General features: G+C 70.5%; 43 protein-coding genes and 4 pseudogenes (1 of these 47 running past the window's edge). 21 read left to right on the forward strand and 26 right to left on the reverse strand.

Annotated features, from left to right (window positions below; genetic code table 11):
• Nucleotides 1-1,870 (reverse strand): FdhF/YdeP family oxidoreductase (locus ACIDOF_RS33895; protein WP_409010052.1); only part of this gene is annotated, 1,870 nt, incomplete at its 3' end.
• A 280-nt stretch (nucleotides 1,871-2,150) separates the two neighbouring features.
• On the opposite strand from ACIDOF_RS33895, the gene ACIDOF_RS33900 reads away from it, so the two are divergent.
• The 7 genes and pseudogenes from ACIDOF_RS33900 to ACIDOF_RS33930 all read left to right on the forward strand — a co-directional run bounded on the left by ACIDOF_RS33900 (nucleotide 2,151) and on the right by ACIDOF_RS33930 (nucleotide 8,312).
• Nucleotides 2,151-3,707, forward strand: coding sequence for a cytochrome ubiquinol oxidase subunit I (locus ACIDOF_RS33900; protein ID WP_409010053.1), 1,557 nt, complete (start codon nucleotides 2,151-2,153; stop codon nucleotides 3,705-3,707).
• Nucleotides 3,708-3,736: 29 nt separating this feature from the next.
• A complete protein-coding gene (gene cydB / locus ACIDOF_RS33905) occupies nucleotides 3,737-4,732 on the forward strand; it encodes a cytochrome d ubiquinol oxidase subunit II (RefSeq protein WP_409010054.1) in 996 nt (331 codons plus the stop codon).
• Between the two features lie 165 nt (nucleotides 4,733-4,897).
• Nucleotides 4,898-5,875: a GTP 3',8-cyclase MoaA gene (gene moaA / locus ACIDOF_RS33910; protein ID WP_409010119.1), complete on the forward strand. Its 978-nt coding sequence runs from the start codon at nucleotides 4,898-4,900 to the stop codon at nucleotides 5,873-5,875.
• Between the two features lie 59 nt (nucleotides 5,876-5,934).
• Nucleotides 5,935-6,189, forward strand: a complete 255-nt coding sequence (locus tag ACIDOF_RS33915) for a DUF6457 domain-containing protein (protein ID WP_409010055.1) — start codon at nucleotides 5,935-5,937, stop codon at nucleotides 6,187-6,189.
• A gap of 14 nt (nucleotides 6,190-6,203) precedes the next feature.
• Nucleotides 6,204-7,409: a molybdopterin molybdotransferase MoeA gene (locus tag ACIDOF_RS33920; protein ID WP_409010056.1), complete on the forward strand. Its 1,206-nt coding sequence runs from the start codon at nucleotides 6,204-6,206 to the stop codon at nucleotides 7,407-7,409.
• 61 nt (nucleotides 7,410-7,470) lie between these two features.
• Nucleotides 7,471-7,743, forward strand: a pseudogene (locus tag ACIDOF_RS33925) (MoaD/ThiS family protein); the annotation flags it as partial.
• A gap of 101 nt (nucleotides 7,744-7,844) precedes the next feature.
• Nucleotides 7,845-8,312, forward strand: coding sequence for a molybdenum cofactor biosynthesis protein MoaE (locus ACIDOF_RS33930; protein ID WP_409010057.1), 468 nt, complete (start codon nucleotides 7,845-7,847; stop codon nucleotides 8,310-8,312).
• 8 nt (nucleotides 8,313-8,320) lie between these two features.
• Here ACIDOF_RS33930 and ACIDOF_RS33935 read toward each other — a convergent pair whose 3' ends face one another.
• The 3 genes from ACIDOF_RS33935 to ACIDOF_RS33945 all read right to left on the reverse strand — a co-directional run bounded on the left by ACIDOF_RS33935 (nucleotide 8,321) and on the right by ACIDOF_RS33945 (nucleotide 11,970).
• A complete protein-coding gene (locus ACIDOF_RS33935; RefSeq protein WP_409010058.1) occupies nucleotides 8,321-10,633 on the reverse strand; it encodes an FdhF/YdeP family oxidoreductase in 2,313 nt (770 codons plus the stop codon).
• A 252-nt stretch (nucleotides 10,634-10,885) separates the two neighbouring features.
• Nucleotides 10,886-11,242, reverse strand: coding sequence for a hypothetical protein (locus ACIDOF_RS33940; RefSeq protein ID WP_409010059.1), 357 nt, complete (start codon nucleotides 11,240-11,242; stop codon nucleotides 10,886-10,888).
• A gap of 140 nt (nucleotides 11,243-11,382) precedes the next feature.
• Nucleotides 11,383-11,970, reverse strand: a complete 588-nt coding sequence (locus tag ACIDOF_RS33945; protein ID WP_409010060.1) for a TetR/AcrR family transcriptional regulator — start codon at nucleotides 11,968-11,970, stop codon at nucleotides 11,383-11,385.
• Between the two features lie 185 nt (nucleotides 11,971-12,155).
• Here ACIDOF_RS33945 and ACIDOF_RS33950 point away from each other — a divergent pair, with 185 nt between their 5' ends.
• The 4 genes from ACIDOF_RS33950 (at nucleotide 12,156) to ACIDOF_RS33965 (ending at nucleotide 17,452) form a co-directional block, all read left to right on the forward strand.
• Entirely contained in the window at nucleotides 12,156-13,295 is a 1,140-nt protein-coding gene (locus tag ACIDOF_RS33950; RefSeq protein ID WP_409010061.1) for a DUF2867 domain-containing protein, read from the forward strand.
• A gap of 85 nt (nucleotides 13,296-13,380) precedes the next feature.
• Complete coding sequence (locus tag ACIDOF_RS33955; protein ID WP_409010062.1) at nucleotides 13,381-13,965, forward strand: cysteine hydrolase family protein; 585 nt, start codon at nucleotides 13,381-13,383, stop codon at nucleotides 13,963-13,965.
• A 310-nt stretch (nucleotides 13,966-14,275) separates the two neighbouring features.
• Nucleotides 14,276-16,366 (forward strand): SpoIIE family protein phosphatase, encoded by a 2,091-nt coding sequence (locus ACIDOF_RS33960; RefSeq protein ID WP_409010063.1) that lies wholly within the window; start codon nucleotides 14,276-14,278, stop codon nucleotides 16,364-16,366.
• 603 nt (nucleotides 16,367-16,969) lie between these two features.
• Entirely contained in the window at nucleotides 16,970-17,452 is a 483-nt protein-coding gene (locus ACIDOF_RS33965; RefSeq protein WP_409010064.1) for a GNAT family N-acetyltransferase, read from the forward strand.
• Between the two features lie 58 nt (nucleotides 17,453-17,510).
• Here the strand turns inward: ACIDOF_RS33965 and ACIDOF_RS33970 are convergent, their stop codons facing one another.
• Complete coding sequence (locus tag ACIDOF_RS33970) at nucleotides 17,511-18,116, reverse strand: TetR/AcrR family transcriptional regulator (RefSeq protein WP_409010065.1); 606 nt, start codon at nucleotides 18,114-18,116, stop codon at nucleotides 17,511-17,513.
• Nucleotides 18,117-18,187: 71 nt separating this feature from the next.
• Here ACIDOF_RS33970 and ACIDOF_RS33975 point away from each other — a divergent pair.
• Nucleotides 18,188-19,066: pseudogene (locus ACIDOF_RS33975) on the forward strand (DMT family transporter); the annotation flags it as partial.
• A 66-nt stretch (nucleotides 19,067-19,132) separates the two neighbouring features.
• Here the strand turns inward: ACIDOF_RS33975 and ACIDOF_RS33980 are convergent.
• The 3 genes from ACIDOF_RS33980 to ACIDOF_RS33990 all read right to left on the reverse strand — a co-directional run bounded on the left by ACIDOF_RS33980 (nucleotide 19,133) and on the right by ACIDOF_RS33990 (nucleotide 24,141).
• Complete coding sequence (locus ACIDOF_RS33980) at nucleotides 19,133-20,887, reverse strand: hypothetical protein (protein ID WP_409010066.1); 1,755 nt, start codon at nucleotides 20,885-20,887, stop codon at nucleotides 19,133-19,135.
• Between the two features lie 202 nt (nucleotides 20,888-21,089).
• Nucleotides 21,090-22,652, reverse strand: a complete 1,563-nt coding sequence (locus ACIDOF_RS33985; RefSeq protein WP_409010067.1) for a peptide ligase PGM1-related protein — start codon at nucleotides 22,650-22,652, stop codon at nucleotides 21,090-21,092.
• Between the two features lie 13 nt (nucleotides 22,653-22,665).
• Nucleotides 22,666-24,141 carry a class I SAM-dependent methyltransferase gene (locus tag ACIDOF_RS33990; protein ID WP_409010068.1) on the reverse strand — a complete coding sequence of 492 codons (1,476 nt, stop codon included), beginning with the start codon at nucleotides 24,139-24,141 and terminating at the stop codon, nucleotides 22,666-22,668.
• Nucleotides 24,142-24,554: 413 nt separating this feature from the next.
• On the opposite strand from ACIDOF_RS33990, the gene ACIDOF_RS33995 reads away from it, so the two are divergent.
• From ACIDOF_RS33995 to ACIDOF_RS34005, 3 genes and pseudogenes are all read left to right on the forward strand, one after another.
• The gene (locus ACIDOF_RS33995) at nucleotides 24,555-25,271 is read left to right on the forward strand and encodes a flavodoxin family protein (protein ID WP_409010069.1); all 717 of its coding nucleotides are present in this window, start codon (nucleotides 24,555-24,557) and stop codon (nucleotides 25,269-25,271) included.
• Nucleotides 25,272-25,543: 272 nt separating this feature from the next.
• Nucleotides 25,544-26,609 (forward strand): annotated as a pseudogene (locus tag ACIDOF_RS34000) (glycoside hydrolase family 43 protein); the annotation flags it as partial.
• 11 nt (nucleotides 26,610-26,620) lie between these two features.
• Nucleotides 26,621-27,640 (forward strand): arabinan endo-1,5-alpha-L-arabinosidase, encoded by a 1,020-nt coding sequence (locus tag ACIDOF_RS34005; RefSeq protein WP_409010070.1) that lies wholly within the window; start codon nucleotides 26,621-26,623, stop codon nucleotides 27,638-27,640.
• Between the two features lie 2 nt (nucleotides 27,641-27,642).
• Here ACIDOF_RS34005 and ACIDOF_RS34010 read toward each other — a convergent pair.
• The 5 genes and pseudogenes from ACIDOF_RS34010 to ACIDOF_RS34030 all read right to left on the reverse strand — a co-directional run.
• Nucleotides 27,643-29,229, reverse strand: a pseudogene (locus tag ACIDOF_RS34010) (glycoside hydrolase); the annotation flags it as partial.
• A gap of 116 nt (nucleotides 29,230-29,345) precedes the next feature.
• Complete coding sequence (locus tag ACIDOF_RS34015; RefSeq protein ID WP_409010071.1) at nucleotides 29,346-31,457, reverse strand: beta-galactosidase; 2,112 nt, start codon at nucleotides 31,455-31,457, stop codon at nucleotides 29,346-29,348.
• A 44-nt stretch (nucleotides 31,458-31,501) separates the two neighbouring features.
• Nucleotides 31,502-32,839 carry an ABC transporter substrate-binding protein gene (locus tag ACIDOF_RS34020; RefSeq protein ID WP_409010072.1) on the reverse strand — a complete coding sequence of 446 codons (1,338 nt, stop codon included), beginning with the start codon at nucleotides 32,837-32,839 and terminating at the stop codon, nucleotides 31,502-31,504.
• 97 nt (nucleotides 32,840-32,936) lie between these two features.
• Nucleotides 32,937-33,875, reverse strand: a complete 939-nt coding sequence (locus ACIDOF_RS34025; RefSeq protein ID WP_409010073.1) for a carbohydrate ABC transporter permease — start codon at nucleotides 33,873-33,875, stop codon at nucleotides 32,937-32,939.
• A gap of 1 nt (nucleotide 33,876) precedes the next feature.
• A complete protein-coding gene (locus ACIDOF_RS34030) occupies nucleotides 33,877-34,806 on the reverse strand; it encodes a carbohydrate ABC transporter permease (RefSeq protein WP_409010074.1) in 930 nt (309 codons plus the stop codon).
• Nucleotides 34,807-35,221: 415 nt separating this feature from the next.
• Here ACIDOF_RS34030 and ACIDOF_RS34035 point away from each other — a divergent pair, with 415 nt between their 5' ends.
• Entirely contained in the window at nucleotides 35,222-36,208 is a 987-nt protein-coding gene (locus ACIDOF_RS34035; RefSeq protein ID WP_409010075.1) for a LacI family DNA-binding transcriptional regulator, read from the forward strand.
• 47 nt (nucleotides 36,209-36,255) lie between these two features.
• Here the strand turns inward: ACIDOF_RS34035 and ACIDOF_RS34040 are convergent, their stop codons facing one another.
• From ACIDOF_RS34040 to ACIDOF_RS34055, 4 genes are all read right to left on the reverse strand, one after another.
• The gene (locus ACIDOF_RS34040) at nucleotides 36,256-37,734 is read right to left on the reverse strand and encodes an amidase (RefSeq protein ID WP_409010076.1); all 1,479 of its coding nucleotides are present in this window, start codon (nucleotides 37,732-37,734) and stop codon (nucleotides 36,256-36,258) included.
• On the reverse strand, nucleotides 37,731-39,002 hold the full coding sequence (locus ACIDOF_RS34045; protein ID WP_409010077.1) for a M20 family metallo-hydrolase: 1,272 nt from the start codon (nucleotides 39,000-39,002) through the stop codon (nucleotides 37,731-37,733). Before ACIDOF_RS34045 ends, ACIDOF_RS34040 begins: the two co-directional genes overlap by 4 nt.
• A gap of 32 nt (nucleotides 39,003-39,034) precedes the next feature.
• A complete protein-coding gene (locus tag ACIDOF_RS34050; protein WP_409010078.1) occupies nucleotides 39,035-40,384 on the reverse strand; it encodes an MFS transporter in 1,350 nt (449 codons plus the stop codon).
• A gap of 104 nt (nucleotides 40,385-40,488) precedes the next feature.
• The gene (locus ACIDOF_RS34055) at nucleotides 40,489-41,403 is read right to left on the reverse strand and encodes a LysR family transcriptional regulator (RefSeq protein WP_409010079.1); all 915 of its coding nucleotides are present in this window, start codon (nucleotides 41,401-41,403) and stop codon (nucleotides 40,489-40,491) included.
• 163 nt (nucleotides 41,404-41,566) lie between these two features.
• Here ACIDOF_RS34055 and ACIDOF_RS34060 point away from each other — a divergent pair, with 163 nt between their 5' ends.
• Nucleotides 41,567-42,163 carry a DUF2165 domain-containing protein gene (locus tag ACIDOF_RS34060; RefSeq protein ID WP_409010080.1) on the forward strand — a complete coding sequence of 199 codons (597 nt, stop codon included), beginning with the start codon at nucleotides 41,567-41,569 and terminating at the stop codon, nucleotides 42,161-42,163.
• Between the two features lie 155 nt (nucleotides 42,164-42,318).
• Here ACIDOF_RS34060 and ACIDOF_RS34065 read toward each other — a convergent pair whose 3' ends face one another.
• The 7 genes from ACIDOF_RS34065 to ACIDOF_RS34095 all read right to left on the reverse strand — a co-directional run bounded on the left by ACIDOF_RS34065 (nucleotide 42,319) and on the right by ACIDOF_RS34095 (nucleotide 51,944).
• Nucleotides 42,319-43,851, reverse strand: a complete 1,533-nt coding sequence (locus ACIDOF_RS34065) for an alpha-N-arabinofuranosidase (protein WP_409010081.1) — start codon at nucleotides 43,849-43,851, stop codon at nucleotides 42,319-42,321.
• A 159-nt stretch (nucleotides 43,852-44,010) separates the two neighbouring features.
• The gene (locus tag ACIDOF_RS34070; protein WP_409010082.1) at nucleotides 44,011-45,111 is read right to left on the reverse strand and encodes an endo-1,4-beta-xylanase; all 1,101 of its coding nucleotides are present in this window, start codon (nucleotides 45,109-45,111) and stop codon (nucleotides 44,011-44,013) included.
• A 76-nt stretch (nucleotides 45,112-45,187) separates the two neighbouring features.
• Nucleotides 45,188-47,500, reverse strand: coding sequence for a glycoside hydrolase family 3 N-terminal domain-containing protein (locus tag ACIDOF_RS34075; RefSeq protein WP_409010083.1), 2,313 nt, complete (start codon nucleotides 47,498-47,500; stop codon nucleotides 45,188-45,190).
• Between the two features lie 53 nt (nucleotides 47,501-47,553).
• A complete protein-coding gene (locus ACIDOF_RS34080; RefSeq protein ID WP_409010120.1) occupies nucleotides 47,554-48,357 on the reverse strand; it encodes a carbohydrate ABC transporter permease in 804 nt (267 codons plus the stop codon).
• Nucleotides 48,358-48,395: 38 nt separating this feature from the next.
• Nucleotides 48,396-49,409: a carbohydrate ABC transporter permease gene (locus tag ACIDOF_RS34085; RefSeq protein ID WP_409010121.1), complete on the reverse strand. Its 1,014-nt coding sequence runs from the start codon at nucleotides 49,407-49,409 to the stop codon at nucleotides 48,396-48,398.
• A gap of 5 nt (nucleotides 49,410-49,414) precedes the next feature.
• On the reverse strand, nucleotides 49,415-50,758 hold the full coding sequence (locus tag ACIDOF_RS34090; RefSeq protein WP_409010084.1) for an extracellular solute-binding protein: 1,344 nt from the start codon (nucleotides 50,756-50,758) through the stop codon (nucleotides 49,415-49,417).
• Nucleotides 50,759-50,885: 127 nt separating this feature from the next.
• Nucleotides 50,886-51,944 carry a LacI family DNA-binding transcriptional regulator gene (locus ACIDOF_RS34095; protein ID WP_409010085.1) on the reverse strand — a complete coding sequence of 353 codons (1,059 nt, stop codon included), beginning with the start codon at nucleotides 51,942-51,944 and terminating at the stop codon, nucleotides 50,886-50,888.
• A 562-nt stretch (nucleotides 51,945-52,506) separates the two neighbouring features.
• Between ACIDOF_RS34095 and ACIDOF_RS34100 the strand changes: the two genes are divergently transcribed.
• The 4 genes from ACIDOF_RS34100 (at nucleotide 52,507) to ACIDOF_RS34115 (ending at nucleotide 56,936) form a co-directional block, all read left to right on the forward strand.
• On the forward strand, nucleotides 52,507-53,634 hold the full coding sequence (locus tag ACIDOF_RS34100) for a non-reducing end alpha-L-arabinofuranosidase family hydrolase (protein ID WP_409010086.1): 1,128 nt from the start codon (nucleotides 52,507-52,509) through the stop codon (nucleotides 53,632-53,634).
• 71 nt (nucleotides 53,635-53,705) lie between these two features.
• Nucleotides 53,706-54,620, forward strand: a complete 915-nt coding sequence (locus tag ACIDOF_RS34105) for an alpha/beta hydrolase (protein ID WP_409010087.1) — start codon at nucleotides 53,706-53,708, stop codon at nucleotides 54,618-54,620.
• A gap of 205 nt (nucleotides 54,621-54,825) precedes the next feature.
• On the forward strand, nucleotides 54,826-55,779 hold the full coding sequence (locus ACIDOF_RS34110) for an endo-1,4-beta-xylanase (protein ID WP_409010088.1): 954 nt from the start codon (nucleotides 54,826-54,828) through the stop codon (nucleotides 55,777-55,779).
• 191 nt (nucleotides 55,780-55,970) lie between these two features.
• A complete protein-coding gene (locus ACIDOF_RS34115) occupies nucleotides 55,971-56,936 on the forward strand; it encodes a glycoside hydrolase family 6 protein (RefSeq protein WP_409010089.1) in 966 nt (321 codons plus the stop codon).
• Here ACIDOF_RS34115 and ACIDOF_RS34120 read toward each other — a convergent pair.
• Nucleotides 56,924-57,310 (reverse strand): VOC family protein, encoded by a 387-nt coding sequence (locus ACIDOF_RS34120; protein ID WP_409010090.1) that lies wholly within the window; start codon nucleotides 57,308-57,310, stop codon nucleotides 56,924-56,926. The genes ACIDOF_RS34115 and ACIDOF_RS34120 overlap by 13 nt on opposite strands.
• Before the next feature lie 96 nt (nucleotides 57,311-57,406).
• Nucleotides 57,407-57,671, reverse strand: the 3' portion of a protein-coding gene (locus ACIDOF_RS34125) for a uracil-xanthine permease family protein (RefSeq protein WP_409010091.1). It continues 1,193 nt past the right edge of the window; 265 of the gene's 1,458 nt are visible here — the last part of the coding sequence; its start codon lies off the right edge, out of view; its stop codon occupies nucleotides 57,407-57,409.

Here is a 57,671-nt window from a genome sequence, read left to right on the forward strand (position 1 = left end):
GGGTGGGGAACACGTACGAGTTGACGGGGTTGGGGAGGGTGAAGCCGCCGGGTACGGAGACGCGGGCGTTGAAGTTCTCGAATCCGGGGATCACGCGGGATATCCGGTCCCGGATGGTGCCGTAGTCGTTCTCGAACTCCTCCCAGGGCAGGGCGGGTTCGTCGCCGAGTGTGGCGCGTGCCATCCGGGCGATGATCGCGACCTCGCTGAGCAGGTGCGGCGAGGCGGGCGGCAACTTGCCGCGGGAGGCGTGCACTTCACTCATCGAGTCCTCGACGGTGATGAACTGCTCCACGCCGTTCTGCACGTCCCGGTCGCTGCGGCCGAGCGTGGGCAGGATCAGTGCCGTGTCGCCGCACACCGTGTGGGAGCGGTTGAGCTTGGTGGAGATGTGCGCGGTGAGCCGGCACTTGCGCATCGCCTCCTCGGTGACGGCGCTGTCGGGGGTGGCGCGGATGAAGTTGCCCGCGACTCCGAGGAACACCTTGGCCCGGCCTTCGTACATCGCGTGGATGCCGTTGACGGCGTCGAGCCCGTGGTGTGCGGGCGGGGTGAACCCGAACTCCTTCTCCAGCGCGTCGAGGAATTCCTGCGACATCTGCTCCCAGACGCCCATGGTCCGGTCGCCCTGCACGTTGCTGTGCCCGCGTACGGGGCAGACGCCCGCGCCGGGGCGGCCGATGTTGCCGCGCACCATGAGGAAGTTGATGACCTCGCGGATGCTCGGGACGCCGTGCTTGTGCTGGGTCAGGCCCATCGCCCAACACACAATGATCTTCCCGGCGTTGAGGACGCGGTCGAAGAGCTCGTCGATCTCCTCGCGGGGCAGGCCGGTCGCTTCGAGGATGTGCTCCCAGGAGACGCTGCGCGCGTGCTCGGCGAACTCTGCGAAGCCGGTGGTGTGGGCGTCGATGAAGCTGTGGTCGAGGACGGTGCCCGGCGCGGCGTCGCCCGCTTCGAGGAGCATCCGGTTCAGGGCCTGGAACAGGGCGAGGTCGCCGCCCGCGCGGATGTGCAGGAACTGGTCGGCTATCGCCGTGCCGCGACCGATGACGCCGCGTGCCTTCTGCGGGTTCTTGAACCGCATCAGGCCCGCCTCGGGCAGCGTGTTCACCGCCACGACCTGGCCGCCGTTCCGCTTCGTCTGCTCCAGGGCGGAGAGCATGCGCGGGTGGTTGGTGCCGGGGTTCTGGCCGACGACGAACACTAGGTCGGAGTTGTGGATGTCGTCGAGGGAGACGCTGCCCTTGCCGATGCCGAGGCTCTCCGCCATGGCGAAGCCGCTGGACTCGTGGCACATGTTGGAGCAGTCGGGCAGGTTGTTCGTGCCGTACGCGCGGGCGAAGAGCTGGAGCAGGAAGGCCGCCTCGTTGTTGAGCCGCCCCGATACGTAGAACAGAGCCTCGTCGGGGGAGGCCAGGGCCTTCAGCTCGCGGGCGAGGATCTCGAACGCCTCGTCCCAGCCGATCGGCTCGTAGTGCGTGGCACCGGGGCGCTTGACCATGGGCTCGGTCAGGCGGCCCTGCTGGTTCAGCCAGTAGTCCGACTTGCCGTCGAGCTCGGCGATGGAGTGCTCGCGGAAGAACTCGCGGGTGACGCGGCGCGAGGTCGCCTCGTCGTTGATGTGCTTGGCGCCGTTCTCGCAGTACTCGTTCAAGTGCCGCTTGCCCGCGGGTGGTTCGGGCCAGGCACAGCCCGGGCAGTCGATGCCCTTGGCCTGGTTGATGTTGAGCAGGGTGAGCGCGGTCCTGCGCGGGGAGGTCTGCGACAGCGAATACTCCAGAGCGTGCGTCACCGCCGGAACGCCCGTCGCCCAGGTCTTGGGCTCGGTCACCTTCAGGTCGTCACGCGGGTCTTCGATGCCACTCATGATCGGAACTGCCTCTTTTCCTGATACCGCATTCAGTCGAATTCGACTCCGTTGCCGGAAAGTAGTTTCTGTTGACGTCGAGAAGACTGTCAAAGAGGGGTTTCCGATGGGCTGATAGGTGCTGCCTATTGCCTGTTTTCGCAGGTGGCGGCGTGGATCGGGGGCGGAAATAGGCGTCACCGATCAACCGATAAGGGCTTCCTCTTTGACTTGTTTTCCCGTCGCGGCGGAATGTGGGGCGCGAGGGAATTCATTCGATGTCAGTGAGGAGACATCTGCCGTGGACCTGGCCTTGGCCCCGGAGACGATCGCGCGATGGCAGTTCGGTATGACCACGGTCTACCACTACCTGTTCGTGCCGCTGACGATCAGTCTGGCCGCCGTCACCGCAGGTCTGGAGACCGCCTGGGTGCGCACCGGGAAGGACAAGTACTTCCCCGCCACGAAGTTCTGGGGGAAGCTCTTCCTGATCAACATCGCGATGGGCGTGGTCACCGGTCTCGTCCAGGAGTTTCAGTTCGGCATGAACTGGTCGGACTACTCCCGCTTCGTGGGCGACGTGTTCGGGGCGCCGCTGGCCCTCGAAGCGCTGCTCGCCTTCTTCTTCGAGTCCACCTTTATCGGGCTGTGGATCTTCGGCTGGGACAAGCTGCCGAAGCGTATCCACTGCACCTGCATCTGGATCGTCTCCGTCGGCACCGTGCTGTCCAGCTACTTCATCCTGGCCGCCAACTCCTTCATGCAGCACCCCGTCGGCTACAGCGTCGACGAGGCGAGCGGCAAGGCGCACCTGACCGACATCGGCGCCGCGCTGTTCCAGGAGACCACCGTGGTCGTCGTCGTCCACACCCTCACCGCCGCCTTCCTGACCGGCGCGGCCCTGCTCATCGGCATCTCCGCCGTCCACCTGCGGCGCGCCTCCCGCCGGCAGCGCGCGGGCAGGACGACCGACCTCGAGCAAGTGGCGGTCATGCGCACGTCGTTGCGGCTCGGCCTGACCCTCGCAGTGGTCTTCGGCCTCGGAACCGCCCTGAGCGGCGACACCCTCGGCAAGGTGATGTTCGAGCAGCAGCCGATGAAGATGGCGGCGGCCGAAGCGCTCTGGGAGACCGAAGCACCCGCCCCCTTCTCGGCGTTCGCCGTCGGCGACGTGGACGAGGGACACAACACCGTCGACCTCAAGATCCCCGGCCTGCTCTCCTTCCTCGCGCACGGCGACTTCAGCTCACCGGTCCCCGGCATCAACGACATCGCGGCCGAAGCGGCGAAGGAGTACGGCGGCGAACCCGCCGACTACCTCCCCAACGTGCCCGTCACCTACTGGGCGTTCCGCGGAATGATCGGCTTCGGCATGGGCACCTTCGCTCTCGGCGCCGCCGGCCTGTGGCTGACCCGACGCAAGTTCCGGGTCGCCACCGAACACCGCACCGCCCACGACGAAGTGCCCCGCCTCATGCTCACGAGGAACCGCGAACTCGGCGCCGCGGCAACAGGGTTGGCCTGGCGCGTCGCCATCCTCACCATGGCCTTCCCGCTCATCGCCAACGCCTGGGGCTGGATCTTCACCGAGATGGGCCGCCAGCCCTGGGCCGTGTACGGGCTGCTCCGCACCGCCGACGGCGTCTCGCCCGGAGTCTCCGGCACCGAGCAACTCGTCACGCTCATCGGCTTCACCCTGCTCTACGCCGCACTCGCCGTCATCGAGGTCCGCCTGCTCGTCACGTACGCCGGCGCCGGACCGCACACCTCGGAGCAGCCGCCCGCACGCGACCCGAAGCTGCGCGGACCGTCCGCACGCGAGGACGACGCCGACCGGCCGCTCACGTTCGCCTACTGACCGCGCCCCACGTACAGAAAGTCCGGACCGTGCAACTCCACGACATATGGTTCGCCGCCATCGCCGTCCTGTGGACCGGCTACTTCTTCCTGGAGGGCTTCGACTTCGGCGTCGGCATCCTGACGCGGCTCCTGGCCCGGGGCGAGAAGGAACGCAGGGTGCTCATCAACACCATCGGCCCCGTCTGGGACGGCAACGAGGTCTGGCTGGTCACCGCCGCCGGCGCCACCTTCGCGGCCTTCCCCGACTGGTACGCCACCCTCTTCAGCGGCTTCTACCTGCCGATGTTCGCGATCCTGGTGTGCCTGATCCTGCGCGGCGTGGCCTTCGAGTACCGCCACAAGCGCGACGGCACACGCTGGAAGCGCAACTGGGAAGCGGCCGTCTTCTGGACGTCTCTGGTGCTGTCCTTCCTGTGGGGCCTGCTCTTCGCCGCGATGGTGTACGGACTGCCCATCGGCGCCGACAGGAACATGGACGCCGACCTGTCCGTGCTGTTCCACCCGTACGCGCTCCTCGGCGGCCTCACCACCACCGGGCTGTTCACGTTCCACGGCGCCGTGTTCACCTCGCTGAAGACGGCCGGAGACATCAGGCGCCGAGCCCGCGGCCTCGCCCAGGGTTCGGGGCTGCTGGTCGCGGCCCTGCTCATCGCCTTCCTGGCCGTGACGCAGCTCCGTACCGGCAACTACGCGAGCCTCGTCGTGGCCGTCGTAGCGGTGCTGACCTTGGCGGCCGCGCTGCTCGCGACGGGCCGGGGCAGGGAGGGCTGGGCGTTCGTCTGGTCGGGGGCCACGGTGACGGCGACCTTCGCGATGCTCTTCGTCGCCCTCTTCCCGCAGGTCATGCCGTCGATCCTCGACTCCGCCTGGAGCCTCACGGCCGCCGACGCGGCGGCGGGGCCGTACACGCTGCGCATCATCACGTGGGTCGCGGCCTTCGCCACACCCCTCGTCCTGCTCTACCAGGGGTGGACGTACTGGGTGTTCCGCCGGCGCATCGGCGTCCAGCACATCCCCGGCTGACGCCGACCGGGCCCGCGTACCCGCACCGCACACCTGCCCTCGGGCAGAGGAAGAAGGCATACCGTGCCGCAACCGAACTCCGACCCGACCGACCCGACCGGCGCGCCGACCGCGCCGAAGCACGGCCGAGCCGGGGCCGCCCACCCCGCCGGGCAGGCGCCGCCGGTGGACCGTTTCGGCCGGGTGCACACGGACCTGCGGGTCTCGCTGACCGACCGCTGCAACCTGCGCTGCACGTACTGCATGCCCGCGGAAGGCCTCGACTGGCTGCCACGGGCCGAAGTGCTGACCGACGACGAGGTGGTCCGGCTCGTCCGGATCGCCACGGACCGGCTCGGCATCACCTCGGTCCGGCTGACCGGCGGCGAACCGCTGTTGCGCCGCGGGCTGCCTCAACTGGTCGCGCGCCTGGCCGCGTTGGCGCATCCGCCGGAGCTGTCGATCACCACGAACGGTATCGGCCTGGCCCGCAGCGCCGAAGCCCTGCGCGAGGCGGGCCTCGACCGCGTCAACGTCAGCCTGGACACCCTGCGCCCCGAGCGGTTCGCCGAGATCACCCGACGCGACCGCCTCCCCGACGTACTCGACGGCCTGCGCGCAGCCCACGCTGCGGGCCTCGCCCCGGTCAAGGTGAACGCCGTGCCGGTGCGGGGCGTCAACGACGACGAGATCGCCGACCTCGCGGCCTTCGCCGTCGAGCACGGCTACCGGATGCGGTTCATCGAGTCCATGCCGCTCGACGCCCAGGGCGCCTGGGACCGCGAGCGGATGGTCACCGCCGAGGAGATCCTCGACCGGCTCGGCGCCCGCTTCGACCTCACGCCGGTCGAGCGGCGCGGCAACGCACCCGCCGAGGAGTGGCGGATCGACGGTACGGACGCGCTCGTCGGCGTGATCGCCAGCGTCACCCGGCCGTTCTGCGGGAGCTGCGACCGGGTCCGCCTCACCGCCGACGGCCAGTTGCGCAACTGCCTGTTCGCCACCGACGAGTCCGACCTGCGGGCCCTGCTGCGCGGCGGCGCCGACGACGCCGGGATCGAACGGGCCTGGCGCACCTGCGTCGGCGGCAAGGGACCCGGCCACGCGGTCGGCAGCCCCGACTTCCGCCGCCCCGAACGACCGATGTCGGCGATCGGCGGGTGAGCACAGAAGGGACCGAAGAGGCAGAACCAGCGGATGAGACCGAAGAGAAGGTGCATGGCATGCGCAAGTGGATCGACGCGGTGAAGGACGAGCTCGACGTCGAACTGGACGTCGACGTACCGGAGTTGCTGGAGATGACGAAGGTGGTGGCACACGGAGTGGCCCGTCCCGCCGCACCGCTCACGTCGTTCCTCGTGGGATACGCGGCCGCGGCCCAAGGCGGCGGACCGGAAGCCGTGGCGGCAGCCGACCGCAAGGTCATGGCGCTCGCGGAACGCTGGGCCGCCGAACGCCAGGACGCGGACACCGCATGACCGGGACCCGGACCATGACAGGGCATGGGCATGGGCATGGGCATGGGCATGGGTATGCACCGACCTGGAGCGAAGCCCGACGGCGCGCCCGTGACTGCGCCGAACCGCTGCCCGCCGTCACGCTGCCGTCGGACGGGACGCTCGGCCACGCCCTCGCCGCACCCTTGACCGCGCTGACGGATCTGCCGCCGTTCGACACGTCCGCGATGGACGGCTGGGCCGTCGCCGGCCCCGGGCCCTGGCACGTCGGCAGCGAAGCCGTACTCGCCGGTGACCGGCCCGCCCTGCTCGCCGAGGGGAGCGCCGTGGCCATCGCCACCGGGGCGCGGCTCCCCGTCGGCGCGACTTCGGTGCTGCGCCGCGAACACGGCGAGTTGGCAGGCCGTTCCGGCACGCTGCACGACCGCTCGGGCAGTACAGAACCCGTGCCCCCGGGCCGCGACATCCGGCCCCGCGGTCAGGAATGCGGTACGGGCGATCTGTTGTTGCCCGCCGGGGCCACCGTGACTCCGTCCGCCCTGGGCCTGGCGGCCGCCGCGGGCTACGACACGCTCGCCGTGCACCGCCGTCCGACCGTCGAACTCCTCGTACTGGGCGACGAGTTGCTGCACTCCGGGCCGCCGCGCGACGGACGGATCCGGGACGCGCTCGGACCGCTGCTCCCGCCCTGGCTGCACAGCCTCGGCGCGGACGTGACGAGCCACCGCACGGTCATGGACGACCCGACACGACTGGCGGAGGCGATCCGCGAATCCCCCGTCGACTTCCTGCACCCCACCCTCCGCGCGGCCGGAGCCCGCCTCCTGGTCGACTCGGTGGCCGTACGCCCCGGCCACCCCATGCTGCTCGCCGAGCTGCCGCCGCACGCCGACGGGCGGGCCCGTCGACTCGTAGGCCTGCCCGGCAACCCGCTCGCCGCAGTCGCGGGCGTACTGACGCTCGCCGCGCCACTGCTGCGCCGCCTCGGCGGACACGCGGCTGCGGCACCACTCCACGTACGGGCCGGTGCGGCGCTGCCGGGGCATCCGACCCACACGCGGCTCCTCCCGGTGCGGCGCGCAGGCGACGCGGTGCTGCCGCTCCCGTTCGGCGGACCGGCCATGCTGCGCGGCCTGGCCCTCGCCGACGGCCTGGCCGTGGTCCCGCCGGGCGGCGCGCAGCAGGGCACGGCCGTGGAGCTGCTGCCCGTACCGGGGCAACGGCCGGCACCGGGGCCATGACAGCACCAGGCCCATGACAGCCCCGTACGACGGAACCCGAGCACCAGGAGAAGCACGAGCCATGGACAGCTCCGCAACACCCGAGGGCACCATCCGCTACTGGGCGGCAGCGAAGGCCGCCGCCGGCACGAGCGCGGAGCCCTACCGCGCGACGACCCTAGCCCAGGCCCTGGACCAGGCCGAACGCCTGCACGCGGACCGCCCCCGGTTCGCCCTGGTGGTCGGCTACTGCTCGTTCCTCGTGGACGGCCGACCGGTCAGCACCCGCGACCACGCGACGGTCCCGCTCAGCCACGGAGGGACCGTCGAAGTCCTGCCTCCGTTCGCGGGCGGCAGATCCGGCCCCGCCGCCGTACGACACACATCCGACCCGAACACGGCCCAACTCGCAGGACCCGCAAGCCACTTACCCCCCCCGCGCACAGGAACGAGGAAATGCAGCACACCCCTGACTCCGACTCCGCCCACCCCGCGATCCGGCTCCTCGGCCTCCGGGAGACCCCGCTCTCGCTGGACGAGGTGTACGCCGCGGTGGGAGACGACGCGGCAGGCGGCACCGCGGTCTTCGTGGGCACCGTTCGCGACCACGACGGCGGCCGGTCGGTCGCGGCCCTCGACTACAGCTCCCACCCCAGCGCCCAGCGCGAACTGCGGCGAGTGGCCGAGGAAGTGGCCGCCGAGCACCCGGTCCGCGCCCTGGCGGCCGTGCACCGCACCGGCTCGCTGAACGTCGGCGACATCGCGGTGATCGCGGCCGTCTCCTGCCACCACCGGGCAGAGGCGTTCGCAGCCTGCGCCCGGCTCGTCGAGGACATCAAGCATCAAGTCCCGGTGTGGAAGCACCAGTTGTTCGCGGACGGCGACGAGGAGTGGGTCGGCGCCCACGCAGACCGAGGGCGCTGAAGGGCGCCTCACCCGACAGGCGCGATGGTGACCTTCACATGCTTCATGATCGGCTGGTCGCTCTGCGTGCTGTAGTCGCCGAGCGCGCACAGCACGTTCATCTCCGGCATGTACCCGGCCGCGCAGCCGCGCGGGATGTCGTACGGGATGGCCAGGTAGCCGTTGAGGTGCCGCTTGCTGCCGTCGCGCGCCGTGCTCGTGATGTCGACGGGGGCCATGTCGTCGATGCCGCGTTCGCGCATGTCGGCGCGGTTCATGAAGACGAGGGTGCGGAGGTTCTTGATGCCGCGGTAGCGGTCGTTGTCGGAGTAGATCGTGGTGTTCCACTGGTCGTGCGAGCGCATCGTGCCGAGCGCGAGGGTGCCCGCCTCGGGGACCACGTCCGGCAGGGGAGCGGCCGAGAACTCGGCACGCCCCGACGGGGTGAGGAACACCAACTCCCGCGCGGGTTGCTTGATGCGGAAGCCGAGCGGCAGCCGTACGCGGCGGTTGAAGTCCTCGAAGCCGTCGAGGGCTTGGGCCATGGTGTCGCGGATACGGTCGTAGTCCTCGACGTACCACTGCCACGGCGTGGGACTGGACGGCAGCGCGGCACGGGCCATGCCCGCGACGATGGCAGGCTCGGACAACAGGTGCGGCGAAGCGGGCTTCTTCATGCCGAGGGACAGGTGCACCATGCTCATCGAGTCCTCGACGGAGGTCCGCTGAATGCCCTTGCGCTGATGGTCCTTCTCCGTGCGGCCCAGGCACGGCAGGATCAACGCCCGCTTGCCGTGCACGACATGACTGCGGTTCAGCTTCGTGCTGACCTGCACGGTGAGGTCGCAGTTGCGCAGGGCCGCGTACGTGACGGGGCTGTCGGGCGCCGCGAGCGCGAAGTTGCCGCCCATGCCGACGAACACCTTCACGTCGCCGCGGTTCATCGCCTGGATCGTGCCGACCGTGTCCAGGCCGTGCTCGCGGGGCGGGTCGATCTTGCAGACCTCGGCGAGCCGGTCGAGGAACGCGTCGTCGGGCCGGTGGTCGATGCCGCAGGTGCGGTTGCCCTGCACGTTGCTGTGCCCGCGCACGGGGGAGGGGCCGGCTCCCTCGCGGCCCAGATTGCCGCGCAGCAGAAGGAGGTTGACGATCTCGCGGACCGTGTCGACGCCGTGCTCGTGCTGGGTGAGACCGAGACACCAGCTGATGATGGAGCGGTCGGCCTCTTCATAGACACGGGCCGCCTTCAGGATGTCGGCGCGGCTGATCCCGGACTGGAGCTCCAGCTCGTCCCAGGAAGTGGACTCGCACAGTTCCTTGTACGCGTCGAAGCCGGTGGTGTGGCGGTCGATGAACTCGCGGTCCAGGGCCTTCGGGTCGGTCGCCGACTGCTCCAGGATCGCCTTGGCCATGCCGCGGATCAGCGCCATGTCGCCGCCGATGCGCACCTGAAGGTTGAGGGTGGACGTCTTCGTGGTCTTGAACAGGGCCATGTCGAGGAAGTCGTGCGGCACGATCGTCCGTGTCGCCGCCGCTTCCACGAGCGGGTTGACGTGCACGATCTGCGCGCCCCGGTGGTACGCCTCGGCGAGCGCGGTCAGCATGCGGGGCGCGTTGGAGGCCGCGTTGACGCCGAAGATGAACAGCGCGTCGGCGGTCTCCCAGTCCTTCAGGTCGACGGTCCCCTTGCCCGTGCCGAGCGAGGCCTGCAGGGCGCGGCCGCTCGCCTCGTGGCACATGTTGGAACAGTCCGGCAGGTTGTTGGTGCCGAGCTCGCGCGCCATCAGCTGGTAGAGGAACGTGGCCTCGTTGCCGAGCCGCCCGGACGTGTAGAACGACGCCTGGTTCGGGTCGTCGAGGCCCCGCAGGGTGCTGCCGACCAGCTCGAACGCGTCCTTCCAGCTGATCGGCACGTAATGGTCGGACTCGGGGTCGTACGACATCGGCTCGGTCAGCCGGCCTTGATCCTCCAGGTCGAAATCGCTCCACTCGGAGAGTTCGGTGACCGAGTGGGCGGCGAAGAATTCACGGTCGACGCGCTTACGGGTCATCTCCCACGTGACGTGCTTGATGCCGTTCTCGCAGATGTCGAGTTTCAGACCCTTGGTGTCGTCGGGCCAGGCGCAGCCCGGGCAGTCGAACCCGGACCGCTCGTGGTTCATCTTCACGATCGCGCGCGGCCCGTCCACGGGCTCACGCTCGCGTACCAGGAACTTGGTGACGCTTTTCGCGGCGCCCCAGCCCGCGGCGGGGTGGTGGTACGGCTGGAATTCGGGTTCTCCCTGCGGAGTGGGCCCGACCTTCAGCTCCACGGATTCCGGACCATCGTGGGACGCGTTCAAGGGTCTCACCTTCCGTCACGCGGAACCTGGGCCGCTCGACGATTCCTCGCTCAGGCTAGGTCGGGGGTCTCGCGGGTGCCACCGGGGGCGACAGGCGGGCCGTGGCTGCGTATTCGTCGGTTGTGCCGGTCAGGAACGCCGGTTGCGCCGGTCAGGAAATGGCCGCAGACGACTACCGCACGAATGATGTGAGGCGCGACAAAGACGTTGAGTGCGTGCCACAAAAATCGGAATCGTGGTCCCGGCGGAAAATCAGCCGGCGATTGCCCGGAACAGCTCACGAGCCCGCTCGCAGAACTGCTCGACCTCCGCGATGTCCGGCTCGTCGCCGTCGGCCAGCATCCGGGCCTGGAGCTGCTCGGACCGCAGCCCGCCGTAGCGGGCCCGCACCTCGGCGGTCACCGGCTGCACCGCGACGTGCAGGTGCTTGCGCGCGTCACGCCCGTGCGACCACGTACAGACATACGTCTGCTCGGGCCGGCACAACGTCTCCACGACGCGAGCGGTGACACGCAGCAGAGGGCCGAGTTCCGCCGCCGCCTCGTCGTCGAGATCGGCGACGGCCACGACGTGCTCGCGCGGGCCGACGATCAAGGTGCCGAGATTCATCGGACCGACCACGTGGTTCACCACCCACGCGGAGGTCTCATGCAGAACACCCCCGGGCAGCTCCCGACGCCCGGCCAGGAGGTCACACCCGAGACACCCCGTCACATCCACGGACGCCAGCCTATCCAGGCCTCGCGGCCTCACCGCCCAGAGGTGTCGGGGGAGGGGCGGTCGAGCAGCAAGTCCGCGGCGCGGGTGAGGACTTCGGTGCGGGTGCGGCCTTCGTGGTCGGCGGCGAGGAAGTGGGCGCCGATGGCGGCGCAGAACGCGAGCAGGCTGCGGGCCTCGACCTCGTCGGGGTCGGCGCAGAAGGTGCCGATCATCTCGCGCAGCAGGTCCATGCGCCGGTTGTCGACGCGGCGCAGTCGCTCCGCGGCCGTCTCGTCGTTGCGGGCCCAGGCGCGGATCGCGAGGTCGATGGGCAGCAGGCGTTCGTCGGAGAAGGTGAGCAGGCCCGCGCGGTGGATCTTGGTCTTCGGATCGCCGCCCTCACGCTCGATGCGTTCGATGACCGCGTCGGTGCTCTCCCGCTCCCAGGTGTCCAGCATCGCCTGCAGCAGTGCGGGCCGGTCGGCGAAGTGCCCGTAGAAGCCGCCCTTGGTGACGCCGAGCCGTTTGGCCAGGACTTCGACGCGGACCGCGTCGACGCCTCCGTCCGCCAGGACGCTCAGGCCCTCTTCGATCCAACGCTCTCGCGGGGTCCGGGTCGTGGCCACGCTGTGTCCCACCTCACTCTCGGCCGAGTATACGGCTCCGTATAAACAGGTCTACGCTTCATCTATACGCTACCGTATGTGAGCGGAGGCACCCTTGTGACCAGTGGTTTTGTGTGCGTCCGAGCCGCGTTCGGTCGTGGTCGGACCCTGCCCGGCGCGGCCGTCGGCGTGCGACCTGGAACGGCGAGGTAGCGGCCATGGCGACCAGACTTCCCGGCAGCGCGCACGCCGCGCGCCCGTGGCGCATCCACGAGATCGCGGGCGACTTCCAGGTCGAGGACGTGTGGGCGTTCCGCACGCCGGGCGCCACAGCGGGCGACTTCCCCGCGATGCTCGCCGCGATGCGGGAGCCGCAGCGCGATCCCCTGCTGATGCGCCTGCTGTTCGCGGTGCGCTGGAAGCTCGGTTCTCTCTTCGGCTGGGACGCGCCCGCCGCAGGAGTGGGCGGACGGGTGGACGCCGTACGCGACCGGCTGCCCGACGACCTGCACGCGAACACCCCTGTGCCGAACGCGGGGTTGGGCCCCTTCACGCCGGTGTACGAGCTCGACGACGAGTGCGCCCTGGAGATGGCGAACAAGACCGTCCACACCGTCATGCACCTCGGCTGGGTGCCGACCGCGCACGGCGGGTACGAACTGCACATGACGGTGCTTGTCAAACCCAACGGCCGACTCGGGCGGCTCTACCTGACCGGCATCACACCGTTCAGACGCCTGCTGGTGCTGCCCGCGTTCATCCGCCAGAAGGAACGCGCCTGGCAGGAGCAGCGCACCCCGCACCGCGCAGGCGGAGCGCAGCACACCCCGCACCGCGAAGGGGGAGCGCAGGGCACGGTCACCGGGGCGGTCGGGGGCCAAGTCCCGGACGCGGCCCGCTCGTTGAGCTCCCTGTCGGCCATCGACTACGTCGACGACTTCACCCTCCGTACCGGTACCGTCGCCACACCGGAGCAGTGGGCCCGGGCGATGTTCGGTGACGTACCCGGGCCGGCGGCCCTGCTGATCTGGCGCGGCCTCCTCGGCCTGCGCCTCAGCCGAGGGCCGTCACCGGACACCGTGGCCGGCTGGCGCATCGCCGACCGCGGCGCGGACTGGATCCGGCTGGAGGCCGCTTCCTGGTTCCTGACCGGCAACCTCGTCGTACGGACGGCCGAGGGGCGGGTGTCCCTGGCGACCCTGCTGCACTACGAGCGGCGCCTCGGCCGCACGGTGTGGGGAGTTCTGTCCGCCGTCCACCGCCGTCTCGCGCCCGGCCTGCTCTCCGGCGCCGAGGCGAACCGGTGCGCCGCCGCGTCGGCAGAGGCGAGGATGGGGAAGAAGATGGGGCAGTCTTGAGGCGGTCAACTCGCCGGGAGACAACACGTGTTGAGCACTCCGGCGACGCCCCGGTGTCAACAGCCCCAAACCCAGGGAGGTTTGCATGGCCGACAGCGCGCTTGTCGTGATGGACGTCCAACGGGACGTCGTGGAGATCGCCGACGACGGATCCGGCTACCTGTCCCGGCTGCGGCGGGCGATCGACGGCGCCCGCGCCGCCGGTGTGCCGGTGATCTACGTGGTCATGGCGCTCCGGCCCGGCGAAGGGGAGGTCGGCCCGCGCAACAAGCCGATCAACCATGTCGTACAGGCAGGTTTGTTCACCGAGGGCAGCCCGGGAACCGAGATCCACCCCGCCGTCGCGCCCCGGCCGGGCGACGTCGTGGTCACGAAGAGACGTGGAAGCGCGTTCTCCGGCAGTGACTTCGACCTCGTCCTCAGGTCCCGCGGCATCCACAGCCTGGTCCTCACCGGCATCGCCACCAGCGGCGTCGTCCTCGCCACGCTGTGGCGCGCCATCGACCTGGACCTCGGCCTCACCGTCCTGACCGACGCCTGTCTCGACACCGACCCCGAGGTCCACCGGATGCTCACCGAGAAGCTGTTCCCGCAGTGGGCGGACACCGTCACCGTCGACGACTGGCTCCACACCGTCGCCCCGAACCACCCGCCCGTGAAGCAGAGTTGACCAGCCGCCCACCTGGCGGGCCTCGTGCCTCCGGGTGCGGTGCGGCGGCTGGGCCCGGCTCGGGCTGTGCGCCCCGCTCTGCACCCCGCTGACCTGGCAAGATGCCCTCGTGGACACCGGTTTCCCGTGGGGATCGACGCCAACGGTCGACCTCCGTCTGTGGCGCTCCGACAGCCGCACCGCAGGTCCACCGCGCGGCACCGCTCGGCTACGCAGCGCTCTCCACGGTTCACCGACATGCGGTGCGGCCAGGCGCGCAGCACTCTGAACATGAGGGTGCCCGGCCGCGCCGCCCGTCGCGTCGGTCTGCGTGCCGAAGAAGGTGGTCGATGTGGAGCAGGACGACGTCACGCCCGGGTCGACGGTGGGCGAGGCGGCTTCCGAGCCGGGGGCTCTGCTGGACCTGCTGGGACTTGCGGCGGCGGTGCTCGACGACGAGGGCCGGATCAGGCTGTGGAGCCCCGGCGCGGAGAGTCTCTTCGGGTACGACGCCGGCGCGGCCCTGGGCCAGTACGCGGCCGAGCTCCTCGTCGACCCGGAGCACAGGCCGAAGGTGTTGGAGCTGTTCAGCCGTGTGCTGGCCGGTGAAGCGTGGGCGGGCGGGTTCCCGGTGCGCTGCGAGGACGGCACGGTGCGGCAGACCGAATTCCGGAACGTGCCGCTCCGGGATGATCGGCACCGCCCGTACGCCCTGGGCGTCGCCACCGACCAGAAGCAGCTGCGCGACCTGGAGACCAGTCTGGCCCTGGCCTCACGCCTGTTCCATCAAGCGCCGTTCGGCCTGGCAGTCCTGGATCCCGACCTGCGGTACGTACTGATCAACCCCGCTCTGGAGAAGATCCACGGCAGGCCGGCAAGCGAGTCGGTCGGTCTGCACCCCTGCGAAGTCATCCCCATCCCGGACACCTCCCGCATCGAAGCCACCATGCGTCGCGTGCTGGCCACCGGGCGGCCGATCCTGAACCAGTCCACTCTCAGTCCGACGCCCGCCGACCCAGACCCCGACCGACTGCACGCATGGTCCGCCTCGTACTACCGGCTCCAGGACGGCCGCGGACGCGTCGTGGGCGTGGGCGTCTCCGTCGTCGACGACACGGAACGGCACAAGGCGGCCGCAGACGCCGCGCACGTACGCAGACGGTTGGCGACCCTGGCCGAAGCCGGAGTGCGGATCGGCGCAACCCTGGACCTGGAGCGAACCGCGCACGAGCTCGCCGACATCGCCGTGGACGACCTGGCAGACGTGGCCGCCGTCGACGTACTGGACGTGATCTTCACAGCAGCCGACCCGGCCCTGCCCGACCTCGGGGAGTGCAAAGCCTTTCGCCCCCTGGCCGTGGCCGCCCGCCCGCCCACCGAAGCCGCCCAGGCCGCCGACCCGGTGGGCGAGATCGCCCGCTTCGACGCCGACCGGCTGGTCAGCGAATGCGTGACCACCGGACAGCCCGTCCTGGTGCCGCACCTGGACCACGAGACCCTCAAGCGCGTCGGCACTCCCCCCGGCTCCGAAGCGCTGACCCGGTCCGGCGCCCACTCCTACCTGGCCGTCCCCCTCACCGCACACGGCTGCGTCCTGGGCGCACTCTCACTGCTGCGGGTCCACAACCCACGGCCCTTCGACACCGACGACCGTGCCTTCGCCGCCGAACTCGCCGAGCGGGCGGCCATCTCCATCGACAACGCCCGCTGGTACCGCCACGAACGCGACACCGCCCTCGCCCTGCAACGCGCCCTGCTGCCCCTCCGGGTGCCCGACTGCCCCGGACTCGACCTCACCACCCGCTACTGCCCGGCCCACGACACCTCCGAAGTCGGCGGCGACTGGTACGACGCACTGCCCCTGGCCGACGGCAGAACGGCGCTGGTCATCGGCGACGTCATGGGCAGCGGAGTGAAAGCCGCCGCCACCATGGGGCAACTCCGCACCGCCACCCGCACCATGGCGCGCCTCAACATCCCGCCCGCCGACGTCCTGCACCACCTGGACTGGCTCGCCGAAAGCCTCGACCCCTCCTTCGCCACCTGCACCTACGTCACCTGCCAACCCGCCACAGGCCAGTGCGAGTTGGCCACCGCAGGGCACCTGCCACCGGTCCTGATCCGGCCCGACGGCACCGCCGAACTCATCAACCCGTCCCCCGAACCACCCCTCGGCCTCGGCGGCACCACCTTCACCACACACCGCTTCACCCTCGCCCCGCACAGCCGCCTCCTGCTGTACACAGACGGCCTCGTCGAGACCCGGGCCGACCCCATCGACCAGCGGCTGCAAACCCTCCTCGACCTGCTCACCGGCACCTCGCACCCCTTGGAGGACACCTGCGACCTCCTCCTGGAACACCTACGCAGCCCCGGGGCCGGCGACGACGTCGCCCTCCTTCTGGCCGAGTACACCCCCTAGCGGGTCGCCGAGGCGGCACGCCGCGGTGGCTGCGTTGCCGACGTGAGCGGAGGGGCGAGGGCAGCCGGCGGCTAACGCGGCTGGTTGTTCCGATGCCCGTCGCTTGCCTTCTGCAGCGCGGCTTCGTAGTCGTGGAGGGCGGTGACGACCGTGGCGCGCTCCGCGGGGGCGAGGCTGCGCATCACGGACTCCCAGGCGGAGGCGCTGCCGGAGAGCCATTCGCTGATCGGTGCGGCGTAGGCGGGGGCGATGGCGACGATGCGGCGGCGACGGTCGGCGGGATCGGGAGTGCGTTGGCGTGACCGCCCTCGGGCCCCCGCTCGTAGTACAGGGCGAGGCCGACGCCTGGTGGCGAGGCATGGACTCGCTCATCGCCGTGGAGGAACGCGGGCGCCGCGCGACGTCTCGCACTTCGGGCGGCTGGTTGGAGGGCCCGCCCGGGACCGGTAAAGCACTGGCCGCTGCCGTGCCTCGTGTCTAGGGTCGAACCATGCAGTGCTTCGCTTCCTGGCGTACTCGCGGCTGAGGTCGGCCCTGCGCCTTGTAACGGCGTGAGGGCCAGAGGTGTCTCCTTCCCTCCCTCCGTTCCGAGAGGTGCACTTCATGCTCATTCGCGACTTCGATCAGGCTGACCTGCCGCGTCTGATCGAGCTGACCATCGACACCTTCCGCCCGTTCTTCGAGGAGTCCCTCCGGCCACTCGTGGGCGAGCAGGTCTTCGACGTTCAACACGGCGACTGGCGGGGCGACTACCGCGTCGAAGTCCCCAAGTTGCACGACCCCAGGCAGCACAAGCATGTTGCGGTCGCCGAGACCGCCGGAACCGTCGTCGGGTACATCGGCTGGCGCGCTGATCCAGCAGCCGGATACGGCACGGTCGAGATGCTCGCCATCGCGAGCGGACACCGCCGAGCCCATGTCGGCACGGCCTTGTGCGAGTACGCATTCGGCGAGTTGCGTCAGGCCGGCGCGAAGATGGTGGAAATCGGCACGGGCGGCGACGCGTTTCACGCACCGGCCCGGGCCCTGTACGAGAGTCTCGGGTGCGTCAAGCTGCCCACGGCCGTGTACTTCCGGGAACTCTGACGGCGTTGGGGGTGTGCCGCAGCGTTGCGGCGTTACCTGGCCCCGGGGCACGCCCCCTTCATCTTCCTCGTGACGCCGCGGCAGCGGCCATGAGGGCTTGCGCCTGTGTGCGGGCATGGCTGATGGCGTCCGGGAAGATGTTCAGGCCGTGGGCGACGAGCGCGCCTTCGTGAAGGAGCATCAGGGATCGGCCTAGGTCCTTTGCCCCGTCCGGGGCGATGTCCGCGGCGAGGTCGGTGAAGAGGGCGAGCGTCCATTCCTTTTGGCGGGTGATCGTCGCGTACGCAGGGTGGGCCGGATCGCTGATCTCGGCGTGGGCGTTGACCATGCTGCACCCCTTGGGTCCGCTGCGTGCCGACCACTCGCGTGAGGCGTCGAAGACCGCCAGGACCCGAGCGGTCGGGTCCGCTTCGGACATCTCCAGGCGCTCGGCGAGGAAGACGCGCCAGCGCTCGTCGCGATCTCCGAGGTAGTCGACGACGAGCTGCTCCTTCGAGCCGAACCGCTCGTAGAGGGTCTTCTTCGTCACTCCGGCCTCGGCGGCGATGAGGTCCACTCCGACGGCGTGGATGCCGCGCTCGTAGAACAGCCGTCCGGCCGTCTCCAGGATGCGCACGGCGGCAGGTGTCATCGCGTTCCGGCGCAGGTTCTCGCTCGTACCCATGCGTCGAAGGATACCGATCTGTATAGTCACACGGAGGAGTAGACAGATCTGTTTAGTCGAGGTGTGTGGCCGTGAACTTCCTGCTCTCGATCGCCTTCGTCCTCTGCTGGAGTTCCGGGTTCATCGGGGCCAAGCTCGGCGCCGGCAGCGCATCCGCCGTCACGATCCTGATGTGGCGCTTCCTCCCTCTGGCGCTCATCCTCGGCGCCATCGCAGCCGTCGCAGCTGTCGCAGCCCGGGCGACCTGGCGCGGTCTCACGGCACGGAGTCTGGGCAGGCAGGTGCTGATCGGGGCGCTGTCGCAGAGCGGCTACCTCCTCACCGTCTACTACGCGATCCAGCTCGGCGTCTCCAGCGGTACGACGGCTCTGATCGACGGCGTCCAGCCCCTTGTCGCCGGAGCCCTGGCCGGACCGCTCCTGCACCAGTACGTGTCACGCAGACAGTGGATCGGGCTGTTGCTGGGAGTCGCCGGCGTCGCACTCGTCACCACCGCCGACGCCTCCGCCGGCGGCGACGTGGCCTGGTGGGCCTACCTCGTACCGTTCCTCGGCATGCTCTCGCTGGTGGCGGCCACCTACCTGGAAAGCCGGTCGCGCACCCACGTCGCGCCCATGGTGTCGATGACCATCCACTGCACCACGAGCGCCGTCATCTTCACCGCGCTCGCGCTGAGTTCCGGCGCCGCGAAGCCTCCCGCGGAGCTCTCCTTCTGGGCCGCGATCACCTGGCTCGTGGCGCTCTCCACGTTCGGCGGATACGGGCTGTACTGGCTCATCCTGAAGCGCTCGGGAGTCACCAAGGTCAACACGCTCATGTTCCTCATGGCCCCCGTCACCGCGGTCTGGGGAGCCCTGATGTTCGGCGAACCCTTCAGTGCTCAGACGGCGTTCGGCCTGATCGTCGCCCTCGCCGCCGTCGGCATCGTGCACATCGGCAGCACTCGCAGAACCGGCAGCACCGGCAGCCTCGGCAGGTTCGGGAAGGCGGAGGTTGCCGCCCGTACACCGGACACCTCACCGACACGTCGCCGTCGCCTGGAGGTGAAGCTTGCAGGGGTGCCGTCCCATGGTGTTCTGAGCCGAGTGCGGGCAGCTCTCCGGGAGTTCGCGTACGGGATCGATACAGCGCACGCGATCCGGCACGGAGTACGGCCCTCCGGTCGCAGTTCGCGAGCACGCACCGCCTGCGGGCCATCCGCACGTGGGTGAGAGGTAGGCGCGGAGGTCCGGGAGGTGGTGGGGAGCGGGGAGGGGGTGGATGCGCCAGGTGCGGGCGTAGGCCATGGGGTGTTGGTCGCCGAAGAGGAGGAGGGCGACCGGCTGTTGTCGGGCTGCGGCGGCCAGTCCGGCGGGCGTGATGCTCTGGTCGTGACCACCGGGCTGCCGGGAGGCGCAGCCGACTCGGAAGGCGACCCGGATGGATTCCATGCCCGTGATCACGCACGGCGGCCGCACTCCCTGAGCGCGCAGCTCCGCGGCGATCCGTGTGTGCAGGGTGTGGTCGTAGCGGACGTGCCGGGTCAGTCCGTCGAGGACCTTGTACTGGACCGTCAGATGTCCGATGACCGCGAGGGCGGTGCCGACGGTGACGGCCCAGCGCCGCGGCGACCGTGCCCGCGATCCGCTCACGATGTGGGTCAGGCACTGCGCCACTGGCAGGCTCAGCAGGGCGTACGCGGGCAGCAGGAACCGGGGGGCCGCGTAGCCGACGGTGAACAAGTACGGTGCCGCCAGGGCCAGTCCGGTGCCCGTGGCGAGGAGAACCGCCGCCTGGCGCCGGGTGCGGACGGCTGCCCACGCGCCGCCCGCGAGGAGCAACGGCAGCAGGAGGAACCAGATGCTGGTGTCGGGCTGATCCCATGGGACGTCGCAGGGGCGGCAGAGCACGCGGCCGGACAGCGCGCGGGCATGGTCGTCGACGGCGAAGTACGCGCCCAGCTGCCCCTGAATCTCGCTCGCTCGCTCCAGGCGGGCGGAGAAGCCCCCGTACCGCATGAACGCCTCGATGATCCACGGCGCCCAGCCGATGATCAGGCCGATGGCCAGAGGGAGGAGCAGGAGCAGGCGCCGGGCTCGTTTCAGCAGGGCCGTCAAGGCGAGCGGGAGGGCGAGCCACACGGCGTCGACGGGACGCATGAACGCGGCGAACGCCACCGCGGCGGCCACGCACGGCAGCATCCCGCGGTCACCTCGGCGGATGGCGCGCAGGAAGCAGCCGGTGGCCACCAAGGCCGCGTACGCGACCCAGAGGTTCGGCATGACCTGCGCGCCGTAGAACGCCGTGACCCACAGTGTCGCGAACAAGCCGCCGGCGACGGCGAGTACGGGCGTGGGCAGGAGCCGTCGCCACACCCACAGGGCGATGAACAGGCCGACGCCGGAAAGGAGCGCGAGGTAGACGCGGAGCGCCGTCACGGACGTGGTCAGCTCGGTGACGGGCACCACGAGGAACGTGATCCCTCGCGCCCGGGGCGCGCTGAAGAACGCGGCCGGGGCCTGCGGGCTGACCTGGCTGACGTACACCGTCTCGTCCCAGCCGAGTCCTGTGCCCGGTACGACGAGGACGAGTTGGACGAGGGAGAAGGCAGCGGCGACGGCCGCCAGCCAGGGGAGCGGGCGAACTGCGTCAGGGCCGGTCCGCGCGATCCGACGTGCCCGCCGAGGAGCGTCGAGACTTCCGCCGGCCCGGCGAGGCTCTTTGGGCGGCTGCAATAGCGCGGTGTCCGGGCGCAGGGACGCCGCACCGGGGATCAGGTCTGGTTCTGGCACGCCCCTGGCCCTCTCAGGCGTTCGATCGAATAGTCATCGAGCAGTCAGGGCCGCAGCTCGCATCGGGGCTGCGGCTGCGGCTGCGACTGCTTTTGCAGGCTGCCGTCGCTCGCGGCGGCCCGCCACGTCCGTGCGGCAGTCGGCCGAGCGCCTCCGCCTGGAAGGGAAGACGCTGGGAGGCGCCGCTGCGCCCGCACCCCGCTCAGGGGCCCGCGTACACCTGAGCCTGTTCCTGTTCCTGTTTCTGTGCCTCTTCCCGTGCCAGTTGGTCGATGAGTTCCCGCAACTGCCGCATGAGCTCTGCGGCCTCCGCATGGCTCTTGCCGATGCACAGCGCCCCGAATTTTCCGTGCCGCATGACGGGGCTCATCATGTGCAGCACGACGCCCGTTCTGCGGTCCGGGTCGTATCCGAGGGAGGAACCGGTGACGGCATCGATCAGCTGGGACGGGCGGAGGCCCTCGTAACGGCGGTCCATGATGCCGTCCGATGTCACGTAGACGTATTCCGTGCCGTCGGACAAGAAGCGCCCGTCGGGAGTCGGGGCCACGCCGAGGAGACCGGAGGCCATGGTGAAGGCGTGCTTGGTGGCCGTGGCGCGGAGGTTGACCTCGCAGCCGAGCAGGCGCCATTCGGAACCGTCTGCACCGGGCCCGGCGCTTGATGGGACTGCGAGGAAGTCGACTCCGTAATCACCGCTGCCGACGCCGAGTTGCAACAGGGCCTCGCCCACCCGCGTTCCGCCGTCGATGACCGCCTGCCGGTAATCCGCGTGGGCCGGGAAGCTGCACCCGGTATAGCTCTGGCCGTCGACGCCGAGGACCTGGTCGTGCGTCGAGACGACCTCCACCTCACCGTTGTCGGTCAGTCGGCCTTGGAAGCTCGGGCTGAGCAGCGGGTCGCCTTCGATCATTTCCTCGGCGATCGCACCGGACCCCTTCATGAGGGCGGCGAAATCGTCCCAGGTGATTTTCCCGTCCACCAAGGACGCGCGGGGAAGCTCATTCAGGACGAGCTGGTCCAGGTCGTCGTCCGGTGCGGACGCGAGGGCCGGGTCCAATGCGAGCAGAGCGTTTCCGAGCCCGCCGCCGTATGCGGTGCTGTTGAGTTTCAGCACCACCTTGCGGTGTCCCGCCCGTACCAGATCGGCCACTGCGGCGGCGAGCGCGGCGGGGGAGTCGCACAGTTCGGTGCCTGCCGGGACGGGGACGCCCGCGGCAGCGAAGATACGGCGGCTGCCCTGCTTGGTTCCCAGCGGAATGTGGGCGGACGACGTCTGCGTACCCCGCACACCGAGGTCGCGGGCCAACCGTTCGAGCGGCCGTGACGGCTCGAAATAGCTCAGCCGCACATCCGCCCCGGCGCGCTGATGAGCATCCGCGAACTCGCGCAAAACATCTCGTACGGAGGCGGCCTCGGCGCTGTCGGGGTCGAGGACCTTTTCGCTCAGCCAGCGGGAGGAGGCGTCGTCCAGCGTCACGATGCGGACGCGCGCACGCGCCTCCTGCGGCCGGTAGGAACTGCCGCCCTGCTCCCCGGCGAGCAGGCTCAGGTAGTAGTCCACCTGCTGATCGGCATCGAGCATGGGCGGAGCCGTGACATAGAGAAGATGTCCACCGCCGCGGCAGACCGTGTTGACGATCGCCTGCCCCAAGAGACGTTCGGGGAAGTACGTCGCACCGGTCAGCCGTTCAAGGAGCTGGGGACTGCACTCGCGGCTCTCGATGTGGATGCGGGCCAGGGGGCGGCGGTGGTCTTCGGTCACAACGTCCTCGTTGCTACAGACGACAGTCGGGGTTACGCAAAGCAACAACATGGGTCCCCGCGTCGAAGTCACGGTTTCCCACGGTGGGATGCACGCGGCGGTGTTCCACGAATGCCAGACCCTCGTCCTCGGCCAGTGCCCTGAAATTCTCGACGTAGGTCTTGCGTTCGACGTCGTAGTCGATTCCCGCCACCAGGGCCTCCAGCTCCAGCACGCAAAATCGTACGCGCTGCCAAGGGCTGTCGTCTCCGGCATAGAAGAGTCGTTCCCGACGCGTTTCGGCCAACAGGGACCGCAGCCCTGTCGGCGTCCGCCGGTCCGTGTCCCGTAGAGCCCGAAGCCGCTGCTGCTCGGCCGCCGGCAGATCCTCCTCCTGAATATGAGCGAGGGCCTGGTCGATATAGACGAAATGGTGGTCGATGATCGCCTGCGTTCGCTCGGATTCCGACGAGAAGGGGGCGATCATCTCGTCCGCGACCACGATCAGACCCCCCGGTGCGGTGTGCCGCTTCAAGCCGCGGAGGAACAGCCGGGTGTCCAGGTGATGAGAAGCCCCGACCGAGACCGTCACCGGGTAATTCCGCGGCCCCGCGAAATCGGTTATCCCCGTGTTGTGCGCGACGATCGAATGCCCTGCGATGTTCTGCAGCAAGTGCGGAAAGGCGGCAGCGCTGGGCTCCACCGCATCGATCCGCGCGCCGGGGAACATCTCGGCGAGCATCACCGTCGGCAGGCCCGGGCCGCTCCCCACATCGAGCACGGTGTCCGGCAGCGCGGGGCAGTGGGCCCGCACCATACGGCCCACCGCCACCATCTGCGCCGCGTACGCCGGATGCACGGCCTCGAAGAGCGCGTACTCGTCGACGCTGATGCGCGCCTCCCACACCTCGGTGAAGGCGCCGTCGGCATGTGGCAGTCCGCCGGGGCCGCCCTGCTCACCGGCCGGCAGGGGGTCGTGGTCCCGTACGAACTGCGGCACCGCCGGTACCCCGGCCCGGTTGAGCGCGTCGCAGGCGAGCGTGGCGACCAGCCAACTCGTGTGCTTCAGCGCACCCGTGAGCAGGGCCTGTTCCTGGAGGAGCGCCGGGCCGGGCTGGGGCAGGAGGCCGGCCAGCCGCTCGGCGAGCTGCCAGACCTCGGCCGCCTCCTCCGGCGCCGGTAACGCCTGCGGTGACGGCTGCGGGGGCTGCTCCGTACGGTGACAGGAGACTGCCACCGCCCCCGCCATCCGCTCGACGGTCAGCACCGCCCGTGGGACGCGTAACTCCAGCCCGGACTCATGTGCCGTCAACGACGCCTCGGTGCGGCGCGCGTAGCCGGCGACACGGTCCTGAAGTACGGGCCAGTCCACGTCGGTCGTCACACGCAGAGCCCGGCCCGGCAGACCGTTCTGGCATTCCTGAACCGTCTTTGCCACCACGTCCTCGAACCGCTCGAGCGAGTCGATCTCGAGCGAGTCGACCTCTATCCAGGGGCGGCGCACGTCCACGGTTGTCCTCCCGATACAGCGACGTCCGGCGGCATACGGCCGGGGGCGGTCTCATGTCTGTGGTACGAGAGCGAGTCACGCTGTTTGCAGTTGAACGGACCAAGATTCCGTCCAAGTCTGAGGCGGCCGACCTACCGGGGCAAGACCGCCTGTGGTCGCCGATGCCGCCTGCGACGTCCGACACCGCGTTGCCAAGGGGCTGTTCACCGACTGCGCGGGGCGGGCGCCTGGGGAGGCTGGTTATGGCCTTGTGTTTCGATGTGCAACGTGTAGGAAGCCGCCCGATCTGTCGGACCTCGACGGCGCCGGTGCGGCGGCCGTGGCCTCTCATACTCCTGGCCCCGATCGGTGGGCGGCATCGCGCCGACGCGGCCAGGCTGGGTTCGTACCCCCGTCACCTGAGGAGCCGCCCCATGGCTGCGACCGCGTACCGCTACGACGACCTGCGTGCCCTGTTCATCAACTGCACGCTCAAACGCTCGCCCGAGACCAGCAACACCGAGGGCCTGGTCGACAGGAGCCGCCTCCTGATGGAGCGGAACGGGGTGGCCACCGAGGTGATCCGCGCCGTCGACCACGACATCGCCACCGGCGTCTGGCCGGACATGACCGAGCACGGGTGGGAGCGTGACGAGTGGCCCCAGCTGTACGAGAAGGTCATGGCCGCCGACATCCTGATCCTGTGCGGGCCGATCTGGCTCGGTGACAACAGCAGCGTCATGAAACAGGTCATCGAGCGGCTGTACGCCTGCTCCAGCATCCTCAACGAGCAGGGCCAGTACGCCTATTACGGCCGTGTCGGCGGCTGCCTGATCACCGGCAACGAGGACGGTGTCAAGCACTGCGCCATGAACGTCCTCTACAGCCTCCAGCACCTCGGCTACACGGTCCCGCCCCAGGCCGACGCCGGCTGGATCGGCGAGGCGGGCCCCGGCCCGTCCTACCTCGACCCCGGCTCCGGCGGCCCTGAGAACGACTTCACCAACCGCAACACCGCCTTCATGACCTGGAACCTCATGCACCTGGGGGCGCTGCTCAAGCGCGCGGGCGGCATCCCCGCCCACGGCAACCAGCGCTCCGAGTGGGACGCCGGCTGCCGTTCCGACTTCCCCAACCCCGAGCACCGCTGACCGTCGGCCGGGCCGTGAACGGCCGTCGATGCGGCCCGAGTTGTGCGGCAGGTCGAACCCCGGTCGTGAATTCGGCGGATCCTTGCGCGATCCATTGACGCGTCCCCGGTTGGAGCCTACGTTCCCCGTCTTGCACGACGTTCGGGTTTGCGAGCGGCATTCGAGATTTCGGACAAGCGAACACCCTCGCCGAACCGGAGCGTGCCACCCCCGCCTCGCTGAACGCCACCGGCAACCCCTCCCGTGCACAAGGCCCCGACGGAAGGATCCCGATGAGACGACGACACCACCGCGCCCGTCTTCCCCTGCTCGCCGCGGCTGTCGCGCTCGGCGCCACCCTGCTCGCCGCGCCCCCCCGGCACGGCGGCGCCCGACACCGACGAGCCACGACGCAGCGCCTACGCCGGATACCTCTTCACCTACTTCACCGGCGAGGGCACCGCCGACGGCGAGCAGATCCGGATGGCACTCAGCCGCGGCAACGACCCCCTGCACTGGCGGGAGTTGAACGGCGGCAGGCCCGTCCTCACCTCCGACCTGGGCACCAAGGGCCTGCGCGACCCGTTCGTGATCCGCTCCCCGAAGGGCGACAAGTTCTTCCTCATCGCCACCGACCTGCGCATGTACGGGGGAGAGGGCGGCAGTTGGGACCAGGTGCAGCGCACCGGCAGCAAGTCGATCACGGTGTGGGAGTCCACCGACCTGGTCCACTGGACCGACCGCCGCCTCGTGAAGGTCGCCCCGGACACCGCGGGGAACACCTGGGCCCCTGAGGCGTACTGGGACGAGCAGCGCGACGCGTACGTCGTCTTCTGGGCGTCCAAGGTGTACGCCGAGGACGACCCGGACCACACCGGCTCGACGTACAACAAGATGCTGTATGCGACCACGGAGGACTTCCGTACCTTCAGCGAGCCGAAGGTGTGGAACGACCCCGGCTACTCGGTGATCGACTCCACCGTCGTCAAGGACGGCGACACCTTCCACCGCTTCACCAAGGACGAGCGGGACCCCGCGTCCGGCACGCCCTGCTCGAAGTTCATCACCGCCGAGAAGTCCCGCGAACTCACCGACACCGCCTACGAGTTCGTCGCCGACTGCATCGGCAAGGGGACCGTCGAACGCGGCGAGGGCCCGACCGTCTTCAAGTCCAACACCGAGAACAAGTGGTACCTGTTCATCGACGAGTTCGGCGGCCGCGGCTACGTCCCCTTCGAGACCACCGACCTGGCCTCGGGCAAGTGGACCCCGTCCACGGACCACGACCTGCCCGCCAGCCCACGGCACGGCACCGTCCTCCCGGTGACCGGCGCCGAGTACGCCCGGCTGCAGAGCGCCCTGTCGGCACGATGAGCAGCACCCTCCGCCCCGCCTTCCGCCCCACCCGTCACCGCGCCTGCCGTCCCGCCCGGCGGCGAGCCCTGATCGCCGTCCCCGTCGCCGCGCTGCTCGCGCTCGTGCCGAGCAGCGCCACCGCCTATCCCGCCCCCGGCCGGGTCACCGGCGACGTCGTCGTGCACGACCCGACGATGGTGCGCACCGGCGCCGGGAAGTACCTGCTCTACGCCACCGGCGGCGGCCTCGGCCACCGTGCGTCCGGCGACCGGATCGCCTTCGCCGCGGGCACCGACGCGTTCCGCACCAAGCCCGCCTGGTGGGCGCGGTACTCGTCGGTGCCGGAGGCCTGGGCGCCCGACCTCTCGTACCACGGCGGCAGATACGTGATGTACTACTCCGTCTCGTCCTTCGGCTCCAACAACTCGGCCATCGGCCTTGCCACTTCGGCCACCGGCGAGCCCGGCAGCTGGACCGACCAGGGCGTCGTCGTCACGTCCAGCACCTCCGACGACTTCAACGCCATCGACCCCAACCTGTTCGTGGACGACGACGGCAGGTGGTGGCTGTCGTACGGCTCCTGGTGGACCGGCATCAAGCTGATCCGCCTCGAACCGTCGACCGGCAAGCCGCACGCCACGGACACCGCCCGCCGCTCCCTCGCCTCCCGGCCCACCGGAACGAAGGCCGTGGAGGCGCCGTCCATCGTGAAGCGCGGCGGCCACTACTACCTGTTCGCGTCGTACGACACGTGCTGCGCCGGGAGCAGCTCCACGTACAAGGTGAAGGTCGGCCGCGCGACGCGCGTCACCGGGCCGTACGTGGACCGGAACGGCGTGCCCCTGATGGAGAACGGCGGCACGCCGGTCCTGGAGTCGCACGGCCGGTACATCGGCCCCGGCGGGCAGTCGATCATGTCGGACACCGACGGGGACCTGATCGTCTACCACTACTACGACCGCGACGACAACGGCACCCCGAAGCTCGGCATCAACCTCCTCGACTGGTCGACGGGTTGGCCCGTGGCCTACTGAGCAGCCACGCCCTCCACGACGAAGGACGTCACCGACTGCGCGGGCACCTCCACGCTCGCCGTGCGGTCGGTGACCGGCACCGGGTCGAGGCGCTTCAGCCTGCCGTCGGCGCTGGTGACCACCGGGGTGACGGTCGCCGATGAGTCGACGCGGCCGAACTTCGCCAGGTCCACGGTGACCGTACGCGCCTCCGTCGTGCCGTTGACGTGCACGACCGTCGCCGCGTCGCCGGACTTGGAGACGGCGGCCGCGCTGGAACCCTCGTCGGTCCTGATGAGCCGGTCGCCGGGCTTGATGAAGTGCGTGAAGTTGCGGGCCGTGTCGTACTTCGTGTTCGTACGGACCGGGCAGGTCTCCAGGGTGTCCTCGGACGTGCAGCTGAACGGGATCTGGATGCTGCCCCAGTTGCCGCCCTCGGCCGACTCGCCGCCCGGCTTCATGTTGTCGTAGTCCTCCACCGGCTGCCAGAACACCCAGGCGCGCGGCTCCAGTTCGCGCAGGTCGTCCACGATGTGCTGGGCGAGGCCGAGGCCGGGGCGCATGTCGTCGAAGTCCTGGCCGTCGCCCCAGTCGCCCTCGACCTCGCTCATCCACAGCGGCTTGCCCGCCTCCTTCGCGAGGTCGCGCACGACGGGGCGGTCGGCGGTGCCGTACGTGTGGACGTTCATCTGCGCGACGAGATCCCGGACTTCGGCCGGGTACGCGTTCCAGTTCCGGGCGAAGATCGTGGGGTTGGTCTCGTCCATCGCGGCGATCCCGGTGTCGCTGCGCTCCTTCCGCAGCCGGTCGGCCAGCGCGCGGATCACCTTCACCTGGAGCTCCGGGCCCATGTGCGCGCCCTCCTGCCGGCCGCCGACGGGTTCGCCGTCGGGGCCGAGGCGGGTGCTCCAGTAGCCGGTGTTGGGCTCGTTGAACGGGTCGAGCGTGTCGACGTCGATGCCGTGGGCCTTCTCGAGCCGCCGCGTCGCACCGGTGAGGTACGCCGCGAAGTCGTCCACGGAACCGGGCTTCAGCTGGTCGGCGTTGGCGTCGAAGCCGCCGGAGACGTAGCCGCTCTCGGTCATGAACCAGGGCGGCGAGTTGCTGAACGTCTCCCAGTGGTCGACGTCGTTCTTGATGCGGTCGACCCACCAGCGCTGCGTGCTGTCCGCGTCGTCCTTCCAGTCCTTCGGGTCGTCGGGGCTCCACCACTCGGTGTCCTCGCGGGTGGTTCCGGCGGGCGCCCGCCACCAGCCCTCGACGGCGCCACCGGCCCGCAGGTAGTCCTTCACGTCGGGGGCGTTGCCGCCGCCGATGTTGTAGCGGGCGATGTTCAGGGCGAGGCCCTCGTCGCCGAAGAGGAGCCGCGCGAGCTCCTCCCGGATCTCCTCGGGATAGCCGCCGGTGACGTTGGCGAACCAGACGAGGCTGGTGCCCCAGCCCTGGAACTTCTCCTGCTGCGTCGACGGGTCGGGCCGGACGGTGACGGCAAAGGCCGCGGCGGCGGGCGGCGGCCCGGTCACCAGGGCCGCCGCGGAGGCGAGGGCCGTGGCGACGGCGATACGGACGAGACGGCGCGTGCGGTTACGGGGATGCGTGCGGTGTGCCAACGGATGCTCCCAACTCGGTGCCAACGGATGCCCCCAACGCGTGAGGGCTGCTGCGCAACCGTGCCCCGGGCGGGGCGCGGCCTGGTACGGAAGGCGCTGGACGAACGGAACGGAGGTCAGGGGGTGAGCGGGTGCCGCAGGACCGTGACGTCGCGGGGCGGCAGGACCAGGTCACCGTCCGCGCCCGACTCGGCCTGCCCGGCGAGGACTTCACCGCTCACGCCGACCAGGCCGGGCAGCGGCACCGCCTCGTCGGACCGGTTGACCAGGAACAGGAACCGGGCGTCGGCGCCGCGCCGCACCGTCAGCTCGACCCGGCCGCGAGCGGACGCCGGCAGCTCACTGGCCACCCCGGCGGGGGCCAGCAGACCGGGCAGCAGTGCGGCGAGCCCTTCCGGGCCGAGCCGGGTGGACACGTATGCGGCGGAACCCCCGCCGGTCGTACGGCGCGTGACCGCGGGGCGGCCCGCGTACGCGCCGTCGGCGTACGACGCGAGCACCTCGACGTCCTGGCCGGTGACAGTGACGCGGTCGGTCCACACCGAACCGGCCAGGTCGCCGCCCGCCGCGTCGCCGGGCCGGTCGAGGGCCACGCTCTCGCCGTCGAGCAGCGGGCCGAACTCCTCCACGCGGATGCCGAGCAGCTCGCGCAGCGCCCCCGGGTAACCGCCCAGCCACACATGGTCGTTCTCGTCCACCACGCCGGAGAAGTACGTGGTCACCAGGTGCCCGCCGCCCTCCGCGTACCGGGTGAGGTCCTTGGCGAGCTCGGCCGGCACCACATGGAGGACCGGCGCGATCAGCACGTCGTACCCGCCGAAGTCGGAGCGGGGCGTGACCACGTCGGCGCGGACGCCCAGGGCGAGCAGCGCCGAGTACCAGTCGAGGGCCTCGCGGTGGTAGTCGAGACGGGACGTGGGGTGGGAGTCCTGCTCGGCGGCCCACCACGAGTCCCAGTCGAACAGCACACCCACCCGTGCGGGCTCCCGCACGGAACCCGCGACCGGCGCCAACGCGCCCAGAATTCCCCCTAGTCGCACGACGGAACGGAACACCTCGCTGTCGGCGCCCGCGTGCGGGACCATCGCCGAGTGGTACTTCTCCGCGCCGGCCGCCGACTGCCGCCACTGGAAGAAGCACACCGCGTCCGCGCCGTGCGCGACATGCAGCAGCGAGTCACGGACCAACTCGCCCGGTTTCTTCGGCACGTTGACGGGCTGCCAGTTGACGGCACTGGTGGAGTGCTCCATCAGGAACCACGGCCGGTGCCCGGCGATGCCGCTGGTGAGGTTGGCGGAGAACGACAACTCGTCGCGGGCCTGCGGTCCCGGCACCACGTAGTGGTCGTTGGAGACGAAGTCGACCTCGTCCGCCCAGTCCGCGTAGTCCATGCCCCTCGTGCCGCCCATCACCATGAAGTTGGTGGTGACCGGCACCCCCGGCGTCAGCTCCCGCAGCACCTCCCGCTCGGCCCGCAGATACTCCTTCAGCGCGTCCGAGGAGAACCGCTTGAAGTCCAGCTGCTGCGTCGGGTTGGGGTGCGAGGCCGCGAGCCGCGGCGGCAGCACCTGCTCCCACGCCGTGTACCGCTGCGACCAGAAGGCCGTGCCCCAGGCGTGGTTGAGGGCGTCCAGCGTCCCGTACCGCTCGCGCAGCCAGTCGCGGAAGGCGCGCGCGGCGTCGTCGGAGTAGTCGTGCACGTTGTGGCAGCCCAGCTCGTTGTTGACGTGCCAGGCGACCAGCGCCGGATGGTCCGCGTACCGCTCGGCGAGCTTCCGCACCAGGCGCAGGGCGTGCCTGCGGAAGACCGGCGAGGTGGGCCGCCAGTGCTGCCGCGCCCCCGGCCACACCGTCTCCCCGGCCGCGGTCACCGGCAGGACCTCCGGGTGCGCCGTGGTCAGCCAGGGCGGCGGGGACGCGGTCGCGGTGGCCAGGTCGACGCCGATGCCGCCCGCGTGCAGCAGGTCGAGCACGTCGTCCAGCCAGCCCAACTCCCAGGTGTCGGGGCCGGGTTGGAGGCGTGCCCAGGAGAAGATGCCCACGGACACGGTGGTCACCCCGGCCTCCCGCATCAGCCGCACGTCCTCCTCCCACACCTCCCGCGGCCACTGCTCGGGGTTGTAGTCCGCGCCGTACACGAGCCGCGGACCGCCGTCGGCGCCGCGCGCGTACGGGAAACGGGACGCAGGGGTGGACGGGGGCAGCGGCGAGGGGCGAGGCGGAGTCATACGGGTCCTTCCGGTAGGTCGACGGGGAGGGGCGGCCGGGCCGGTCACCGCAGCGTGAAGCCCTGTTCCTTGCCGTACTTCACGGAGGCGTCCTGCCACGCCTTCAGGCCCTGGGCGAGCGAGGTGCCGGACACGTACGCCTTGCCGACGGTGTCGTTGAAGACCGAGTTGGCGTACACCTGGAACGGCAGGTACTGCCAGTCGTCCCGGACGCGCGCGGCGGACTCGGCGAAGATCTTGTTGGCCTTCTGACCGCCGAAGTACGGGAACGCGGTCTCCTGGAACTTCTTCGCGTTCAGGTCCTTCGTGGTGGCCGGGAACGCCCCGTTCTCGATCCGGGTCCGCACGCCGTCGCCGGAGTTGGCGTACTCGACGAAGGCGTACGCGAGTTCCTTGTTCCGGCCGAGCTCGGGCAGGGCGAGGGAGCTGCCGCCGTTCTCGGCGCTCGCCTTCTCGCCCTCTCTCCACTGCGGCAGCGGCGCGGCCCGCCAGTCACCGGCCGCCTCCTCGACGCCGGTCGCGAAGTTGGCGGGCATCCACGCGCCGCTGGGCAGCGTGGCGATGGTGCCGTCGCCGAGCGCCTTGTACCAGTCGTCGCTCCACGGCGTGATCGAGGTGGCGACGAGCTTCTCGTCGATGAGCTGCTGCCAGGTGTCGGTGTACTTCTTCGCGCCGGCGTCGCCGAAGTCGATGCCGACGTCGGTGCCGTCGACCTCGTACGGCCGGGCGCCGGCCTGCCACAGCAGACTGGTGGTCTGCCCCGCGTCGCCGCTGTCGCTGGTGATGTACGTCTTCGGGTCGGCCTTGTGCAGCTTGCGGGCGGCGTCCAGGTAGCCGTCCCAGGTCGTCGGCACCTCGATGTCGTGCTTGTCGAAGACCTTCTTGTTGTAGAACAGCGCCATCGGGCCCGAGTCCATCGGCAGTCCGTAGATCCCGCCGTTCGCCTGCACGGCGTTCCACGGGCCGGGGGAGTAGGACTTCGCGAGCTTGTCCGCGCCGAACGCCTTGAGGTCGGTGACGCCCTTGGTCAGGGCGTACTGACCGAGGGCGTAGTACTCGATCTGCGCGACGTCGGGGACGCCCTTCTTCGCGGCGATGGCGTTCTGCAGGGCGGTGTACGCATCGACGTTGGTGCCCGAGTTCACCAACTTCACGTCCACGCCCGGGTGTTGCTTCTCGAAGTCGGCGGCCACCTGCTTCAGGGTGGGTTCCCAGGCCCATACGGTGACGGTGCCGCCCTTCTTCAGGGCCGCGTCGATGGCGGCGCGGGACACCTGCTTCCGGTCCGCGGTGTCGTCTCCGGAGCCGCAGGCGGCGGCGCCCAGGGCGAGCGCGCACAGGAGGGCGGTGCCGCGCAGCAGGCGGCGGGGGTGCTGGGGCATGGCGGTGTTTTCCACTTCCTCGTGGGACGACGTGGGACAACGGGGGACCCGTGGAGAGACGGCCGACGGCCGGACTTCCCGGGGCCGGTCTGCGGCGCTATTCCTTGACGCTTCCGGCGGCGAGCCCGGACTGCCAGTGCTTCTGCAGGAGCAGGAACGCGGCGACCAGCGGCACGATCGTGACCAGGGAACCGGTGATGACCAGATGGAACACGGGCTCACCCCCGGCCGTGGCCGCCTGGTCGTTCCAGCTGTCCAGGCCCAGGGTGAGCGGATACCAGTCGGGGTCCTTCAGCATGATCAGCGGCAGGAAGTAGTTGTTCCAGGTCGCGACCGTGGTGAAGAGCAGCACGGTCACCGTGCCGGGCGCGAGCAGCGGCAGCGCCACCTGGAAGAACGTACGCAACTCCCCGGCACCGTCGATCCGGGCGGCCTCCAGAAGCTCGTCCGGCACCGACTGGCCCGCGTAGACCCACATCAGGTACAGGCCGAACGGCGAGATCAGCGAAGGGATGATCACCGCCCACGGCGTGTCCGTCAGGCCCATCGAGCTGAACATGAGGAACGTCGGCACGGCGAGCGCGGTCCCCGGCACCGCGACCGCCCCGATGACGGTCGCGAACACGGCCCGCTTGCCGGGGAACGAGAACTTCGCCAGCGCGTAGCCGCCGAGCACCGCGAGGAAGGTCGCCCCGCCCGCCCCGACCACCACGTACAGCAGGGTGTTGAGGAGCCACCGCGTGAACATCCCGTCGTCGTACGTGAAGGTCTGCACGAGGTTGTCCCACAGCGCGAACTCGCCGTCGAACCAGAGCCCGAACGAACGCGCCAGGCCCCGCTGCGACTTGGTCGCCCCGAGCACCAGCCAGACCAACGGCACCAGGCTGTAGAGCAGTACGACCCCGGTGAGCACGGTGAGCAGCACACTGCGGCGCGGCCGGGCGGGGGAGTGCCGCCGGGGAGCGCGCAGCCGGGGGGTGGAGCGCTTGGCCTTCGGGGACTCGACTGCCGTGGGGGCGGCGGTGGTTGTGGTCATCTCACGCCTCCTTCCTGCGCATGCCGCGCAGCTGGACGGCGTAGGCGACGGCCATGGTGATCAGCCCCATGACGATGGCGACGGTCGCGGAGTAGTTGTGCTGCTGCCCGGAGAACGACAGCGAGTACGTGTACAGGTTCGGCGTGTACGAGGTGGTGATGGTGTTGGGCGCCAGGTTCTGCAGGATGTTCGGCTCGTTGAAGAGCTGGAAGCTGCCGATGACGGAGAAGATCGTGGCGATGACCAACGCGCCCCGGATCGCGGGCAGTTTGACGGCGGCGATGACGCGCCACTGGCCGGCGCCGTCGATCTCCGCGGCCTCGTACAGGGACTGCGGGATCACGCGCAGCGCCGAGTAGAAGATCAGCATGTTGTAGCCGACGAACTCCCAGGTCACGATCGAACCGATGGACGCGAGCAGCAGGCCGGGCGAGAGCGGGTCGGGCAGCGTGACGCCGAGCGCCTCCTCGAGGTCGCCGACCAGGCCGAAGCGGGTGCCGTAAAGGAAGCCCCACATCAGCGACGCCACCACGGCGGGCACCGCGTACGGCAGGAAGATCGATATGCGGAAGAAGTCCTTGCCGTACAGCCGCCCGCTGTCCAGGGCGAGCGCCACGAGCAGGGCGATGCCCAGCATGACCGGCACCTGCACGGCGAGGAACACCGACACCCGGCCGAGCGCGGCCCAGAACTGGTCGTCCTGCAGGGCCTGTCGATAGTTCTCCAGGCCGACGAACGTCGTGCCGCCGACGAGTCGGTCGCGGAACAGGCTCAGGTGGAGCGAGTACGCGAGCGGCGCCAGGAACACCAGGGCGAAGACCGTCACGAAGGGGCCGACGAAGCCCCAGCCGATCCAGGAGCGGTGCCGACGCCGTGCGGGTGGCCGGTCCGGGCGCCGCGAGGCGGCCGCCGGTGCTTGCAGAGTCGTCATCTGGTTCCTCGCTCGTCCCTCTCGGAACTCGTCCGTCTCGGGTCTCGTCCGTGCCGGTCCCGGCTCAGGAGCGCTACGTCGGACGATGTTTACGCAAACATCGACGGCCGCGAAGAACTGCGGGTGTTATGTTTGCGTAAACATCGGGTGGCGGCATGTCTACACTGCGCCGTTGACGGGGGTCAAGAGTTCGTCCGTGGACCGGGCGCCGGAAGCGATGAGGGAGACGGTGACAGCAGCGGACCGCGCCAGGACGGCGAAGAAGCCGGGATCGTCCGGCGGTACGGAAGCGGCGGACGGCACGAGCACGGCAGGCAGCGGCGCCGCGGCACGCGAGGGAGCCGCAGGGCGCAACGGAACTGCAGGGCGCAACGGCGCCGCTGGACGTGGCCGTCGTCGTACACAGAACGCGTCCATGGCCGACGTCGCCCGGGTCGCCGGCGTCTCGGCGCAGACGGTCTCGCGCGTCGCCAACGGCTTCCCCGGCGTGCACGAGCAGACCCGCAGACAGGTGCTCGCCGCGATGAAGGAGCTCGGCTACCGCCCCAACAGTGCCGCACGGGCCCTGAAACGCGGCGAGTTCCGCACCATCGGCGTCATCACGTTCTCCCTCTCCACCACCGGGAACGTCCGCACCCTCGAAGCCATCGCCACCTCCGCGGCACAGGAGGGGTACGCGGTGACCCTGCTGCCCGTCGCCGTACCCACCCAGGACGAGGTGCGCGGCGCCTTCTCCCGCCTCGGGGAACTCGCCGTCGACGCGGTCATCGTCATCATGGAGGTCCACCTCCTCGACGCCGCCAAGCTGTCGCTGCCGCCGCACGTCCAGGTGGTCGTGGCGGACTCGGACGCCGGCGACCGCTACACCGTCGTCGACACCGACCAGGCCGGCGGCACCCAGGCCGCCGTCCGCCACCTCCTCGACCTCGGCCACCGCACCGTCTGGCACCTGGCCGGGCCCGTGGAGTCGTACGCCGCGCAGCGCCGCGCGGACGCCTGGCGGGCCGCCCTCACCGAAGCGGGCTGCGCGGTGCCGCCCGCGGTGCGCGGCGACTGGACCGCCGAGTCCGGCTACCGTGCGGGCCTGCGCCTCGCCGAACAGCCCGACTGCACCGCGGTGTTCGCGGCCAACGACCAGATGGCGCTCGGCCTGCTGCGCGCCCTGCACGAGCGCGGGCGCAAGGTTCCCGACGACGTCAGCGTCATCGGCTTCGACGACATCGCGGAGGCGGGCTCCTTCCTGCCGCCGCTGACCACCGTCCACCAGGACTTCGCCGAGATCGGCCGCCGCTGCGTGGACGGCGTGCTGCGTCAGGTCCGCGAGGGCGCGGCGGAGCGGGGCACCACACTGGTACCGACGCGCCTGGTCGTACGCGAGAGCACCGCGCCGCCGCCGGCGTGAGCGTCCCCGCCTTTCAGACGTCCCCGCCTTTCAGACGTCCCCGCCCTTCAGAGCCGAAGGTGCCGAGGGCCCGGAGCAGCCGTCGGCAGCAAGGGCCACGCCGGCTTGGGCACGAGTGCCTCGACGGCGGCGCCCACGCGGAACACGGCCGGCTCGTCCAACGGGTGGCCGACGACCTGGACCCCGGTCGGGACGCCGTTGCCGGCGACGCCGCTGGGCACGGCGAGCACCGGGCAGCGGTTGGCTACGTTGAACGGGCTGGTCAGGTGCCCCTCCCAGTAGTGGTCCAGGTGGCGGTCGCCGACGTCCAGGCCGTCGAGGTAGTCGCCGTCGGCGTCGAGTGCCGTCACGGCGTTGGTCGGGCAGAGCAGCACGTCCACGTCCGCCATCGCGGTGGCCAACTCCCGTTGCAGCGCCGCGTCCAGGGCGAGCGAGTCCACCAGCCCGTCCCGCTCGGCGGCACGGCGGGCGTCGGCGACGAAGCGCTGGGCGTACGGGGCGAGGGCGGCCACGTCCCCGCACTCGCGCTCCATCGCCGGGCCGAGGATCTGGCCGAAGTGGGCGAAGATCGTGCGCCTGATCCGGCTCGACGTCCAGGGCAGGTCGACCGGAACGACGGTGGCGCCGGCCTCCTCCAGGCGGGCGGCGACGTCGAGCGTGGCGGCCTCGACCTCGGCCGCCACCGGGAAGTCACCGAGCCGCACCGAGAGACCGACCCGCACGCCCCGCACCGCCGCCACCGGATCGTCGGGCAGCTCGACCGGCACGCCGTGCGGCCCCCAGGAGCCGTGGTCCGCGGGGTGCCGGCCGGACATGACGGCGGCGAGCAGGGCGGTGTCGGCCACGGTTCGCCCCATCGGGCCGTCGCCGCGGTACCAGTCCGCGCTGAGCGGCGGGAGCCCGGGGATCCTGCCGTACGGGGCCTTGTAGCCGACCGTGCCGGTGAAGGCGGCCGGCACCCGGGTCGACCCGGCGATGTCGGAGGCCGTCGCAAGGGTCGTCATCCCGGCCGCGAGCGCGGCGCCCGCCCCGCCGGAGGAACCGCCCGGGGTGGCCGACAGGTTCCACGGGTTGCGGGTCACGCCCCACATCGGGCTGTGCGTCACGGTGGCACAGCTGAACTCCGGCGAGGTGGTGCGGGCGTGGACGACTCCGCCCGCCTGCCGAATCCGCTCCACGACAGGGTGGTCGATTCCGCTGATCCGCCCGGCGTGCGCCGCAAGCCCCTGCTCGATGCGGCGGCCGGCGAGGTTGTGCTTCTCCTTGGTGGCGACCGGGACGCCGAGGAGCGGCGCCGTCGGCGAGCCGTGCCGCGCGGCGTCCAGGTATGCCGTGGCCGCCTTCTCGGCGAGTGCGCGGGCCTCGTCGGGGAAGGTCTCGGTGAACGCGTTGATCCCGGTCGCACGGTCGCCGTTGACGCGCTCCGCCTGGGCGGTGACGGCGTCGAGAAGCTCGACCGGCGACAGTTCCAGACTGCGGAAGGCGCGCAGTGCCGTGACCGCGTCGAGGTGGGCGAGGTCGCTCATCGGGTGCCTTCCTGCGCCGCGCGCTGCACGGCGACCTCGTCGAGCCCGCCTGCGAGGAGTTCCCAGGTCGCCTCGGTCAGGGCAGCCACGCCGACGGCCATCTGCGCGTCGCTGGTCAGCTCACGCTCGCAGTGGCTCACCCCGTCGATGGACGGGACGAACATCATCAGGGCGGGCACGATCCGGTTCATCGGCACCGAGTCGTGGCCCGCCATGGTGTTGATCCGGCGCACGCCGACGCCGAGCCCGGCCGCGACCTTCTCCGTGATCTGCAGGCCGCGTTCGGGGAAGCTCTGCACGGGCCGTACGTCGAAGTCCCGTACGTCGATGGTGAGTTGCTGCTCGCGGGCGACGTCCGCGATGCGTTCGAGGAGCAGCGCGCGGGCCTCTTCGACGATCGCGGGGGAGGAGGCCCGGAGGTCGGCGACCAGGTGGACCCGCCGGGGCACCACGATCGGGGAGTTCGGCTCCAGGGTGAGATAGCCGACCGACGAGACGATCGACTCCGGCTCGAACTCGCCGGTCACGTCGTGCACCAGGCCGATCACCCGGGCCGCGGCGACCAGGGCGTCGCGGCGGTCGGCCATCGCCGTCGCGCCGGTGTGGGACTGCTCGCCGAGCACCTCGACGTCCAGCTTCTGCGTGTACCAGCTGTGGTCCACGGCGCCGATCGCGATGCCCTCGCGCTCCAGTACGCGGCCCTGCTCGATGTGGATCTCGGCGTACGCGACCGGGGTGGGGCGAGGGTCGGAGCCGCGGTACCCGATGGCGTCGAGGGCCTCGGCGACGGTGACGCCCTCCAGGTCCGTGACGGCCAGCATCTCCTGCTCGTCCATGAGTCCGGCGAACACCGAACTCCCCATGATGGAGGGGGCGAAGCGGCCGCCCTCCTCGTTGAACCAGTCGACGACGGCGAGGTTGTACTTCGGCGCCTCCTCGCCCCGCGCGACCCGCCGCGCGAGCCGTTCCGCGGCGTGCAGGGCCGCGATCACGCCGTACGCACCGTCGAACCGGCCGCCGCGCGGCTGGCTGTCCAGGTGCGAGCCGACGAGCACCCAGTCGGCGCCCGGACGCCACTCGACCAGGGCGAACATGTTGCCGATCGAGTCGACCCGCACGGGCCAGCCCCGCTCGGCGGCGAAGGCGGCGAACCAGTCCCGCATCTCCTTGTCCTCGGGCGTGGCCGCCTGCCGTTCGACACCCCCGGCGGGGGTCGCGCCGATCGCGGCCACGTGGTGGAAGTCGGTCAGGAATGCCTCTGCGCTCATGGCGCTCTCCTCCAACGGGTGGTGACGGTCGGTCAGTCGGCGACGGCAGCGCGCTGCGGGTGGGTCTCGGGCACCCGGGTGGCGAGCAGCAGGACGAGGACGATCGCAGCGGCGGCCGCCATGTAGTAGCCGGGCGAGGCGGGGACGCCGGTCAGTCCGGTGAGCCAGGTGCCGACGAACGGGGCGGTGCCGCCGAAGAGGGCGTACGCCACGTTGTAGCTCACGGCCGCCGACGTGAACCGGGTACGGGTCGTGAAGATCTCGACGAAGAACGTGTAGCAGCCGCCGCCGTACAGGGTCAGGCAGACCACGAACAGCGCCTGACCGAGCAGCGCGAGACCGAGCGAACCACCCGTCACCAGCGCGAAGGACGGCACCGCGACCACGGCCAGGGCCACCGATCCCGCGATCAGCATCGGCCGCCGTCCGACGCGGTCGCCCACGATGCCCCACACCGGCAGCAGGACGGCGTACAGCAGCATCGCGGCCGCGTTGGTGAGCAGCGACTGCTCCCGGCTGAGACCGCCCGCGGTCTCGATGTACGACACGAAGTAGCCGCTGACGAAGTAGAAGCCCATCGCGGTCAGCCCCATCACCAGGACCACCTGCAGCATGCGGGCCTTGTTCTCCCGGAACGCATCCTTCACCGGGCTGTGCTCCTGGCGCTCCGCCTGTTCCAGGACCTGTCGGAACGCGGGGCTCTCCTCCGTACGGCTGCGGATCCACAGGCCGAAGAAGGCGAGCGGCAAGGAGAGCAGGAACGGGATGCGCCAGCCGTACGACTGGAAGGCGTCCTGGCCGAGCGTCCGCGACAGGACCAGGAACAGCGTGCCGCCCACCACGGACGGCAGCGCGGTCGCCGCAAGGGTGATGTTGAGCCAGAAACCGCGGCGGTGGAGCGGGGCGTGCTCGAAGACGAAGGCCGGCGCGCCGACCGACTCGCCGCCCGCGGAGAAGCCCTGGACGAGGCGGCACAGCACGAGCAGCGCGGGGGCCGCGGCGCCGATGGTCGCGTAGGTGGGGAGCAGGCCGATCAGGGCGGTGGCGGTGCCGATGGACAGCAGCGTGATGTACAGGACCCTGCGGCGGCCGATCCGGTCGCCGAGCGCGCCGAAGAAGAGACCACCGAGCGGACGGACGAGGAAGGCCACGCCGAACGTCGCGAACGTGGAGAGCAGACTGGCCAGTTGACTCTGGCCGGGGAAGAACAGGGATGCCAGCGTCACGGCCGACAGGGCGTACAGGGTGAAGTCGTAGAACTCGATGAACTGGCCGACGCTGCCGCCGGCCAGGACGCGTTTCTGGATGCGTGTGGGCCGGGCCGGGTCGGCTCCGTCGGACGGCGACGAGGTTCTTGCGGTGGCTGGTTCGCTGGTCGTCATCGGTGGCTCCCCAGGTCGAGTGCAGCCATGTTTGGGGAGCGGCCTTCGAGGTGTCTAACAGATTCTTTCGCTGCGCATCATCGACTCGGTCGATGCAAGAGCGGTCAGCGCGCGAGCCCGAAGATCCGAAGGCAGACCTCCTCGAAGGCCTGGGCCTTGAGTGTCGGCCGGGTACCGGCGGCGCGGACGAGGAGCACCTCGATCTGCGGCAGGCGCTCGGCTATGGGGATCCGGACCACCGGGCTGCCGGCGTAGGTGAGGTCGTGGTGCAGCCGCTGGTTGAGCACGGAGTAGCCGTGGCCGCGGCTGACGAACGAGCGGACGGTCTCGTAGCCGCTGGCGCGGTGCCGGATCATGGGCGCGATGCCGCACATCTTGAAGAGGCTGAGGTAGTACTCGCGGGTGTGCGGCAGGTCGAGGAGGATGAACGGCTCGTCGGCGAGGGCGCGCAGACTCACCGGCTTTTCGGGCTCTGCGGCGAGCGGATGGTCGGCCGCGACGATGACGTGCGGTGGGACTTGCTGCAGGGTCCGGCGCGGCAACTCTGCCCCCAGGCCCAGGTCGTACATGAGGGCCAGCTCGCACTTGCCGTCGCGCAGCGCCCGCCTGAGGAACTCCTGATCCCCCTCCAGGAAGGACAGGTGCACGCCCGGATGCTCGCGCTCGAACTCCTCCAGGACGGCCGGGGCCCGAAACGGTGCGAGCGGCGCGAACATGCCGACCGACAGCTCCCCGACGAGGGCGCCGCCGTCCTCCCGAGCCGTCTCCGGCAGCCGGTCGGCCTCTTCGAGCAGCAGCAGGCTGCTCCGCAGCAGCCGCCGCCCGGCCGGGGTGAGACGCAGGCCCCGCCGGTGGAGCCGGGTGAACAGCTGCACCTCCATGGCGTTCTCCAGCTGGGAGATCGCCGAGGAGAGCGTCGACTGGGTGACCTTGAGGGCGACGGCGGCCTCGGTCATGTTCTCCAGCTCGGCGACCGTGCAGAAGTAGCGGAGCTGGACCAGCGTGAACGACCTTGTCATTCACGACATTGTGCCGCCACGTGCTCCTGCCCGAGTGGAGGTGTCTCTCTCACATGCGGAAAGATCAACGCGTCTCGGGGCGGCTGGAAGGCCGCGCATTCGGGGCATTCGACGGTACGCCCCACGGTCCGACTGCCGTGGGGCGACGAGGGAGGACACAACCATGGCAGAAGCCCACCAGCCGACCGACACCGACTCCGGGGGCCGTGGCCGGGGAACGCACCCTGCCCCCCGGCGGAACTGGCTGCTCAGGCTGGGAGCGCCACCCGTCGCGGCGACCGCGCTGACGGCGACAGTCGCGCTCTACATGACCCTGGTCGTCTTCGGGAACATCACAGACTTCGGGACCAACCAACAGTTCGTTCAGCACGTCCTGAGCATGGACACCACGTTCAAGGACCCTGACCTGATGTGGCGCGCGGTCGAATCCCCCGCACTCCAGAACGCCGCCTACATAGCCGTCATCGCCTGGGAGGCACTGACCGCGGTCGTCCTCCTCACCGCCACCTGGTTCTGGATCACGGGGCTCCGCCACCACGCGTACGACCACGCCCGCGCGGCGAGCACGGTGGGCCTTGTGATGGTGCTGCTGCTCTTCGGGGTGGGCTTCCTCGTGATCGGCGGCGAATGGTTCGTCATGTGGCAGTCGTCCGACTGGAACGGCCTGGACGCCGCGGCCCGCAATGTCGCGCTGGCCGCCATGACACTCCTCTTGGTGCATCTGGCCGGTACTCGCCGGGCGGATCCTGAACGCCCCTGACACACCGACCCTGCGCCGCGCGGCGCCCGCCCCGGGCTGCTGGGCACCTTCACGCTCACGGAGTCACCCGATGACTGGTGAGCCCGAGAGCGCAAGCGAACCAGCTGGTCGTTGCCGGGCTGCGGCGCCCCGGTGCACATCGCGGGCCCGCGGCCTCAGGCCAGACGGATCACGTTCCAGGACAGCGGTTCGAGTACGGCGGTGAGGGTGCCGTCGGCGAGCGTGGTGCCGGTGACCGGGTGTGGGGTGACGCGGTCCGGGGCGGCGAGGGTGTTGCGGGCGTCCGGGTCGGCGTCGGCGAGCGCCGTGTGCTCGGCGATGCGGCTCAACTCCAGGCCGTGCAGGGCCACTTCGAGGGGCAGCGGCCGGGCCTGGTCGCGGTTGACGGCGAAGACGGTGACGGTGCCGTCGTCGGCGCGCACGGCGGTGGCGTGCAGCAGCGGCACGTCGCCGTACTTGGCCGTCGGGTACGTGGGCGCGGCCACGCGCACGTCGAGGACCTCGCCGCGGCCGTGCCGGGAGGCCTGGGCGAAGGGGAAGAAGGTGGTCTGGCGCCAGGCGGGGCCGCCGGGTTCGGTGAGGATCGGCGCGATCACGTTGACCAGCTGGGCGAGGCAGGCGACGGTGACACGGTCGGCGTGCCGGAGCAGCGCGATCAGCAGCGAGCCGAGCACGACGGCGTCGGTGACGGTGTAGTTGTCCTCGAGGAGGCGCGGCGCCTCGGGCCAGTCGAGGGAGCCGGCCTGGGTCTCGGTGCGGGACTGGTACCAGACGTTCCACTCGTCGAAGGAGAGGTTGATCTTCTTCGGTGACTTGAGGCGGGCCCCGATGTGGTCGCAGGTGGCTACGACGGCGTCGATGAAGGTCTCCATGTCGACGGCGGAGGCCAGGAACGAGTCGCGGTCGCCGTCGAGTTCCTCGTAGTAGGCGTGCAGGGAGACGTAGTCCACGAGGTCGTACGTCTCGGCGAGGACGGTGGCCTCCCAGGCGGCGAAGGTCGGCATGGCGCGGCCGGAGGAGCCGCAGGCGACCAGCTGCACGTCCGGGTCGAGTTGCCGCATGGCGCGGGCGGTCTCGGCGGCGAGGCGTCCGTACTCCTCGGCGGTCTTGTGGCCGGTCTGCCAGGGGCCGTCCATCTCGTTGCCGAGGCACCACAGGCGGATGCCGAAGGGCTCCTTGTCGCCGTGGGCGCGGCGCAGGTCCGAAAGGGCCGTTCCCGAGGGGTGGTTGGCGTACTCCTGGAGGCGCAGCGCGTCCTCGACTCCGCGGGTGCCGAGGTTGACGGCCATCATCGGCTCGGCCGGGCCGCCGAGTTCGCGCAGGAAGCCCATGAACTCGGAGAGGCCGAACCGGTTGGTCTCGGTGGACCGCCAGGCCGGGTCGAGGCGGCGGGGCCGCTCCTCGACGGGGCCCACGGAGTCCTCCCAGCGGTATCCGGAGACGAAGTTGCCGCCCGGGTAGCGGATCACGGTGACGCCCAACTCCCGTACGAGGTCCAGGACATCGGTGCGCAGACCGTTCGCGTCGGCCGACGGGTGGCCGGGTTCGTAGAGGCCGGTGTAGACGCAGCGGCCCAGGTGTTCCACGAACGACCCGAAGAGCCGCGGATCGACCGTGCCGACGCGGAACGCCGGGTCGAGGGTGAAGCGGGCGCGGCCGGAGGAAGCGGGCTGTACGGCACGGGACATGGCGTGTTCGGCCCTTTCGGTTCGCGTACGGGGGAGCGCAACAGGCGTGCGCAGTAGGGGCGTTGGTGTACGGAGGCTGCGGGGGCGGTTACTGGCCGGCCACTCGGACCGGTGTGGGGAACGGGTTTCGCGGCTCGTGCTCGGCCTCGCGCACCACGGTCAGTGCTGCCGGTCCTCCTTCTTCGCTGCGGCCGAGAGCGCCGCGCTGATCGCGTCGTACGCCGGCTTGTGCCGGAGGTTCTCGTCCCACGGCAGCGCCGCGCCCTCGCCGGGGAAGGTGCCCGGGATCCAGGAGTGGCGGTCCGAATAGCCCCAGGTCGTGATGCCGACACAGCGCTCGACCGCGAGGCAGGCGCGGGTCACCTGGCCGTACCAGTCGGCCTGGCGGGCGAGTTTCGCGGTGTCCGACGGCAGGATCATGCGGATGTCGAGCTCGGTGATCGCGACATCGATGCCGAGGTCGGCGAAGCGCTGGATGTTCTGCCGCAGCTGGTTCGGGAAGCCGTTCTGCAGCGCCAGATGGGCCTGCATGCCGAAGCCGTCGACCGGCACGCCGTCCGCCTTCAGCCGCTTGATCAGCGTGTAGTACGCGTCCGACTTCGCGCCGACGGCCTCGACGTTGTAGTCGTTGAGGTACAGCTTGACGTCCGGGTCGGCGGCGCGGGCCCAGCGCAGGGCGTCGGCGACGTAGGACGGGCCGATGGTCTTGTAGAAGATGTTCTCCCGGTAGGTGCCGTCCTCGTTCATGATCTCGTTGGCGACGTCCCAGTGGACGACCTTGCCCTTGTAGTGCGTGACCACGTTCGTGATGTGGTTCTTGAGGAGGGAGCGCAGTTCGTCCGCGGTCCAGTTGCCGGAGGTGAGCCAGTCCGGCAGCTGCTGGTGCCAGAGCAGGGTGTGGCCGCGTACCGAAAGGCCTTTGCTCTGCGCGTAGTTGACGATCTCGTCGCCCTGGGTGAAGTCGAATTCGCCGCGTCGCGGTTCGGTGGCGTCCCACTTCATGCTGTTGCCGGCCGTGGTCTGGCCGAACTCGCTGCCGAGCAGGTTCGCGTACTCGGTGTCGGCGAGTTCCGGGTTGTCGACGGCGGAGCCGAAGTAGCGGCCGGTCCGGTCGGCCAGTTCGTGCAGCGTCGGCGCCGCCTTCTCGCCGTCGGCGCCCGCCTGGGCGGCGGGGGCCGGGGCGAGGCCGAGCAGCAGGGCCGCGGCGGCGGCGAGCGCGGCAGATCCGACGCGGGAGCGGTGTGCGGGCGTGCGGGGCATGGTGCATCTCCTCGACTGTGGGGTGGGGCGGTGCAGTTGCCTTGCGCGGAACGGACGGGGAAGCGGGCTCGGGGGGCTACTTCACGCGCAGCTCGCACCGCATCCGGCGGTCGTGCCCGACCTCGCGCACCGGCCCCGTCAGCGTGAGCGGCACGGTGTGGTGGACGCGTTCGCTGGACGCGCCGACGCGCAGTTCGAGGGCGCCCGGTTCGACGACGCGGCGGCCGTCGGCGCCGGTGTACGCCGCGAGGTCGGCCGGGAAGGTGGCGTGGACCTCGGCGGACGCGCCGGGGTCGAGGGCGACGCGGGCGTAGCCGACCAGCCGGACCTCGGGCCTGGTGACGGTGCCGACCGGGTCGTGCAGGTAGAGCTGGACGACCTCGGTGCCGGGGCGGTCGCCGGTGTTGCGGACGGTGAGGCGCACGGTGGCCTCGCCGTCGGTGGGCAGTTCGGGCGCGTCGCACTCGGGGGCCTCCCAGGCGAACGTCGTGTACGACAAGCCGTGCCCGAAGGGGTAGAGGGGGGTCGGGTCCACGGTGCTGGGGAAGCCGTTCCGGCCGAGCGGCGGGGCGAGGTAGGGGGCGGGCTGGCCGCCGGGGTGGCGGGGCACGGCGACGGGCAGCCGCCCGGACGGTGCGACCCGCCCGGACAGTACGCCCGCGACGGCGCCGCCGCCCTCCTGCCCGGGGAAGAACGCCTGGACGACGGCCGCCGCCCGGTCGGCCCAGCGGCCGAGCGCGTAGGGCCTGCCGCTGAGGACGACGATGACGACCGGCGTGCCGGAGGCCACCGCCTCGTCGAGCAACTCGTCCTGACCGTAGGGGAGTTGCAGGTCCTCGGCGTCGCACCCCTCGCCCGAGGAGCCGCGCCCGAACAGGCCCGAGCGGTCCCCGACGACGGCCAGGCAGACCTCGGCGGCGGCCGGGTCGTCGCCGAACACGGCGCCCGGCAGTTCGGTGCGCAGCGCCTCCGCGAGCGTCGGCACCTCGACACCGATCGGTAGCTCGGGGTGGTGGACGCCGACGTGCCGCGGGAACGTGTAGCAGCCGAGCATGGCGGCCTGCTCGTGGGCGAGCGGGCCGAGCAGCGCGATGCGCAGTCCGTCGCTCAGGGGCAGCGCCCCGGAGTCGTTGGCGAGCAGGACGACCGACTCCTCGGCCACCTGCCGTGCCAGCTCCCGCAGGTGCGGGGGATTCAGGTCGACGGGCCCGCCGCCGGACATGGGCCCGCTGCCGGACACGGACCCATCGCCGGACACGGAGCCATCGCCCGATACGGGCCCGCCGACGGCAGAGGGCGCCACGTCGGGCAGCGGCTCCCAGTCGGGGTCGAGCAGTCCCAGTTCGCACTTCTGCGTGAGCACGCGCAGCACCGCCCGGTCGAGGAGGTCCTCGGGCAGCGGGTCCGCGGGGCTGAAGCAGCGCGCCGCCGGAAGTTCCACGTCGACACCGGCGGCAAGGGCGAGCCGTGCCGCGCCGCCCTCGCCGTCGGCGACCCGGTGCGCCTCTTCGAGGAGGGAGACGCCGTAGTAGTCGGAGACCACGGTGCCGCTGAACTCCCACTGCTCGCGCAGGAGTTGGGTGAGCAGCCCGGCGTGGGCGTGGGCGGGCAGGCCGTCGATGTCGTTGTAGGCGGGCATCACCGAACGGGCGCCGCCCTCGCGCAGGGCCATCTCGAACGGCGGCAGGATCACGTCGGCGAGTTCGCGCGGGCCGAGCGAGGCCGGAGCGTGGTTGCGGGCGGCGCGTGAGGCGGAGTATCCGGCGAAGTGCTTGAGGGTGGCGACGACCCCGGCGGTCTCCAGGCCGCGTACGTAGGCCGTGCCGATGGTGCCGACGAGGTACGGGTCCTCGCCGATCGCCTCCTCGGTGCGACCCCAGCGCGCGTCCCGTACGACGTCCAGGACCGGGGCGAGTCCCTGGTGGACGCCGACCGCGCGCATCGACGTACCGATGGCCCGCGCCATCTCGGTCACCAGGGCGGGGTCGAAGGTGGCGCCCCAGGCCAGCGGGGTCGGGAACACGGTGGCCTGCCAGGCGGTGAACCCGGTCAGACACTCCTCGTGGGCGATCGCGGGCAGGCCGAAGCGGTTGCCGCCGCGGATGGTCCGCTGTAGTTCGGTGAGCCGGGCGGCGCCCTCGCCGGGGTCGACGGGCACGGTGCCGAAGGGGCGGGTGAGGTGGCCGAGGCCGTAGGGAAGCAGCGCGTCGAGGGCGGCGCTGCGGGACGCGTAGGTGTGCTGGCCGGGAGCGACGTCCGCGCCCTCGGTGTCGGCCCCGACCCACACGCTGGACAGCTGGGCGGTCTTCTCCTCGGTGGTCATCCGGGCGAGCAGGTCCGCCGCCCGGGTGCGGGCGGGCCGGGTGGTGTCCTGCCATGGCTCGACCATGGAACTCCTCAAGTGCGGTGCGAACAGGGGGTGTTGGCCTGTGCGGGCAGCCGTCAGCCCTTGGTGGCGCCCAAGGTGATGCCGCCGATGAGCTGGCGTTCGGCGACGGCGTAGAAGCCGAGCGCGGGCACCATGGCCAGGACGAGATAGGCGAAGACGCGGGCGATGTCGGTGGCGTACTGGCCCTGGAACTGCTGGACGCCGACGGGGATCGTCCACCAGGTCTGCTCGCTGAACACGAGCAGCGGCAGCAGGAAGTTGTTCCAGCTGGCGACGATCGCGAGGATCGACACGGTGCCGAGCGCGGGACGCGCCATGGGCAGCAGGATCCGCCAGAAGAAACCGAGGGGTGAGCAGCCGTCGAGCGTGGCGGCCTCCTCCAGCTCGCCGGGGATCTCGCGGAAGAAGCCGCGCAGGATGACGATGGTCATGGGCAGGCCGAACGCCGCCTGCGGCAGGATCACGCCCCAGGGATTGTCGAGCAGTCCGAAGGTGCGCAGCAGGATGAACAGCGGCAGGATCGCCACGGCGAACGGGAACATGAGCCCCATCGTGAAGAGCGTGAAGAGCAACTCCCGCCCGCGGAAGGCGAATCGGGCGAGCGCGAAGGCCGCGAGGGCGGCGGCGCCGACCGTGAGCACGGTCGTGCCGACGGCGATCAGGGTGGAGGAGCCGAGCATCCGCCAGAACGATCCGGAGGCGAGCACGTCGGTGTAGTTGGACGTCACCCACGGCGAGGGCAGCCCGAAGGGGTTCCGGGAGAGCTGGTCGGTGGACTTGAAGCCGGACACGAACGCGTACAGCAGCGGCGTCACCATGAGCACGCCGACCAGCCACACGGTCACGTACAGCGGCATGGACCGCAGCCGGCTCCGTCCGGCCGTCGACGGGGCGCTCATCGGGAGGCTCGCATGGTGGTGAGGGCTCCTTCGGTGTCACGGCGCAGCACGGAGCGCTGGTAGACCAGGGCGAAGACGAGGCTGATGAGGAACATGGCGATGCTGATCGCGCTGGCGTAGCCGATCTGGTAGCGCTTGAAGCCGAACTGGAAGAGGGTGACGGCCATCGTCTCGGAGTGGTGGTCGGGGCCGCCCTGGGTCACCACCCAGACCAGGTCGAAGAGTTGGATGGCGCCGATGACGGAGAGGAAGACGCTCATGCGGATGGTCGGGCCGAGCAGCGGCAGGGTGATGGCGCGGAAGCGCTGCCAGGGTCCGGCGCCGTCGATGCGCGCTGCCTCGTGGAGCTCGGCGGGGATGCCCTGGAGCCCGGCCAGGTAGAGCATCATGTGGAAGCCGAAGTACTTCCAGGTCATGACGAGGAAGAGGGTCGGCAGGACGGTGTCCTGTCCGGCGAACCAGAGGCCCCCGGCGCCGTCGAGGCCGATCAGGCCGAGGACCTGGTCAGCGAGCCCGTCGTCGGGCGCGAAGATCATGGAGAAGAGGACGCCGGTGATGACCTCGGACAGGACGTAGGGGGCGAAGAACAGCATCCGGTACAGGGCCCGGCCGCGCAGCCTCTGGTTGAGCAGCACGGCCATGCCGAGCGCGAACGGCAGTTGGACGCAGACCGAGAACAGCACGAGCAGCAGGCCGCGCCACAGGTCCCCGAGGAAGACCGGGTCCTGCAGGAGCCTGCTGTAGTTGTCGAGGCCTGCGTAGTCCGAAAGGGCCCCGAATCCGCCCCAGTTGAAGAGGCTGACGTACACGGCGTACAGGATCGGGGCGAGCACGAGCGCGCCGAACAGGAGCAGGGCGGGCAGGGTGAATCCGACGGCGGTCAGCCACTCGCCGGCCCGCCGCGCCAGGGGCCGCCGGCCGCCGGTGCCCGGCTGGTGCGCCGACTTCTTCCTCGTCCTCTTCGGCGGCACGGCGGCGGGCGCGGAGTCCTGCACGTGCGCGGAGGTCATGTCGGTCACTGGCTCTTCGCGACCTGCGTCACCGAACGGGCCACCTGCTCGGGCGACTTGGACCCGGCGATGAGGGCGGCGACCGAGTCGTTGATCTCCTGGCCGACGGCGGACGGGAGGGCCTGGTCGAGGTAGAGCTGGAAGCCGGTCGACTTGGCCAGCGCAGCGGAGACGTGCCTGAGGTTGCGGTCGGTCAGGGCGTTGGTGGCCTCCTTGACGACGGGCATCATCGAGCCCTTCGACACGAGGACGCGGTCGGACTCGGCAGACAGGAAGAACTTCAGGAAGTCCACGGCCGCCTTGGGCGCGCCCTTGCGCACCGCGTATCCGCCGCCTCCGCCGAACACGTCGGTGACCGCTCCCTCGCCGCCGGCCACGGCCGGGAACGGGAAGAATCCGAGGTCTTCGCCGATGCCCTTGCCCGCGTCGGCCTGCACGACGGGCGCCCACTGGCCCTGCAGCTCCATGGCCGCCTTGCCGTTGCCCATCACGGCCGCCTCGCCGTTGGGGGTGGAGTACGCGGCGCCGAGGAAGCCCTTCTGGAACGGCTGGAGGCCGACCAGCTCCTTCAGGTACTCACCGGCCCTGAGGAAGGCGTCCCCGGTGAAGTCCTTGGAATCGACGGCCTTCTGCATGCCGTCCACTCCGGCGATCCGCAGGGCGAGGAACGCCCAGAAGTACATGCCGGGCCACTTCTCCTTGCCGGCGAGGGCGATGGGGGTGATCCCGGCGCTCTTCAGCTTCCTGACGGCGTCGAGGTAGTCGGCCCAAGTGGTGGGCGGGGCCTTGATCCCGGCCTTCGCGAACAGCGCCTTGTTGTACCAGAAGCCGACGGCGCCGATGTCGACGGGCACGGCGTACGTCTTCCCGTCGAACTGGTACGGCTCCAGCGACGCCGGTACGAACGTGTCCTGCCAGGAGTCGAGGGAAGGGGTGAGGTCCTCGACGAGCCCCGCGTCGATCTGCTGCTTGAGCACACCGCCGCCCCACGTGTGGTAGATGTCCGGAAGCTTTCCGGAACTGGTGAGGGCCGTCAGCTTCGCCTTGTAGGCGTCGTTCTCCAGCGCGACGGGCTTGATGCGCACGTCCGGGTTGGCCGCCTCGAATGCCTTGGCCCGCTCCGGCCACACCGACTTCGACGGCTCCGTGGTCTGGATGTGCCACCACTCCACGACGGTCCTGCCCTGGCTGTCGGTGGTGGCGGCGCCGGAGTCCGAGCAGGCGGACAGTCCGGCCGCGCCCAGGCCGACCGCCGAGGCGGTACCCAGGAACCGGCGGCGGGAGAAGGCCGAGAAGGAGGGGGACGTGGGGCCGGATGCGAACACGGCGGCACGGTCGAAGGCTGGCATGGCGCACCTTCCGGAAGTGATCCGATAATTATCGGGAGACGGCCTCGGAAGTTACGGGCATGCGTCGGGGGTGTCAACGGCCTTGGCGAAAAAGGCCGTTGACACCCCCGCGGAGTGTGATGTTCCGTCAGGCCTGCTGCGGCGGCGCGGTGCTGGAGCGAACCACCAGCTCGGTGGCGAGCTCCACGCGCGGGGACGCGGGCGCGACGGACCGGGCCAGGTCGAGGACGACGCGGGCCGCCAACTTGCCCATCTCCGCCAGCGGTTGGCGCACGGTGGTGAGCGGCGGCGCCGACCAGCGCACCTCCGGCAGGTCGTCGAAGCCGACGACGCTCATGTCCTCGGGCACGCGCAGACCGCGCCGGCGCAGCGCCTCGATCGCGCCGAGCGCCATCTGGTCGCTGGCGGCGAACACGGCGGTCGGCGGCTCGGCCAGGTCGAGCAGCTGGTTGCAGCCGGTGAATCCGGACTCGTGGTAGAAGTCGCCGGGCACGATCAGGGCGTCCTCGGCGGGTAGCCCCGCGACGTCGAGCGCGGCCCGGTACCCGTCGAGCCTGGCCCGCGAGCACAGCAGCCGGGGCGGGCCCGCGATGAACCCGATCCTGCGGTGGCCGAGGGCCAGCAGGTGCTCGGTCGCGGCCATCCCGCCCGCCCAGTTGGTGGCGCCCACGGTGGGCTGCTCCGAGGCGTGCGACCCGGCCGGGTCGATCACCACCAACGGCACGCCCAGGCGCCGCAGTTCGTCGTGGAGTCCGGGTTCGAGCACCGAGGTCACCAGGATCACGCCGTCCGACGCGCGGGCCCGCAGGTTGGTCATCCACTGCCGGGCGGCGCCCGCGCGGTCGTGGATGGCCGAGACCACGGTGCCCACCCCGGCCTCGTGCGCGGCCTCCTCGACACCCCGGATGATCTCCACGGCCCAGGGGCTGTCCAGATCGTTGAAGACCAGGTCGAGCAGGGCCGCGCGGTCGCCGGGGGCGGGCGGGCGGCGCCGGTAGCCGTGCAGGTGCAGCAGGTCCTCGACGCGGGCCCGGGTCGCGGGTGACACGTCCGAGCGCCCGTTCACGACCCGCGAGACGGTCGGCACGGACACCCCGGCCTCGCGCGCGATGTCGGTGATCGTCACCTTGGCCGGCCCGTCCGGGCGCTGTGTGGCTGTCCTGCGCTGAGCGCCGTCCCGGGCCACGTTCCCCACCTCCGTCGACACACGCTTCCGAAAGGTCTCCGGACGCCTTCCGGAAACTGTAGGACACGCCGTCGACCGCACACCGGTCAAGCCCTCGTTCCGTACGGCCCGCCGAACACCGGGGCCGAACCTGCCCGCGGGGCGCGTCCGATGCTCGGCGGGGTTTGTACGGCATCTCGGATGACCCCGCGTCAATCGGCCGGTGGGTTCGTAAAATAGAGCCTTGTTCGGCATCGCGAACGTTCCGGAATCGTGCCGATCCGTACCCCGTCGGTCGGCGATGCCGCAAAGTGCCTGCTCAGTACGGGAGTTGAGGGCTGCGCGCGGAAACTTCACCGCAACTGTTTCGGGACTCGGCCGAAAAAGTTGCGTTCGCAGCGTTGACCGGACTCCGTCGACCGCCCCATCATTCCAACGTCCGAAGGTCCGGCGTCCGTCCGGTATTTCAACCACCCTTTCGGCCATCCTTTCGGCATCCTTCGGTCTTGTCCGGTCCGGGTTCTCCGGCCGGCCACGCACGCTCACCAGATGCGCACCATTCGAGCCGCCAGGGAGCTGCCCCATGCCCTTGAAACACCGCCTCCGCGCCCGCCGCCCCCGCCATGCCTTGGCGGCCCTTTCCGTCGCCCTGCTGGCGGCATCGCTCGCCGTACCCGCCCAGGGGGCCACGCCCACCGACACCTCCGCTCAGGCCGACAGCTCCGCTCAGGCCGGCACCTCCGCTCAGGCACTCCCGGGAAGCTTCCGGTGGTCGTCCACCGGGCCGGTGATCTCACCGCAGCAGGACGGGAGCAACTCCGTCGCCGTCAAGGACCCCTCGGTGGTGCGGGACAAGGACGGCAGGTGGCACGTCTTCATGACCACCGCCGCGCGCACCACCGGCGACTGGAGCCTGGCCCACACCAGCTTCACCGACTGGTCCCAGGCTGCCGGTGCGAAACAGACCCACCTGGAGACCGCCTCCCAGATCGGCCGCGGCTACCGTGCCGCCCCGCACGCCTTCTACTTCGCCCCCAAGGACGAGTGGTACCTCGTCTACCAGACCGGGCTGCCGTCGTTCTCCACGACGAAGAACATCAACGACCCGACCAGCTGGTCTGCGCCGAAGAACTTCATGAGCAGCGTGCCCGACATCGTCAAGCAGAACATGGGCAACGGCAACTGGCTCGACTTCTACGTGATCTGCGACCAAGCCAAGTGCTACCTGTTCTCCGCGGACGACAACGGCCACGTCTACCGGTCCGAGACCACGCTCGCCAACTTCCCGAACGGCTTCACCAACACCCGAATCGTGCTCCAGGACTCCCGCTTCGCGCTGTTCGAGGGCGGCGCCGTCTACCGCGTCAAGGGCACCGACACCTACCTGCTGCTCTGGGAGGCCATCGGCTCCGACGGCAACAGGTACTACCGCTCCTTCACCTCCAAGGGCCTGGGCGGTACGTGGCAGCCGCTCGCCGCCACCGAGGCCAACCCCTTCGCCCGCTCCACCAACGTCACCTTCCCCGGTGGTGCCTGGACCAAGGACATCAGCCACGGCGAGCTGCTCCGCTCCGGCAACGACCAGACCATGACGATCGACCCCTGCCGGCTCCAGCTCCTCTACCAGGGCCGGGACCCCAACTCCGGCGGCGAGTACTCGCAGTTGCCCTACCGGCTCGGCCTGGCCACACAGACCAACCCCACCTGCTGAGACCCCTCTGCTGTCCCCTCCATCCCCCCTGCCATCCCTGTCCCCTCTGTCCCCCACACAAGGGATCAACCATGTCGCCCAGTCGACGCACCTTCCTCGGCCTAACCGCGGCCGTCGTGGCGGGAGCGAGCACCCCTCTGCTCGGCTCCGCCCTGCGCCCCGCCCCCGCATCCGCCGCCGAACCGGCCGCGCCCGCCGCCGAGTTCGCCGTCGGAGTACGCCAGTTCAACTGGAGCCGCGGCGCCCGCCGACTGTTCACCAAGGTCTTCTACCCCACACCCGGCACCCCCGGCGGCGCCCCCACACCCGACGCACCGCTCGCCGACGGCGTGTTCCCCGTCGCCGAGTGGAGCCACGGCATGTACGGCAACTCCGACTCGTACGCCTCGCAGACCCACGCCATAGCCGCCGCCGGCTTCATCTGCCCCGCCCCCTCGTTCCCCGACAACACCAACCTCGGCTCGGTGTACGGAGGCGAGTGGTCGAGGGACGTCTCCGAGGTCGTCACCCGGACCCTGGCGCTCGACGACGTGCCGGGCGGGCCCTTCGCCGGGCACATCGACACCGCGGCCGGGGTCGGAGTCTCCGGACACTCCATGGGCGGCATGACCACGCACGGTCTGGTGACCGCCTGGCCCGACGACCGCATCGTCGCCGCGGTCCCCGTCGCCTGCGTGGACATGGGCACCCCGGCCGCCTCGGTCGACGCGGGCGTGCTGTTCGTCCACGGCGACCGGGACCCCACCTGCCGCTACGAGCTGGCCCGGCAGGCGTACTCCGAACTCTCCGCGCCCAAGGCGTTCCTCACCCACCTCGGCGGAGACCACGCCGCGTACCTGAACCCGGGGCATCCCACCTTCGGCCAGACCCAGAACACGCTCGTGGACTGGTTCCGCTGGCGCCTGTACGACGACACCGCCGCCCGCGACCGCCTCCCCGCCGACGCCGCCTCCCCGGGCACCCGCTGGGAGTCCGCCCTGACCTGACGGGAGTCGGCCGCCCCCCCCCCGGCCCCTTCACACCATCACGCCCCACCCCCTACCACCCCCCGACAGAGAGGCACCCGCAATGACCGACAGGTCCTGCAGCAGGTCTTCCAACAGGTCTTCCAACAGGTCGTCCAACAGGTCGTCCCCAAGGCGCGCTCTGCGTCGCACCCGCGCGGCGCTCACCGCGCTGGCCGGCGGCGCCATGGCGGCGGCAGCCGTCCTGACGTTCGCGCCCAGCGCCCATGCCGCCGACACCCTCGGGGGCAGTGCCGCGCAGAGCGGCCGGTACTTCGGCGCCGCCGTCGCCGAGCAGCACCTCGGGGAGGCGGGTTACGAGTCCACGCTCAACCGGGAGTTCTCCAGCGTCGTCGCCGAGAACTCGATGAAGTGGGACGCCACGGAGCCCGCCCCGAACCAGTTCAACTTCAGCGCCGGCGACCGGCTCGTCGCGTACGCACAGCAGCGCGGCAAGACCGTCCGCGGCCACACCCTGGTCTGGCACGCCCAGCAGCCCGGCTGGGTCCAGGGGTTGACCGGCGACGCCCTGCGGCAGGCGATGCGCAACCACATCACCAAGGTCGCAGGCCACTACGCGGGCAAGATCGACTCCTGGGACGTGGTCAACGAGGCCTTCGAGTGGGACGGCAGTCGCCGCCAGTCCAACCTCCAGCGGCAGCTCGGCGACGGCTGGATCGAGGACGCCTTCCGCACCGCGAAGGCAGCCGACCCCAAGGCCAAGCTCTGCTACAACGACTACGGCACCGACGGCATCAACGCCAAGAGCGACGCCATCTACCGGATGGTCAGGGACTTCAAGGCACGCGGCGTACCGATCGACTGCGTCGGTTTCCAGAGCCACCTCGACTACAACTCGAACCTGAGCACCTACCGGCAGAACCTCCAGCGCTTCGCCGACCTCGGCGTGCACGTACAGATCACCGAGCTGGACGTCGGCGGCTGGGGCAACGACCAGACCAACGTGTACCGGCAGGTCACCCAGGCCTGCCTGGCCGTGTCGCGGTGCAACGGCATCACGGTGTGGGGCGTCACGGACAAGTACTCCTGGCGCTCGGACGTGACCCCGCTGCTCTTCGACGGCAACTACCAGAAGAAGCAGGCGTACGGAGGGGTCCTCGCCGCGCTGAACGGCGCGTAGGCCGGACGCCGACCGATCGACTGGCCTGACCACCGGCCTGACCGACCGCCCTGACCGGCTGGCCGGGGCCCGGCGACCGTCCCGCCGGGCCCCGTGCCGTGGCGAGCGCTCCCGCACACGCCACCGACCTTCGGGCCCGTATCAACTCCCCCCACCTCAAGTCCCCCCACCGGAAAACCGAGGTACCTGTCATGCGCCGCAGACTCCTCGCCCTGGCGGCAGCGCTCTCCGCACTGCCGCTGGCGCTCGCCACCGCCCCGTCGGCCCACGCGGCCGACCCGACGACCCTGACCGACGGGTTCTACGTGGACCCCGACTCCAGCGCGAAGCGATGGGTCGCCGCCAACCCCGGCGACGGCCGGGCGCGCCACATCGACGCCGCCATCGCGAACACGCCGACGGCCCGCTGGTTCGGCTCCTGGAGCGGCACCATCGGCACCGCCGCCGGCGCCTACGTGGGTGCCGCGGACGCCCGGAACAAGCTGCCCGTCCTCGTCGCCTACAACGTCTACAACCGCGACTACTGCGGCGGGCACTCCGGGGGCGGAGCCTCCTCGCCGGCCGCGTACGCGGACTGGATCGCCCAGTTCGCGGGCGGGATCGCCGACCGCCCCGCCGTCGTCGTCCTCGAACCGGACTCCCTCGGGGACTACGACTGCATGACCCAGGCGCAGATCGACGAACGCGAGAGCATGCTGACCGGAGCGCTCGCCGAGTTCAACCGCCAGGCCCCCAACACCTGGGTCTACCTCGACGGCGGCAACCCGGGCTGGGCGAGCGCGGCGACCATGGCCAAGCGCCTCCACGAAGCGGGCCTGCGGCAGGCCCACGGCTTCTCGCTCAACATCTCCAACTACCTGACCACGGCCGAGAACACCGCATACGGCAACGCCGTCAACAGGGAACTCGGCGTCCGGTACGGCTACACCAAGCCGTTCGTCGTGGACACCAGCCGCAACGGCAACGGCTCCGACGGCCAGTGGTGCAACCCCGCGGGCCGCCGCATCGGCACCCCCACCCAGCAGGGCGGAGGCGCCGAGATGCTCTTGTGGATCAAGGTCCCGGGAGAATCCGACGGCGACTGCGGCGTGGGAACCGGCACCACGGCCGGACAGTTCCTGCCGGAGGTCGCGTACAAGATGATCTACGGGTACTGAGGGGAGCGTTGCCGTGGCCCTGGCGGTACGAAGACACAGAACTCATTGCCTTCCGGGTCGGTGAGTACGGACCAACGAAAGCCGTGCTCGCGGTGGTCGCCCGAGACCTGCCGTGCACCGAGTTGTTCGAGTCGTGCGACCTCGGCGGCTAGGTTACTGGTCCCGAAGTCGAGGTCCAGGTGCATCCGGTTCTTGCCGCTCTTCGGCTCCGGAACTCGGTGCAACAGCAGGGTTGGCGCCGGGGCGGGGGCAGTCAGGCTGAGGTAAGGGGGCGCGTCCAGGGCGCGCCGGTATTGCAGCGGTGCGAGCGCGGCGAGCCAGAACTCGGCTTGGGCCTCAGTGTCGACACAGTCCAGCGTCACGACGATTTGCATGCCGGGAATGTAGGGGAGAGCAGCTGCCGCGGCCACCCGGTAGGCGCGCTCCCCTCCCTCCCGGCCGAAGGAGGCGGCCGGGAGGGAGGGGAGGCCTCAACTCCCCGCCGTAACCGTCCCATTGGCCCGGGGGAGCCGTGCGCGGAACAGTGCGTGCAGCAGTACCGCCGTCACCGTGCCCGCCACCACCCCGTTGCCGAGGACCGTACGCACCCCCTGCGGGAACGCGTCGTACAAGCCCGGCGAGACGACCGGCAGCAGGCCGGCTGCCAGGGCCACGGCCGCGGTGGTCGCGGCCGTGTGGTCGCCGAGCCCGGCGCGGCCGAGCATCTCGACGCCCAGAACCGCGATCACCGCGTAC

The organism is Streptomyces sp. Da 82-17 (assembly GCF_046098215.1).
Classification (GTDB): Bacteria; Actinomycetota; Actinomycetes; order Streptomycetales; family Streptomycetaceae; genus Streptomyces.

Coding starts and splice junctions, on each gene's coding strand:
- ACIDOF_RS33915 (WP_409010055.1), top strand. CDS start 5,935: ATGCGCAAGTGGATCGACGCGGTGAAGGACGAGCTCGACGTCGAACTG.
- ACIDOF_RS33920 (WP_409010056.1), top strand. CDS start 6,204: ATGACAGGGCATGGGCATGGGCATGGGCATGGGCATGGGTATGCACCG.
- ACIDOF_RS33930 (WP_409010057.1), top strand. CDS start 7,845: ATGCAGCACACCCCTGACTCCGACTCCGCCCACCCCGCGATCCGGCTC.
- ACIDOF_RS33940 (WP_409010059.1), bottom strand. CDS start 11,242: ATGAATCTCGGCACCTTGATCGTCGGCCCGCGCGAGCACGTCGTGGCC.
- ACIDOF_RS33950 (WP_409010061.1), top strand. CDS start 12,156: ATGGCGACCAGACTTCCCGGCAGCGCGCACGCCGCGCGCCCGTGGCGC.
- ACIDOF_RS33955 (WP_409010062.1), top strand. CDS start 13,381: ATGGCCGACAGCGCGCTTGTCGTGATGGACGTCCAACGGGACGTCGTG.
- ACIDOF_RS33965 (WP_409010064.1), top strand. CDS start 16,970: ATGCTCATTCGCGACTTCGATCAGGCTGACCTGCCGCGTCTGATCGAG.
- ACIDOF_RS33970 (WP_409010065.1), bottom strand. CDS start 18,116: ATGGGTACGAGCGAGAACCTGCGCCGGAACGCGATGACACCTGCCGCC.
- ACIDOF_RS33995 (WP_409010069.1), top strand. CDS start 24,555: ATGGCTGCGACCGCGTACCGCTACGACGACCTGCGTGCCCTGTTCATC.
- ACIDOF_RS34005 (WP_409010070.1), top strand. CDS start 26,621: ATGAGCAGCACCCTCCGCCCCGCCTTCCGCCCCACCCGTCACCGCGCC.
- ACIDOF_RS34015 (WP_409010071.1), bottom strand. CDS start 31,457: ATGACTCCGCCTCGCCCCTCGCCGCTGCCCCCGTCCACCCCTGCGTCC.
- ACIDOF_RS34020 (WP_409010072.1), bottom strand. CDS start 32,839: ATGCCCCAGCACCCCCGCCGCCTGCTGCGCGGCACCGCCCTCCTGTGC.
- ACIDOF_RS34025 (WP_409010073.1), bottom strand. CDS start 33,875: ATGACCACAACCACCGCCGCCCCCACGGCAGTCGAGTCCCCGAAGGCC.
- ACIDOF_RS34030 (WP_409010074.1), bottom strand. CDS start 34,806: ATGACGACTCTGCAAGCACCGGCGGCCGCCTCGCGGCGCCCGGACCGG.
- ACIDOF_RS34035 (WP_409010075.1), top strand. CDS start 35,222: ATGGCCGACGTCGCCCGGGTCGCCGGCGTCTCGGCGCAGACGGTCTCG.
- ACIDOF_RS34040 (WP_409010076.1), bottom strand. CDS start 37,734: ATGAGCGACCTCGCCCACCTCGACGCGGTCACGGCACTGCGCGCCTTC.
- ACIDOF_RS34045 (WP_409010077.1), bottom strand. CDS start 39,002: ATGAGCGCAGAGGCATTCCTGACCGACTTCCACCACGTGGCCGCGATC.
- ACIDOF_RS34050 (WP_409010078.1), bottom strand. CDS start 40,384: ATGACGACCAGCGAACCAGCCACCGCAAGAACCTCGTCGCCGTCCGAC.
- ACIDOF_RS34055 (WP_409010079.1), bottom strand. CDS start 41,403: ATGACAAGGTCGTTCACGCTGGTCCAGCTCCGCTACTTCTGCACGGTC.
- ACIDOF_RS34060 (WP_409010080.1), top strand. CDS start 41,567: ATGGCAGAAGCCCACCAGCCGACCGACACCGACTCCGGGGGCCGTGGC.
- ACIDOF_RS34065 (WP_409010081.1), bottom strand. CDS start 43,851: ATGTCCCGTGCCGTACAGCCCGCTTCCTCCGGCCGCGCCCGCTTCACC.
- ACIDOF_RS34070 (WP_409010082.1), bottom strand. CDS start 45,111: ATGCCCCGCACGCCCGCACACCGCTCCCGCGTCGGATCTGCCGCGCTC.
- ACIDOF_RS34075 (WP_409010083.1), bottom strand. CDS start 47,500: ATGGTCGAGCCATGGCAGGACACCACCCGGCCCGCCCGCACCCGGGCG.
- ACIDOF_RS34080 (WP_409010120.1), bottom strand. CDS start 48,357: ATGCCGCTGTACGTGACCGTGTGGCTGGTCGGCGTGCTCATGGTGACG.
- ACIDOF_RS34085 (WP_409010121.1), bottom strand. CDS start 49,409: ATGACCTCCGCGCACGTGCAGGACTCCGCGCCCGCCGCCGTGCCGCCG.
- ACIDOF_RS34090 (WP_409010084.1), bottom strand. CDS start 50,758: ATGCCAGCCTTCGACCGTGCCGCCGTGTTCGCATCCGGCCCCACGTCC.
- ACIDOF_RS34100 (WP_409010086.1), top strand. CDS start 52,507: ATGCCCTTGAAACACCGCCTCCGCGCCCGCCGCCCCCGCCATGCCTTG.
- ACIDOF_RS34105 (WP_409010087.1), top strand. CDS start 53,706: ATGTCGCCCAGTCGACGCACCTTCCTCGGCCTAACCGCGGCCGTCGTG.
- ACIDOF_RS34110 (WP_409010088.1), top strand. CDS start 54,826: ATGGCGGCGGCAGCCGTCCTGACGTTCGCGCCCAGCGCCCATGCCGCC.
- ACIDOF_RS34115 (WP_409010089.1), top strand. CDS start 55,971: ATGCGCCGCAGACTCCTCGCCCTGGCGGCAGCGCTCTCCGCACTGCCG.
- ACIDOF_RS34120 (WP_409010090.1), bottom strand. CDS start 57,310: ATGCAAATCGTCGTGACGCTGGACTGTGTCGACACTGAGGCCCAAGCC.